Origin of the sequence: Anaerosporobacter faecicola, from assembly GCF_012070565.1 — a bacterium.
GTDB classification, from domain to species: Bacteria; Bacillota; Clostridia; order Lachnospirales; family Lachnospiraceae; genus Anaerosporobacter; species Anaerosporobacter faecicola.
Window position 1 is genome coordinate 288,357 of the sequence record NZ_JAAQRO010000009.1, and the last position, 57,671, is coordinate 346,027.

A 57,671-nucleotide genomic window follows, 5' to 3' on the forward strand; every position below is an offset into this window, starting at 1 on the left:
TCAACATAATTTGATAAGGTGAATTCTTTTGGAATAAAGCTTGCTGTTGATAAGTTCTTTCCTTTATTGAAGGAGGACATGATGATCCAGACAACAGGAACAAGTACTAGGATTGAAACAAGAATCTGTTCTGCATTAATTAAAAATATCTTCAATCGTTTCTTCCACATATTATTCCACCTCCTTAAATGCTTGTGTACGTCTGAAGTTCCAAATTGAAACCGCAGCAATCAAGATAAAGATCATGATGTTCATAACTGCTGCCATATCGTATAGTCGTTGATCCAATGTTAATTTGTAAATCCAAGAGATCAAGATATCGGTATCTCCTGCAAATTGGTAGTTGGTGTTAACCGGACCACCATTGGTAAGAAAGTAAATTGTACCAAATCCATTAAAATTACCTGCAAGATTCATAACAATCAATGGAGCGGTGGATCGTAGAACCAATGGTAACGTAATGTGGAAGAAAATCTTAACACTTCCACCACCATCGATTTCAGCAGCTTCATAAATACTCTTATCAATATTGGATAGAATTCCTTGAATCATAATCATAAACATCGGGAAACTCAACCAGAGATTAACGATTAGTATGGTTACTTTCGCGATAAATGGATCGGATAAAAATGCAATACGATGATCAGTCAATCCAATATCCATTAAAAATTTACTAACTGGTCCAAATTGCCCATTCAAGAAATTACGGAATACCAACAAAGATATCAGTTGTGGAATTGCCCATGGAAGTATCATGATTCCACGGTATAATGTTTTACATTTGGTATATTTGCTATTGAGCAAAATTGCTTGAAACATTCCTAAAGAGTATGTAGAAAATGTTGCCAGTACAGCCCAAATAACAGTCCAACGAAGGACAGAAAAGAAAGTGCTGGACCAGATTGGTATCTCAAACAATTTCTTAAAGTTATCAAATCCTACCCAACGAACGAGATTTCCTGGAGGTAAATGATTGCTGTTATAGTTTGTAAATGCTGTAAAGATTGCAAATATAATTGGCATGATTACCACAAAGGTAATGAAGATCACGATTGGGATTAAAATAACATAAGCAAAGAACTTTGCGTAAACACTTTTAAAGTATTCTTTCGTGGATAAACAATGTCCTGTCTCATCTAGGAGTTTACCCATCTTATATGCATCTCGAATGTTATATATGTAGATTCCAAGTACAACGATTAATACTAATATTGTTATGATTCCTGTGATCATAAGCATGGTCGAATGATCTCCATTCCGACCACCCTCTTTGGTTCCTAAGGTAATAAATCCCCATATTCCTTTCGTAAAGAATCCACCATGTAACCGAATGGTAAAATGTTTGATTTGTCCAGATAATGCTTCTAGCCAGTAACCACTGAATAACTCTATGCCAACAAAGATCAGTTGTAATAAAAAGAGAATTAATCCCTTTATTCTTTGTTTACAAACAAAGAATTGACCAGAACCCCAAATGAGTATCGAACTAATCATACTAATGATTCGATTTCTTTTATTCACAATTTCTCATCCTTTCTGTATGATGGCCCATTTATTACCATCTTTACTATATCTTACTTCATACGAAACCTTTCGTCAAGGAATATTGCACTAAAATCTGTACAAAAATAGCGCGTATTTATGCAAATTACCTAATGAAAATACTTAACAAAATATTTTTAAGTAAATTTATAGAGTTGAAAAGTATTGTATTTACAAGCTTTTTCAAGATTTTCAACTTAAATTTCAGCTTGTTTTTTTACTTAAAAGAAATTATACAGAAAACATTATGAGCATAATCTTTTATTCTCAAAGTTTTAGCAGACAAATCCAACAATAATGGTTTGCTCTCTTATTGGTAAAAGTATATTGGTGATCTGAAGTAATTTAATAACGAGACAGAATGTATACAGAAGTCAAATGTGTATTGGTCTTATTATCTTCATTGTAAGGGGTATTTTATGATCAATTAAAAGGATAGAAAGTAGAAAGATACTAGAAATATGCTAACGTTAATAATAAATTCATTATAAACCAATAACACAACAGACAAATTATTGATGTACTTAACATTTATTTACATTATATCGCATTCTTAGTACTTCTGTAAAGACCTGTTATGAATATATCTTCTTAAATCACTATAATATGGTACTATTTTACCAATTGCATTAAACAATGCGTCGATTAAAGCTTAAAGAAATCAATCAAGTGATCTTATTCTATCATTCGCCAAATAGATGTGATATAATTTAACCAGAATATATGTACGATATTGATAAGAAATGGAGTCCTACTGATGAAAGAAAAAACGTATCAGGAACAGCTGAATATAGAGAATACTAAAAAATTAAGAGAATTGATCAAAGATATGCCACCTTATGTAGCAACGTATTTTCGTGGTATCGAAAACCGTACGGCTCCAAGGACTAGAATTGCCTATGCGATTGATATCCATACATTTTTTGAGTTCATACAAGTTAACAATCCGAACTATCGTGACAAACCCATTCGAGAGTTTGGAATTGAACTTTTAACCCAATTAGAATCAACGGATATTGAAGAATATCTTGATTATATAAAGCTATACACGAAAGATGGTGTTGAATATAGCAATAATGAACGAGGAATCAAACGTAAACTTGCTGCTCTTCGCTCTTTTTATGGGTATTTTCATAAGAATAAGATGATCAATGAAAATCCAGTTCTCCAAGTTGACATGCCAAAACTGCATGAAAAGGCAATTATCCGCCTTGATGTTGATGAAGTAGCAACTTTACTAGATACGGTTGAATCGGGCAATCGATTGACAGAAAAGCAACAAGCCTTTCATACAAAAACAAAGGAAAGGGATCTTGCAATCATGACCTTATTGTTGGGAACAGGAATTCGTGTTTCTGAATGTGTGGGATTGAATCTTCAAGATGTTGATTTTAATAATAGCAGAATTAAGATAACGCGAAAAGGTGGTTATGAAGCTTTCGTTTATTTTGGGGAAGAAGTTACGGAAGCTCTACAAGTGTACCTGTCGCAGCGAAAGGAACTCGTTACAGCTACGGGACATGAAGATGCGCTCTTTCTATCTCTTCAGAAGAAACGAATGGGCGTTCGCAGTATTGAATTACTCGTAAAGAAATACGCCAGTACCGTAACTACAATGAAGAAAATTACGCCACATAAACTTCGCAGTACCTATGGTACATCTCTGTACCGTGAAACAGGGGATATCTATCTTGTAGCAGATGTTCTTGGCCATAAGGATGTCAATACAACAAGAAAGCACTACGCCGCTCTTGAAGAAGAACGTAGACGTAGTGCCAAGGATGCTGTTCGATTGCGAGAGTAAATCATGTATAAGTAAAAAAAATTTTTTTGATAAAAAAAGAAAAAATGTACTTTATAAACGTGAAAAGTAAAAATATAATAACTAGAAAAATACTCATGAAATGTACTTTATTTTATGCGGAGCATATCTTAAAATTGCTCCGTATTTTTATATGTAATGATGTTTCTTTCGCCTATAACCTTTACATACTTTACAGCATTCGATGTGACGTATTTGATTTTGGATTCTTCGTTTTGGTGACATTAAGTATTTATGTGAGGGGTCTTTATCGCAATTCCACCACACTAAATAATCACATTTATCCAATATTGTATCTGGATCGAGTAGTATGTAATTATTTATATAGTCCCAAGTTTTCATTAAATCAGGGTGTTTAGTCTTAAATGTATTAAATCCTGTTAATGCTTTTTTTCCTTTACAATAAGGACAAGAATTATCACCTACTTCTCTATCACATATTCTAGCAGAATATTCACCATGACAAGTTGGGCATATCCATAAGACATAATAGGTTGTTGACTTTCTGTATTTATCAGGGGCCAATTCGTTATTATTACTCCATTCTTTTACAAGTTCCTTATGAGTATCTAAAAGTGAATTAAAGCCTGCTAATGTTTCTTTATCATTACAATAAGGACAGGAATTATCATCAATTTTCCAATCACTTAATTTCTGTGGATATGAATTATTACATTTAATACACAACCGCTTATAATATTTTCCTGTAGGATATAATACTTCAGTCGGTCTTTTTTTATTATCTAAACTCCATTGAGCAACTAATTCTTTAGGTGCTTTAGCAGCAAATGAATTAAAGTCTGCTTTGACTAAATTATTATTGCAATATGGACAACACATATCACCTTTACTTCGCTCGTTAATTTGATGTTCATATAGGCCATGACAAGTTGGACATATCCATTTTACATTAGTACTGGAATTGCAAATAATCTCAGTTGGTTTTATTTCGTTAGCGTCACTCCACTCATCTAATAGTTCAGGATATTTATCTGCAAAAGAATTAACACCTGGTAAAAAAACTATATTTTGACAAACTAGACATTGAGTTCCATTAGTTCGTATACGATATGCAAATGTTTTATAATGATGACCTTTCTCACAAAGAAAATCCATCTCAGCTGAAGTAATATCAGAGTATTCTTCTGGTTTTTTATCATTATCAGGTCCCCATATTTTCTCAATACCTGGATTACTAGATAGAAAATCATTTGTACCCGGAATTACAATACTTCGACTACAGACAGAACAATTTTTATTCTGTATTCTATTATATATTGTTTGTTGATAACTATGTCCATTATCGCAAGTCCACCATATTGATGTTTTAGAGTTGAAGCGAATTTCATATGGAGAAAACATATTCTTATCCTTATCAAAATATTGGACAAACTCAGGATATTTCGTCGCGAAATCATTAAAACCGCTTTCTAAAAGTACATTATTACAAATAGGACAGTAAAAAGAATCATATTTACTTAAGGAATAAACACGATAATTAAAAGAATGATTCATTTTACATTTCCACCAAAATTTCTTATTTGACATGTAAGTTATTGATGAAAATGGTATATCATTTTTTGATAGATCATAATACTCTTCTAAATCTGGGCGTACATTTATTAGTAGTAAACGTTCAGTCAGTTCACATTCTGGACAACCACCATAAGAACCCTTTCGTTTTATAAAAGAAGCTTCCCACTTATGATTAGGATTGTTTTTACAAATCCACTTAACTATTTTGGGAGAAATTGGTGAATATTCATATGCATCTACTGTATTCTCTGGATCATATTCTTTCATAAGAACAGGATACAGAAACCCAAAAGACTCTTCTCTGGGTATAATCGTTCTACTACAGTAAGAGCAACCATGAAATTTAGAAGAATAACTGCGTATCATTGTAGCTAAAGTAGTAGTAAAATTTTTTTTGCAAACATCGCAAGTCCAATATAAATTCTGTGTGAGCATTGAGGACTGCAGTTCTTCCACTGGAAACCCGTTTTTTCTTTCATTAAATCTTTTACGTAAATCAGGATATAATTCAACATAAGGCTTTGTTCTGATAGTACCTGCACAGGCTGAACACTCTTTAATTTCATAATTATTTTCTCTGGAAATAAGTCTTGAAGTGGGAGAAGCCTTCCATTCATACCCACATTTGTTACATTTCCACCAAACTTTTGTACTATCACTCACATAAAGCTTATCTGGATTTATATTTGTATTTTTACTGAAGTCATAATCAGCTTTTAAATCAGGAACCATAGAAAATAAGTCCGTAATCCCCGCCTTAACAATAATCCTGGTTTCACAACATGGACATAATCCTTTAGAAAGTCTTCTTGAACATATTTGAGCTTCCCACTCGTAACCGCATTTTTTACATTTCCACCAAACGGTCTTTTTAGTAGAAGCTGGCATTAAATTAACATCAATACCTTTATTCTTTTCAAAATGCCATTGCTTAATCAAATGTGGGTAACTAGATATAGAATACTTTATTTTTTTACACACTGGACAAGATGGTGATTCAACAAATTCAAGAATTCTTTTTTTAAAGTTGTGATCATTTTCACATATAAACCAAGCACTTGTTCTTGAACCAGGTAGTAAATGATATGGATCTAGTTCTTTGTTCTTTTCCCAATCCCACATTTCTTTACTTGTTGGACAGATTGTAAATACATCATCTGTTCCTGGAAATGCAACAGTTCTTCTTTTTTGACAATAAGGACACCCGTAAGGCTTCTTATTAGGTATTTCGTAGATATGTTTTGAATAAATATGTTCAGGATTATTTTCACACTTTAAATATACGGTTTTACCAGATTTAGGAGCTACGTTATCTGGTGTTATACCGTTATTCATATCATCAATCCATAGTTTAGCAGCTTCAGGTTTCTGAGTTCTAAATGTTATCGCTTTATCTTGTGATTTATTATAAACTCTTCTTAAATCACAACTTGGACATTTATTCTTTAAAGATGTTAGTCGATTGGCAATAATGGCTTTCCATTCGTAACCACATCTTTGACATTTCCAATAAGCTTCTTCATTGGAAAACGGCGTTACTTCTTCAGGTGATAAGGTGTTTCTACTATAATCCCAATACACTAAAGCATCTGGTCTTTTTGCAACAATACTTTTAGATTGAATTATATTACATTTTTTACAGATTGGATTTTTATAAAAACTACTAACACTAACATAAGACTCATGCCCAAAAGAACATTTAAAATATGCCTTTACAGGGGATGTAGGAATCAAAACTTCCGGATTTATTTTTTTGTTCTTATCAAAATCCCACATTTCCTTTGCTTCTGGACATAAGGTAAATAAATCGTTTTCTCCTGTATATGCTTTTATTGAAGTGTTTTTACAATAAAGACAACCTCTAGACTTACCTTTTGATATAGTCATGTTTGCTATTGATGTTTTAAACTTGTGACCATTTTTGCACATAAAATAAGCTTGTATTTTTGAGGTATATAATACGTTATCTGGAGTCTTGTCACCGTTAAGATCATAACACCACATTTCAGCATCCTGTGGATTTGCCATTCTAAATGTAATTTTAGGATGTTTCTTTATATATGTACTATTTTTCTTAATACTTTCTTTTGTGCCATCAAATCCACAACAGGGACAAAATCTTCTATTAAACCATGTTCTAGCCTTTTCATTCCAATCGTATTTGCAATTTGGACACTTAAGATCTATAATGGTGTTAGCTGATTTTCCAATCTCATTCATATCTATATTTATATTTTTCTGATTATTCCAAAATAGACTTGTATTTGGGAAATTATATATTAGCTTTGTTTTTTCGTGCTCACATATTGTGCATTTTGGGGAACGATAAAAGTCCTGTATTTTCCGATATGTACTATGTCCTTTATTACATTTAAAAAAAGCTTTCTTGCTTGATTTTGGGAGAACATTTGCTGGATTAATATCTTTATTCTTATCATAATCCCACATATCACGTGCTTCAGGACATTTTGATAATAAATCAGTTTCTCCAGGGAATACTCTTTTGGCATTGTCACTACAATATATACAGCCATAGGAATTTCCGTCATCAGAAGTCATTTTCCCTACTCTTTTTTTAAATACATGTTTACTATTTGCTAAACATCTAAAAAATGCTATTTTATCTGAACGTCCAGCTATATTATCTGGAGTAATAATAGGATCATTTAAGTCGTATGCCCACATTTCAGCAGCTTCTGGATTTAGTTCTCTTAATGTAAGAATAAAAATCACTCCTTAAACTTATCGAATAAACCTTGAATGACTTTACTAGTAGATTTAAGTTCAGTATCCGCCTTGATTAAGTTATATTCAACAGCTTCTGGTTTCAATATCCCTTGTGTTTCCTTAACAAACCCCGATTTCTTTAATAGTTCATTTGCTATTTCTGGATATATATATGTATCTATCATTTTCTTCATTGCAATATTTGCTCTAGTAAGGTCAATATTCTCCTTGCTGATTTCCGCAAACTTTTTATTCATAGCAGTTAATTCTTCAATTGTACATTTTCTCTCTTCATTTAATGTATCGTAGTCTTTTCTTAATTTATTATACTTATCATTAATTAGTGTTGCGGCATCTGTCACTTTTTTATAATAAAGGCTTAATTCTGTTAAAGATTGAATTAATTGCTTTTCGTTTCTGTTATGATTTATAAATTCTTTTGCATCAATGGATTTATATATTACAACGGTAGCAATACTTTCATTTTCTTGAGATTTTTTTAACTCATTTACATGTAACATAGCTGCTTCACTTCTTCGTATAACATAATCTTTTAAATTGGGGTAATTATGTTCACGTAAATAGTTGCCAATAGCAGGTATTTTCAATTTTGCAGCATTACCTTCACATATACGATAAAAGAATTCATCAATCATTGAAATCAACAAATCATCTGTAATTAATTTCTTTCTTCCCATATGTTTTCTCCCTCAGTATTCAATTCAGATAATTTTTCGTTGAGATACTCTTGATAACTGTAAGAACTACTTTGAAGTTTCAACATAGCCTCGCCTATATCTTCTTGTTTACCTTTTCCTAGACGAACTAGTTTTATTACTTTTTCAAGTACTTTACAATCATCTTCTATTTTCGTTTGTATATAGAATCCGAATCCATTGAAAAATATTCACTTCCTTTTTTTCTATAAAATCTACAACTTGGACAGTAACCAAGTTCTCCTGAAGGTCCAGCACATTCTAGACAATCACTAATATCATTATTCATAAATTTTTTAGAATGACATTGTCCTCCAGATACTAAAACAGAACAATCTAAATTCTTTACCATTTCTTTTCTTGCAATACTTAACTGGTAAGTAACATCACCTTTCATAACAAGTCTGTACTGTTTATATGTTCTACATTCTATAAGATTTGTTATGTTGGAATAATAATGGGCAGACATTTCAATGTTATCATGTCCAGCAAGTATCATAGCAGTGACTGGAGTCCCCCCCTCTGCCATGATGTTAATTAATGCGAGATGACGGGTATCCCCCAAATTAATATAGTTTATCTCCCCCTCCTTTAAATGACCACCAATACGGTCATAAACAACTTCTAAATGATACTTTTCTTCGATAACATCATGAAAGAAGTATCTCATAACAGTATTCATATTGATATAGGTAAAATATCTACTGTTAGAGTGTTTCTTTTGTTTCCAATGCTTGTAATGAGGATCAGCTATAAATAGGGTATTTAAATCTGTATCTTCATATTCTTTAGTGAATTCTATATACTTTAGTATTTCTGAAGCTAGAGTATCAGGAATTTTATATGTTACCTCGTAGTAATCATCACATATTTTATATGAAACACTTTTCGATTTACCCTTTAGGTTATCTCTTCTAAGCGAAAGATAGTATCCATCCTCGCATTTTGTAATACATTTTCTTCGAGTAAGTATAAATTCTCTTGGACGTAGAGGAATGACTCCAGTTATTTTCCACCAAAGATATAGTGGATAAAAGAAAAGGCGTTGTTCATTCGGAATATCATCTTTCCAATAATCATTAATTATATCATTGAATAGAAAATAACTATCAAATTGAGCTAGTGTTCGTTTTTTATCTGTGTTATTACTATAATTTATTGCAGAATACTGATCGAGTACATTAAGAATTCTGTCAAGCTCATCTATATCTCCCCTATCTGGTAGCATAGAAAAGAAATTTATGCATAGACTAGGAACAGCAATTTTAAGTACTACACTTTCACTTAATAATTCAGAGGGATTCGTTCTTATTATTCTCTTAATATCATTCGTTACAGTTTGAAGCGTATGTAGTACATTTTTACCCATTGTATAAGCAATGAATATTTTTACATAATCTACAAACTCTTTGAATTCTAGCCCCAATATGGATTCATAATAGCGTTTATAAGTAATTTTATTAAAATTGTAATGAATACCTATATTGGAGTATTCATCTGTTGTATACCAAATAGGATCTTCAAACTTACATTGAATAAATACTTTTTCTTTTATATAGTTGTTAAATATTTCTTTTGCTTTGATTAGGCTAGAAGTATCAAAATTCGGAACAGATAGTATAGTTCGAAACATTATCTTTTCAGCTGTATTTGTATTCATGTAATATGCTCCTTTATCATATTTTCAAATGCTTCATAGGTATCTTGACCATATTGCTCCTTAATGCAAGTAAGCATTTCATCCATTGAAGGTAATACTACCTCTGTAATAATTTTTTTGTATTTTTCTTTTTCTTGTATTGTTTTAGAATTATTAAATAAATTCATAAGCCTGTTATATTCAGTGGTAATTAAAAAGACAGTGGATTTTGTACTAATTTCATATTTACAACCTATACAATGCATTCTTTGACTATAAGGGCAGACTTTTCTCAATGCAGTTAGAAGGCAAAGGCATTCTGGTTGTTTACTAAATGCTGAACCAGAACCAATTCTATGTAATATCTCTAAAAGTGAATCCTTTGATGTATTCTGTAACAGTAAATTCACCATCTTTTTTGATTCGGATTTTGCTTTATATACTATTTTAATTGTACGTTCAATTTCACCTGGACTCATATCTAGAATTTTGACTAATTCCGTCTGTTTATGAACCGTTAGTTTATTATATTGACCACCTGAAATCATTTTTAGTAGCATAGATGGAACAAATGATAGAACACCACGTTCAAACAATTCCATTGCAACGAATTCTGGTGTTAGTCCAGATAGTTTTGCATCTTTAAGGTATACTTCTGTTGTTCTAGCAAACTCTCCATATGACCCTTTATGACTCCTTGCTAGTGCTGCTAATATGTATCCTTTTACATTAGGCATATCCGCTTCTGAACTAAGAATATCATCGGTAAGCATATATATTGATTGTAGATATGATTTATTAGCAGAACGTGAATGGAAATTTGCTTCGAGGAATAATGAGCCAATCTCTTCACCCATATAACTTGTAATTTCCTCATATGTTTGTATATTACGAATTAATGGCACATCGTCTGGGATGCCTTCTATTTGTCTATGTGCTTCACAGAGCGCAAATAGTGTACCGATATGTATTTCACAGCTTTCAGGAACAGTAAATTTAACGGAGGATATACCGCTGTTTCTTTCTGTTTTATGGGGCGTCAAAGGTAATACACAAAGTCTCCAAGTAATTGTTAGAAGTACTTTACGTGCATCAGATTCAGAAAAAGTTCCTTCCCTTATCTCTTGAATAACTAATTCTGGAACTTTAGGTAGTATTGGATGTTTTATACGTTTTAAGTCTGTAATTCTAAGAGCACATATATAATACATTGAAAGATACAACCATGTATCTGCATAATTTTTTGAATTTGCAGCTTTTTTGTACATATCATTTTCTTCAATATATTCTTTGTTATAAAGATAAAATAATAATTCAAGATACTCATCTATATCATAAGCTTGTCCTTTTTCTTTAATTGATATCCGCTTTTCCAAAACATAATCATTAATATAAACTGTCTTATATTCAGATTTGAGCCAAGAAAGAAAAAATGTAAGAATTTCTCCATGTGCTTTTATAAGATCATTTATTGCTTTTGAAATCATATCTTTAATTTCATTATCATTCATTAAAAATATATCCTTATGAATTGTATTAAGAAGAAAATCAGTTATATGAAATTTAGACTCATTGGTTACCTTAATTAGATCGAAGAAACGGTCCATTTGTTCAGATGTTGTAGGATATTGTTCTGTAAACATCTGGTGAATCAAAGTTTCTTTTTCAGAATTGCTTCTATTAATAAAAAAAAATTCTAATGGGGCTTTAATTATCTCTGTTTGCTCTTTTGTTAGATAAACCTTTTCATTTAGTAAAATAGGAGCTATATTAAACCAGTCATTATCTTCAAGAAAAGTAATAAAACGAAGTCTTCCTTCTGGGGTCCATACACCAGCTTCTTCTAAAATTTCCTTTGCAAATTCCATTAAATCAATCATAGTATTTCCTCATGTTTTTTCTTGGCAGCCCAAGAAAGATAATTGAACATCTCGTTGTTAACTTTACGATACTGTTTTTCGAGTTCGCCTTTATTTTGTAAGTATGTTAATGAACTTTCAGGAGATGTATCTCCCCTTGCATACATAATTTCACCAATATTGTCCATACCAGAAAGGACTAATTGTACCGTGTACCAATGTCGAAAAACATGTGGTGAGATATTATTTTCTAAAAGAAGACGTCCATAATTAACAACTTCTGAATTCTCATCATCTAAGTATATGGGTATGATTTCTTCTCTTATTATTTTTCGGAATTTTTGATAATAGCTATCATAAGTAATTGCTTTTCCTTGTTTATTAACAGATAGAGCACCATATACAGCTTCATAAGGATGACCTTCCATATATTTCATATAAATGTTATAACTTTTGGTCAATGCATCTATGAACATTATGGGTACAGTTTGCATACGTTCTTTTTTAATTCTACCGGTTGGCATAAGATCACTTCTTAAACATATTTCATTTCTAAGATCAATTTGTAGTTTTGTGACACAGCCATCTTCTACAGTAAATATGAGACCAGCACCAAGCGGACTGTCTTCCCTTCGTACATTGCAAGCCTCTGAAGGTCGAAGACCAGCAAAGGCTGACAATGCTACTAACATTAGAATATCTGTATGGTTAGAAGCAATATAAGAAATTAATATTTCAAATGCCCTATTTGGGATATCTCTAAAAATATCCTTATGTTTATTCGTATAAACAACATCAAATATAGGAATTTTCTTGTTGATTATTCCTCCTCTTCTATTCCTAACAGGAATAATTTTATATAATTCATCTATTCTTATTGCACATTTAGATTTACGTTCATTAATAAATGCTTCTAAGAAGTCCATTATAGCCATAATACAGACTTCTACTGTACTTTTCGTTCGTCCCTGTTCATCTCCTGGTAATGTTCCACTACCATAACCATTCATAAAATCTTTTACAATTTCGATGCTTAGATTATCTAATACGTTTATATCTCTTTCGAAAAAAGCATAATTAAGAAATTTAACAACAAAGTCAAATCTATTATTTCCGTCATCGGTTATATTACGTATTGTTTTTTTTGATCTAACATACCGATGAAAGTCTGTAAAAGATACTATATTCTTGTTATTATCCTTTAATACAATAAACTTTCTTGATATTAGTTGATTGTCCTTAATAATCAAAAGATGATTATAAATAGAAAAATAATAATTTTTGTTCACGTTGTACCTCCATGCATTACCCTTATAAAGGAATCTACTTTATGAAGATAATTTGACATGCTTGCTATAATTACAGGATTTATATTACTTGTAATGACGCATCATTAATGTATAATACCTACGATAATTTTCGATAGTATCAAAAGTAGGAATAATGTAGAATATTGTATATTTGATGAATAGTCCTTTAGATAATTATAGCAAATTATGGAGTAACTGGCTATAAAATGTTAAGGTATATAATTATTGGGTCATACTAATAATTGTAAGTTATACAAATCACTCAATAGAATTATATGGAAAATATTAATTAACACTCTTTATTACGTGGATTTGTTTTTCGATTATTTGATGCATATAAAATTCCATATCAGAAGAATATATATATCGATTATTCAACAAATAGCAATTTATAGAATACAGAAAAATAGATGTTAAAGATTTGCGTTTAAAGGAGGTAGAATTAGATATTGCTATTTTACTAAATTCTCTGTTTTGCAAATAATAATGATCTCTCATTTCTTTAATAAACATTCCTTGCTCATTATCAGCATTTATGTTCCCTGTATTAAAGATATACATGTACTCATTTAGTTTGTTTTCCAATAAATCATCTTTTTCACGATATTCGTTGTAAATCAAGAAAATGGCAGCTTTTAATGGATAACCTCCACTTTTTGTTACACTTTTCTTATATATTTCATCTACTTTTAGGAAAGATTCATAGTAGTGATCACACAAAATCTTTCTGTCATTTTGAGTTATATTGTTGATCTTATTGATTTTGGTCAACAAATTTATGATTCCTTTCATTGTAATGGAATATTTTTTTGTATCATTGAAGATATTTAGATTATCGATAAAACTTCTATTACGTGCTGTGTCGATATATGGAGTCTGTACAGCATGTTTTACGACAGTAAACTTGATGGGTACTTCTGCTTGTATGACGGCTGCAAGTCGATGTTGACCATCAACTAATATTTCACTTCCATCATCTTTATCAGCGAACGCGATTGCTTGATGAGATAAAAACCATTCTCCCTTTCTCATTAATTCGGCATATTTGTTTACAGTAGTCTTGCTCATAACACGGTTGCATGTATTACTTTTTAATAATTCAGTAGCCATTTCAGGTGTAATAAGTACTTCTTGCATTTGCATTGTTTTATTTTTCGTATCCATAATTCTTATTCAAATTAATCCTTTCGTTTGTAACATAAAACCTCTAGTTCAACATCAAAATAATCTGCCAAAACCTTCAGATTATACGTATTGCCAATATTACCAGTCTGCTCATATCTTTTAATACTGCTCAAAGATATACCAGTTTCAATTGCACATTGTTCTTGGCTAATTCCTTTTTTGTATCGTAATTCTTTTAATACATTATTTGTTTTCACATTTATTGCCTCCAGTTTTATTATAAATACCATCAATTATTAGAACAAGGTTCTTTTTTGAGCCTTTACTATAATATGGACTAGTTCTGGTCCCTTTAAAACCTGAATTTACTCTAATCTATTATTAATTTTAATAAGGGAAGGGATTTGAATTGGAATCAAAAATAATATCAGACACGATAGATATTGGTGGTAATATACGATCATTACGCATAGCAAAAGGTATTAAACAAACCGAACTTGTTGCTATGGTGCAATTAAAAGATGTGAAATTAACGCGTGAAACGTTAGTTAAAATAGAAAGTGGCAGGCAACATATTAAGGTATCGCAGTTGAACGCGATTAGGGAATGCTTAGGGGTTCGGTATGAAGAAATACTAAACAAATAAAGAATAGTACAAAGATCATCTAATTGTTATTGATCTTTGTACTATTTTCTCTTTATGTATTAATAATTATATGGAAGCTAAATCTTTTTAGCCTCTTGGTGGAAATGGATCATTTCCATATGAATCTTTCTGTCTAATCTTACCATTTGTTCCATGGATGACTAATTCAGAGCCTTGATTTTTAGCAATTTGTTTACCTATTTTTATTGCTTCAGCTTGCGTTGATGTTCTAACTGTTGCTCTAATATTATTTGCACCTTTTACTTGCCAACCACCATCTTGGTGTTTAGTAATATGTTGATTCCTACCCATATGACTACCTCCTTCTAACCTTTATGAGCTTCACTGCAACAATAATAACAGCCATCAGCATCTGTAAATCCAATTCGTTTTGCATAAGCTACGGCATCATTTCCATTCAAATGAAAACCTAAATCATATCTGTTAGCATACTCTGGTAGATGATTACATGTAGTAGTATGAACCTCATTGTAGCGACCGTCTGTTTTTTCTTTATTGATGAGATAATTAGGCATAAATACCCCTTTCCGCTATATTTTAGCTTACAATTTTGTATATTTGAAAATTGATTTAAAAGAGCATAGCCTATATCTTTCCTCCTATCCGGTCAATATTGCCAAAAGTTATTGACAAGTAAAGTAAAAATCTTTATACTTTACCTATAAATGCAAATTTATAACTTTTGAAAACTAGTTCTTATTTGATGTTGCCGCATCTTATAGGAACGTTTTTCTTTGTCATCAATTAATTCTATATTAATACTATATCAATAATATGTCAAGTATCAATATGCCATATATAGTGCTAAACTATATATGGCATACAATATATAGTGTTTGTATAGTATACAATATTACAATTTCTATAAAGGTATTGAAATTAGCACTCGACACGTAAGAGTGCTAATAATGTTATATTATCACTCCTTACATATCCTGTCAATATCATTTAGAAAGAATTATGTCTCAGAATATTAACGAGTTTCATATTCTGAGCATATCAACTAATACTTATCCCATGAATCTGTGCTTCCTCTTTTAAGTGAGTAAATGTTTTATTATTTGAGTTTTTCATTCGTCTATATGAACTAAAGCTTTTTGGCACTACAAGAGGAATTGTATATACTAGTTTATAATACTCTTCTCTATCTTTATCTTTTTGTTTTTCATTCTCTAGTTGTTTGTAATATAATTTATTATTCTCTACATCTTCCAAACTAGCGTCGGGTATAAATGGTCTATTACTTAGTTTGATAATATCATCTATTGGTTTTATATATTTATTTTGATAAGAAATAGAAGGCATTAACATGTTTATAGGATAAACAGAACATCTACAATGATCGTGAATTAAAGATTGACCATTTATAAATCTATTCCATATAAAAGAAGGTATTTTAGGAAATCGCTTATCATTACCAGATATACTATAAATTCTACCATGATATATTGAGCACTGATTGCATTGTCCAGCTTTCCATGGTATTTCAATATAATCTGTTTTCAGTTCATGTATATTTTTTAGTACTATTTCATTTAATCTTTGTTTATTAGCAGGATTTTTGTACTGATATAATTTATTGCTAATTATGTTATGCTTTTCTTTAGTAGCTTCTTCAAACATGCCATCTTCTTGTAACCATCTAACAATTCGCATAATTTCTTTTTCAGTAAATTCCCATGGACTATTCAGCCACAATTCATTCGATTTTCTTAAACAAGCATAAGAAAGTTCTTTTAGATTTAAATTTCTATATTTACCAGAAATCAATCTCAATGTGTAGTATATATCAGATAACACATCACCAGATTTCAACAGATATGGGTTAGGTATCGGTATTTCTTCTATACTTTCCATATTTAGTAAATCATATATAACATTGTCTGATTTTATATATCTAACATCTCTAGCGTCGAATGATTCTGGAATTACATTTACTAAAATCCCATTTGTGTATATTGCAGTACCTTCATTGGTATGTAAGTTACGTTTGTTTTTCAACAAGTTGATAAAGGATTTCATCTAATACTCCTTTCTATCACGATTTTGCACTTAAGATGGCGAGTATATTCATAGAGCTAATCTTGTTCATAAAAATTTGAGTCTCTCTGTTCATCAGCTAAGCAGAAATCGTCATTAATTTTAATTGCAAGAATAACAAAAAGTCTTAGCAATATAAGATAATTCTGTTTATGGAACTCATCGTCATCTATTGCTTGCTGTATTCCATGCGCATACTTGTTTCTGATTGCCAACCCATTACAATACTCTGAATTATTCAATACATAATTAAAATAATGACCTTCGGGTTCCGATAACAATGAGCTTTTCACTTCTACGATACCATTATTAATTAACTCATCAATAACAGGCTGTGCTTTTTTAGGATAGTGCCAATGACTGATAACTTCGTTATCATACAAATCTTTTAAAATGAATAGTTTAATTGGGTTACCAAGAGTTATAAGACCTTCCAATGATATTCTTAGTATATCTGCTTCTTCCATTTTCAAAAAGACTAAACGATCTTTTTCATGATAATCAGTAAGGTATACCTTCTCATTTTTTAATAATTCAAAAAAAGTATTATAATTTCGTTTATACTCTTCAATACGTTGAACATACGAGAAGATACATTGATCTGAAAACAACCAATATGTATACCATTGGTAATCACAACCGATTCCATACAAATATTTATTTTCAGTCATACATGGAATATCTTCTATTTTTACTGAAGACGATGACATTGCTAGCAACTCAAAATCTATTTTTCGATGCTTTACATATTGTGTGAACTGTTTTATAGCGCTTTCAAATACTGTTATTATAGTAGAACACTTTTCTGCATAGGTGGCACCTTCACTAGGAAATGACAAGCGCATTCTAGTGCAACCAAATTCGTTATGTAGATATTCTGTGAAAAACCACTGTAAAACCTCTTCTAACCGTATATCTTTTTTTTGGAGAAAATGATAGTATGCAGCCATTTGCATAGTTGCAAGTACATCTCTGGATCTAAATACCGTGTTGACAGGATAAACAAGTGATGATTTGGATTGTAACATTCGTTCAAAAATACCGGCTTGTCCTTTCTTACTTACGTGTAGACACCTCATCTGTGGGACATCCGCAAATTCAAATATATAGATAAAATTGTTTAATATACTTGCATAATCAAGCGTTTCTAATAACCACTTAGTACCATAAGTAATACAAAAATCATTATCATTTTTTTTGATATTCTTTTCTACTGTCTGATCTTGGGAAAACTCTAATTGAATACCTTGTTGGATATGAACACCAGTTCTAGACATATTTTCAATTTCCTGATCATATCTTCTTTTTGCTTTTAACTTTAATTCGTCACTCACAGGAAATTGCTTTGAAAATTTCATGTGAATGATCTCATCAAGATAGTTATTATTCACATGACCACTATCTATATACGAATCAAAATATGCAACAATATCTTCTCCACTTAAATCCTTCGGTATATGCAGTTTTTTGGTACCTTTTTCATAATTCTGTTCATAAAAATGTAATATAATTCTTATTGTAAAGTCATTTTCAAGAAGATATCTTTTCAATACATCTCCGTATTTATCTACGATATTTTTATATGAGAACAAGTCGAACGGTGCTATATGACTTGTATATATTAACTGTTCAAAAACATTCGATGAAATATTATTGTAAAGTTTACAAATATCAAAAACGCTCCAGAAAGAAGAACTGTAATTTTCATCAACTTTCTCATGCTGTTCAATAATCGAATCATCATTAATACAATTGATAAAACGCATAGTAAGATCGTACAATTTATTGCTTTTTTCTTTATATATACAATATTGTTTATCTGTCCAATCTTTTGAGCGAGTCCCCTTTTCAAAATATCTTTTGATTTCGAAGTATTCAATTGCGTCATTAATACTAATAGCATCAAAAGAGGGGATTTCTAAGCTTTCTATCTTGGAGAGATTATAACCGTAAAAAATATCATTTGATTCATAGTATTTTACTCTTGTATCATCCATATAGTACGCCTCCTACTTACTTAAGATATGATATGGGTATTTACTTTAATTTAGTTATCACTACCATCTTAGGTATAAAGTATTTCATTTTATTATATAAGCATTTATTCCATAGTTATGGAGCACAGACAATACGAAATTTTGCGCCAACAGTTGAAACATCTGCAGCTGTTGCATTTAAGAGATATGCTGCATGAATTGCAAATGCTGCTGGTTTTTTCTTCTCCAAACGGTTTTCAAAATCACTTTTTGACAAAATATTTCCAAGCATAATCCACACTTCCTTTTCTGACAATGGATTATTTATACATGATTTTATTTCATTCCAAACTTCGTTTTTTGTTAAAATTTTGCTTGTTTTAACCCGTTTTTTCACCTTTCCAATTGAAGATTTATCTTCTTTACTATTGCTACTAATCTTCCCTGACCACTCATTATCCCAACTATTTAATTTAGATGGTTTTAAATCATTAAACATTGCCAAATAACCTAGATTTTTAGTTGCTTGACTACATACCTCATGTAATCCACTAGCAGAACAATAAGCACTATCTTTACTTTTACTTGTTTTTGCTTTAGCATGAATAAATATAACCCTTTGTTTAACAGTATCGCATAAAATGAAATCAGCTATTTCCGTACCACCATCGTCACACACTATTATATCAGGATCACCAAAATAATCTTTTATTGATGTTTCTTTTCCTAGACTTGAAATATACCCAAATAAAGACTTAGGATCCCATGTATCCATTACACCTGTATAGTAACTGTCAAATCCTTTTTCGGAATTACAATTACCAATTACCTCATCTGTAATAAAACAATTTTTTATTTCATAATTAGTTTTATCAAAAGTCGAACCCATTTTAAATTTGGGTGAATAAAAATTACCACTAATATATATACAACCAACGCTTTCTGGTACTACGCTAAATGATTGTGTTTTATTTAAATAAGTAATTATATTATTATAATTTTCATCATTAATATTAATATAATCTCTCTCTAATTCCTTGCAGGATAAAATATATTTACCATTATCATATTTAATTGTAATTGTATAAACTACATTGGCTGCTTCTAGAGTAAACATTCCATTGGTAATATTGCTATATGAATCAATAAAATCAAGTGCACAATGCTTGTTATTGATATTAATAAATAGTTCATTTACTTCATTGATATCAAATAATATGCTCTTTGGTTGCGGATTCTTAGGTACTTTGATTTCTAATGCATATCTATTAAATACCGTATTACTTTTTATGTTACTTTCAATAATAGTTTCAATATTATGTATCCACTCTAAATATTTTTCAATAGTTTGATACTTTGTTGTATTTTGAATTATTGTAGAATGTGAAAATCCGATATATCTTCTTGTTCTACGTTTGGTTATAAATTCAGATGCTTTGTCTTTAATATATCCAGTCACTCTAGTACATACATGAGCATAATCATCAATTGCTGGTATTGATTCTTGGATAGAATCTGCCGATATTGACTTGGATCTAATAGTGTTTAAACCTATATTGGTATTGCTCAAAGAAACTTCTGTTATATTGGTTTCCTTATTCTCACGAAACATCTTTGATAATTTTTTAGTAGATATATTATTACCTAAAGAAACATTACTATCCCCTGTAAAAAGCTTCTTTCTACTATTGTATATAAAGATATGATTATTACTTTCTTTAATAAGCATAATGTTTAATTTAGGTTCTAATAAAACATGATTAATTAAAAACTTACTATTTTGTATACCTAAACTAAGTACTATAACTAGATCAGTTTCAATTTGTTTTATTGTAAAATCTAATTCTTCTTCTTCATAAAAATCATTTAAGGCTTCTAAATAAGAAGACATATCAAAATTATCACTTTTTTCAATAATATTAGCCTTGAATGGTATTTGAATATCTTTTAGTGGATCTATAGAATCGAACTCAAAACTTTTTCTGAATTTCCCATCAAAATATTTAATATCCATATCCTTTTTTATAAATGTATCACTATTGATATTCACTAACTTGTCAATATTCTTATTATCTCTAATTGCCTTATCAAATAATAAATAATTATTCCATAAATCTTTATGATAGCCATTATAATAGTCAACTATAATACCGTTTAAATTCTTATCTATATTCGGATTGCGAATAATTCGTCCTATTTCCTGTACTAATGAACGTGCATTATTAATACGACTGTATAAGAATAACATTCTGAAGTTTGAATCATCTATGCCTTCAACTAATTTATATTGATGTACCCAAAAAATAGCTTCTTCAGCATTTGGATCTGGAACATTCTTTCTTTCCCAACCATCTGTTTCTTCGAATTGATCATGTATACCTATTACAGAATAGCCATTTTTTGAAATAATTTTAGCTATCCTTCTTATATCATTACAGTTATTACATTGTATAATTGCACGTGTTTTATTATCATTTTTGTTATTGTTATATATTTCTATAACATTGGCTACAAATCTATTATAATCAGGTACTAAGCTATTATCCCCTACTATAAAATTAACATGTCTTAGGATATTTAATTCTTGACATTCTTGTAAGGATAAACAGAATGAATATTTAACATCTATGTTAAATAATTTTAAATCATTTCTATATGGTGTTGCTGTAAATAGTATCTTTGGTCCATTTAGCTTATTTAGATTAATATTCCATTCTTTTGCAGGTTCATAATGTCCTTCATCTATCATTGTTAATTCTGTTACTTTTGAAAGTTCCTCAAAAATAGGTAAATTAGTAATATATGAAAGCATTTGTAATGTCATTACTAAAACATTTCCTTTTACTAACATGGATCTTTTCAGCTCTTTAGCACAACTAATTTCTATTACATTATTAAATAAGCTATCATTATAATTAATTTTATTAAAGAAACGAGATTTTATATCATTCACTAATTGGGAACGTAAATATTTTCTTGGTGTAAAAACTAATATAACTCCATTATATTCATACAATCTGGACAATACTGCTATAACTCCTGATTTACCAGTACCAGTTGGCATTTGTATTAATGCAGATTTATTATGTTCAAATCTATAATTATTAATATATTTTCTTGATAGCTCAACAGCTTCTCGTTGATGTTTCCATAAGTCTAATTCTTGCATATCTTTCCCCCGTATATCATACATATTTTCATCACATTCTATGGCTTTTTATTTCTATTAATAAACTAATCCGCACTAATTAATTACATTATTATACATATTCATTATAAACTTCTACAATATACAGTGCAACAAATAATATACTAATATGTACCATAATGTACTTTACTTTCTCATTGAATACGTATTGTATCATGTAATAAAATGAACTTTATTCTCCCTAAAAATAAAGTTCAAAATAAAATAAAGTACATTCTCAAAATAATGTACTTTATCGTCTAATCCTAGTTTTTGTAATAGTTTGACTCGTTTAATAATAAAGTACAAAAAAATTTACTTATCATATACCATTTAAAATGTACTTTATTTTAGAAACAGGAGAAATATTAATTGTTATTGCTCCTGTTTCTTTATATGTAATGCCTTTTCTTTCGTCAATAACCTTTACCGATTTATCTTTACTAGAAATGGTGACATATTATTCTGAATCAATTCGAGGTCTCCTAATATACCAAAGGAATTAACACGAGTTGCTTGACTTTTCTCCCCATTCATTCTTACTGTAATACTTGGGTTGTTAAAATTCTCATCATAAGAATTTGATAAATATAGAAATAAAATTAATCAGTTATCATATATTAACTAAGATCGTTTATTGTAAGGAGATTCTTATATGAAAAGACTCGTTCCACTTGAATGCGAAGCTGAAAAAGTTGCAGATGCGAATTCTATCTGTCCACTCATCTTTCAGGTACCACCTTGTGAAGGGAGAAAACGTCTAGATCAAGCACAAGATACCCCAATCAATACCTATCCAGTCTCAACCGAAGTGATCATGGTCAATACTGGAACGTGGGGCAAAGTTAAATTATACTGTGTCACCCCTTGTTGTTATACACAAGCACATCACGTAATCTACTATATACATGGTGCAGGATGGGTATTTGGTAATTTTCATACTCACTATAAACTCGTCTGTGAGATTGCAAATCGTACAAACTCGATCGTACTTTTTCCAGAGTACAGTCTATCGCCAGAAGCAAAATACCCAACTGCAATCGAACAGTGTTATTCTATATTAAACAATCTTCCTAACCTTGTATGTCAAATGGGATTGGAGGTTTCTCTTGAGACATTAACAGTTGCTGGTGACAGCGTAGGGGGTAATATGGCGACTGTAATGACAATCCTATCAAAATATCGAAAAGGCCCCTGCATTCATAAGCAACTTTTATTTTATCCTGTAACAAATGCCTGTTTTAATACAAACTCTTACCATGAGTTTGCTACGGATTATTACTTATATCGAGCAGGTATGATCTGGTTTTGGAACCAATATACACACTGCCTGAAAGATCGTTATGAGATAACAGCTTCCCCTCTTAGGGCTACCCTTGATCAACTACATGGTCTTCCTTCTGCTATGATCATTAATGGTGAAGCGGACGTACTTTGTGATGAAGGGCAAGCCTATGCGAGAAAACTTCGAATGGCTGGAGTTGATGTAACTGCTATAAGGATCCAAGGAATTATTCACGATTTTGTAATGCTCAATGCCTTAGATCAAACAAATGCTTGTCGAGCAGCAATGGATTCGGCTGTGGAGTGGGTGAATAGGAATAACTGCTGGTAAAATTTTACCTTTTCCATCGGGCCCATATTATAGCAGTTTTTATATCCGTGTGCAAAGGCTGAACCTGTTACAGATAATGTTATTGACAGCGCCATTGTTATCGAAATAAAAAGTCTTGAGATTTTCATAAGTACCTCCTTGCCATACAGGAATATGATTTATCTTAAAAGTAAAGTTTCCGCTAAAGTAATCTTTAATGTAATAATACATCTATTTTTATAAATCTACCTTTAACGTACCATTTCTCCATGTATACAAACCCTTCCACCATCCGGACATTTGGCATCGAATTGCTTCGAGCGTTCTGTGCCATAATCTAAGGTCGCTCCATTTTGAAGAGCATATACAAGTGGATAGATGGAATTCCACAACTCATGACATAATGGAGGACAAAGGTCGTCCACGATATAGGTATCCCCCTTTTTGCAATAACCTCCTCTACATTTACTTTCTGTAATCGTAAGTTTTACTTTACACATATGATATCCTGCTTTCTTATAAATTACTCAAACTTCGCAGTTCAATTGTATCCCTGAAAGGTTATCCTAAGGCTTTTTCAGCAATTGAACTGCGAAGTTTGAGTTAATAATTAATATAATCCTATATGTTTCTTAGAGAAGAACAGAGACAACAGGTTGCCTCTGCTATCTGCTCTTATTCTTTTTCTACTACAAAGTGCAAACTCTAGAAAGTTACATTCAAAATTCTAGTCTTTGTATATCTACCAACACTTTCAAATGTTTTACGACTTGCGGTATTCTTATACCAGCATCCGCCGATTGGAATTAGTCCGCGTTCTCTGCATAGATCAGCCATGTATAATTGAAGACTTCTTGCTACCCCCTTCTTGCGGTGCTCTTCTAAAACAATTTCACCACATGGAACATAACCTGTCTTCAGTTGGTTTGGAACATAAACGCCAACCCCTAATAAGATTCCCTTTTCTTTAACCTGATAGAGTTCGTATTTTCCGCTTGCGATGTCCTCATCACTAAAATCGTTGTAAAAGTCACCAGTTGCTTTTCGAATAGATGGCAATTCTTCCATCGTTACTCTTGTTATGTATGAGGCATCATATTCTGGTTCTTTACAAGGATACTTGATGGTTCCATCAAATAGGCAAGCTTGTAATGCAACAGATTTCTGATTTTCCATACATAAGGTAAGGAAATGTTCATCACAAGTCAGAACGAATGCTTTTTCCACATGATACTCTTCAATAATATGTTTCATTAAATCTGTGCCCATAAAAGTATATTCTGGTTTCACATAAAAGCTACTAAGAAACAGATAATCCGGTTCCTGACAGAGATGGAAAAATCCAATCTTGGTTTCAGCCGCTTTAATCAAATAGCCAACACCACGTAAAATATGAGATTCCCAGAAATCATCACCTACACCAGTTAAGGTATCCAGATATTCGTCAAATAAATCTTTTAAATCAATAAAGTTACATTTTGTTATTGTTGTGTTTTTCATCATACTATTCACCATGCCCTTTCAAAAGTCTGACGTTTTTGTGTAAATCACAAATCGCCTTGTGAAGAAGTTTCTTCCTCACAAAAGTTAATTCTTGTACTTCATACTCTGAAAACTCTCGTCTAATCCTAAAAAAAGGTACAAAAAAAACACATCTTATCCATGTGTTCACCAAGGCAAAACGATTCATAAGAGGAACAGAGACGGCATCCTAAGAAAAACATCTTCTTATACACCAATATGAAGTTAAACTAGTATTACCTCATTCGATTTTTTCACTTCTACATTACTCCTTTCTGTACTGCATTTCATAGTTGGACCTTACATTCACTACCAAAATTAGTAGATATTGTTATCAAATCCATCGCTATTCTAACATATACATTTCGTATTGTCAACATAGAATTCTTATACGAATATGATTAAAATTGACACCAACTTTGCTCCTACTCTAATAGCTGGTGTCATATCGGTATGTTCAAAAAGCATGGTCAATACTATAATTTAGAATAAGAATAGCAATCCCGAACAGTCTGCTTACTTAGTTAATTAAAAATTCTTCTGTCACCAATTGACCATTCCATTCGGTGCCATCCGAACGGTGATATTCTCTAGTTTTTTTACCATTTGTACGTATATAGTCAATCACAAATACTTGCCCTTCTTCGATCAACATTTGATAATTATTATAGGGTAAGACATTTCCCGTTTTTTTGCAATTCTTGAATGTATCATAGGAATCCTCTAAACGCCAAACTTCACGATAGGAGAAGTCTTTAAATCCAGTTAAATCTTGTTTTCCGTAATAGGAAGCAGAATACATTTTCCCCTCCACTTCAATTTGTTCCACTTTGATCGGCTCCATAACTTTTGCTAAAGAACTTAAATCTTCCGTATATAGTTGTTCTCCATAGGTTTCTTTTAGTTGGTTTGCCATACAAGGTACGGTATTTGTCATATAATCCAAACTGTCCAGACCTGTGTGTGCTGCACCGTATATTCCCATAATACTTTCCCCTTGAAGCTGTTCATATTCTTTTATAAAATTTTCAACCATCTTATTCTCTCGATATACATGATCTTCTTTGGAATAAAACTTCCTTCCTTGATCAATAATGTGTTGTGTATGTTTGTATTCATCGCTATTATACTTTTTGTTATTAGCCAGATACTTCAGATAACGAGTTCCCATTGTATCAAATTGGTGACCAACATCCGTTCCATGAAAGATTGTCTCTGGACATTCTTCTTTGAGCTTTTTATAAAATGCTTTTGAAGAGGAATTATCAGATGCGGTTCCTTCCCAATCAGTAAAGAGTTGGTCCAAAATCGTATCATTATCCGCTTTCATCCAAAGGTTTAAGTATGCAGCCGCGTAATAGGGAATTTCTAAGAATAAATGTCGCATGTTATACTTGTTATAGTAATCACACCACAATTCCAACTCTCGATCAAGTATCTTTTCTACACCATGTTCTTCTCCATACAGATAGATCATACCATTATTTTTTTCAGTATGTTTGCTTGTTTCTAATGATTTTGTTCTGTTAATGCAAATAATGCAAATAATCAGTATTGCTACGAATGATACCGTACATAGTAGTAATACTGATTTCTTGCTTTTCAAAAGTCCTATCCTATTTCGCATTTCCTCTTCACTCCTGTTCTTATATTAGATGTAGGTAATACAACGATAAGTAAAAACAATATTACCTTTATAGAATGGGAAGATCAAGTTAGCATTAACTTCCCATCACAAACTTACAGGAATTATAACATGTTAAAATATGGCAATACAAGGGTAAATGGAAATATTAATCAAATCCTAATCAAATATTAATCAAGGGTAATTCGAAATCGACAACATGCTGCTCCACAGAACCGTTTCTATTATTTCCACTTGAATCTTAGTTTCTGGCATCAATTCGTTCAATATGTACAAGATGCTTTGTCTTATTTCTCATAGAAAAAAGAAAAACAATCTGAATGAAATGCAATGATAAGATACAAGTTGAGTACAAAATATCTTTTTCATTGTAGTTTTCATAAAAGATTGTTCTTCTTTATGTATGTTACTATCGTTTACTATTCGTTACTATATGTTCGATTATAAATATGTATACTGCCACACTTGGCATTACTATTGTTTGGTACAACGGTTCAATTATTTTACCGTATAGTTAATTGTTAGTAGCAATTCCTGTTTATTGGAAAGTAGCATATAATGCATTCAATAATTTTCTTGTTAGGGTAGTCGTTCCAGAATTCGTACGTTGGTACATTAGCAAAAAGGTAAGGTCTTCTTGCGGTACATTCATAAAATATGCACCTAACCAACCGTCCCAACCATATTCTCCTTTTACGCATAAGTGTGTACAGTGTTCAGGATTCGTTAATATTCTCATAAGATTTCCATAGCTATAACCAGCAAGGTTTTCCCATGATTCCATACCTTTTTCTTGCTTCTTTGTGATATGATTTGTTGTCATATAATCAACAGTCTTTTCCGACAGGATTCGTCTACCGTTGTAGACTCCTTTGTTCAGTAGCATCGTTGCAAATCGACCATAATCTTCAATAGTGGACGCCAAACCTGCACCACCTGATTCAAACACGGGAGGGTGTTCCATATTATTCTGAATTGCCAGATGATTCTGTGTATACTTGACTAAACCATCATTTGTCATATCATAAACCGAAGCAAGACGACCTTGTTTTTCCTGTGGTACATAAAATCCAGTATCTTTCATGCCGAGTGGAGTAAAGATATTTTTCTGAAGAAATTGTGAAAATGGCATCTTTGCAACAACTTCTACCACTGCCCCAAGTACATCGGCACATGTACTATACTGCCAATTTTCACCTGGCGAAAATAACAAAGGAATTCGTCCTAATTCATTCATAGCAGCGACAGTTCCCATTTGTTCATAAGGACTACCTTGTTGCAATCCGTCGATTAGCTGATTAAATAAAACGGTTGTATCCCGTTCGGTCTTGGTAGCATCTCCCGGATATGCTACTCCAGCTGTCATACATAAAAGATCCCGGATGGTAGCATACCGCTCCACCTTCTTTCGTTCTTGGCCAACATAATAGGTTTGTTCCTTAAATCCTTCCAAGTACTTATATACAGGATCTAAAAGATCAAGCTCGCCTCTCTCGATTAATAACATTACAGCTGCACTTGTAATTGGTTTTGTCATGGAATACATACGAAAAATGGTATCTTTTTGTATTGGTTGTTTCTTTTCTATATCCGCATATCCTTGTTCAAAGTAGCATTGACGGATTCCATCTTTTAAGCACAGCAGGTTTCCACCTGCAATCTCCCCATCTTCTACTGCTCGTCTTAAAATATCATTCAGTCTAGCAAAACTCATATTGGCATTCCTCCATTTACATGTTGCTCAAAAAAAGTGGGATAAATTTTGTATCATTTATCAATCCATTTCTATCTTGGCATTTTCATACTTCAATTCTGCTATGATTATAACACGGATTGGCAATAGAAACTTGTGCTATTTTGCTTTTTTATTCTACATATCGAGCATTTATTCCATTCGTACACTTCGAATAATTACTTTCTTACCTACTCCACATTTTTCAAGGCATCTTCCATTGGAATCTTACGAATCTTTCGATATTCTAAGACTGCAATCACTAGATATGCAACGATTCCCATGATAAACAAAAGAATATATAGAGAGGGTTTTGTATAATACGTCAACCAACCAGTAAATTGTTTCATCATTTGAACATAGATTACATGAATGATTGTTTCCGCAATTGGCAAGCTTACAGCAGTTGCAACCACTACGACAATCGTATTTGAGAGTAAATATAGTTTCCCTACTTCACTATTTTCATAGCCAAGTATCTTAATCATGGAGATGGCATTTGCATTTTTCTCGATGATTAGCTTTGATAACAAATAAATCAATAGCATATATAATAGAATTGCAAAGACATTAACCAGAACAAACATATCTCCTAGAGAAACATCCATTTGTCGAGACACCTTCGTTAAGTCGTCATCTGTGATTACAGTGGCAATACTTTGCTCTTCTAAATCGGATAACTCCTGGTTGGAAAAATAGCCATTAAAATATTGATCTTCCTGATCAAAGGTATGGCAATAAGTCGATTTGTCCATGAATACTGAAAGTGCAGCTGGATATTCATAGATACCCTTTACCGTAAATTCATATAATTCTATACCAAAATCTTCTTTCAAAGTTATGGTATCGCCTTCTTTGATATCATATTTAGCTGCAAGTCCATCCGAAATATAGATCGTGCCTTTTTCTAATGCAAGATCGATGTACTTACTTTGTTCTTCAATTCCGTAGATGGTTACCTCTTCTGGATTCAATCCCTTTTTTGTTGTTTTAAGGGAGGTAACACAGTATTTTTCAGCATTTGAATCAGAAGTTTCAGCTGGTACTTTTAGTATATATTGATAAGCAGCTACTTTATTATTTAGTACTTGGTCTTCATAATGTTGCAGCAAAGGTGACATCATCATGCCGAATAATAATAAAACATTGGCAAACAGAATTCCTATAAAAAGCATACCGTAACTTGGTAGATTCTGTAAAATAATACGTAAACGGAAACGATGAAAGAATTGAAAATTTGGTAAACGAATTGCCTTCTTCTTTTGTTTTCTTTTTAAGTCTCTCCGTAAGAATTGTAAAGGTGACAAAGACAATTTGTTCACTAAAATTAAAACGTTAATCAAAAACATAATTCCAAATGGAACGACCGTTGTTAATAGGAATGCTTCCATATTCCAGATGGTAACATAAGTAGGTAAACTATAACTACTATAATACAAATTAGCGGAAACCCTCTTAAATACTGTATAACCAAGTATATTACCTACAATACTGGAAAGAATCGATACGATCATGGGATTCATTAGGTAATGTCGAAGTAATTCGCCCTTCGTATAACCGGAAGCGCGTAGTGTACCAATTACGGATGCTTCATGTGTGATTGTATTACTAGTTGTAATAGCAAATACAAAAGCCATGATACTGATTAGGATATATAAAAGTGTTATCATAATTGTTTTATCATTTCCCATATCATTTCCTGTAAATTGTATCGCTTGGTTTTCATATGCTGGTATGTAGTTTGTCAATCTGACAGCTGAAACTAGCTGCGTTAGAAATGTATCTGCTTTTTCTTTTTCTTGTAATTTGGTCGTAGCTGGTTCATTATATTGCCATGAATAATTATAATGAAGGTCGGAACTTTCATAGGAAGCAAAACCATTTGTTGTCATGACTCCTACTCCAAATTTAACCGCATCAAACATCATATCTGTATTATTGGAGAACAACGCACTATAATCAGAAAGAGCAACCAAGCCCGATATTGTTAATTCTTTTTCTCCAACAGTAATCATATCACCTACAGACAAATCATTGTTGTCAGCAAACATTCGATCGATTGCTATTTCATTATCATCTATAGGCATAGAACCTTTCATTAGACATACAAGATTAACTTGTTGGCGGTTTGCAAAGATTCGTATGGTACGATCTTTTGACGGTTGTTCCGTGTAGTAGTTTTTATATATTGCAACATCATTCGTTTCTATTTGCAATACCTGTTCATCTGTTAATTCATCTTCTGTTTCAAAATTGCCATCTTCCACATTATATTTTACAAAACTATCCTTATACGCTTGAATCATACTATTATCTGCTACAAGAAATCCAGATATAAAGCCAATTGTCCCAGTCATAAATAAAAATATAACAAGGAATTTAGCAAATTCATCTTTGAGTTCTTTGGGAAGCCTTTTTCTTAAGGGATTACGCATTGTTCTCAACCTCCTACCATTCCAAATCTTGTGCGGCTATTTTTTCTGTGTTTACATAATTTTTACGGATCTGTCCATCACGTAACTTTATTACACGATCGGCCATATTCTTAATGGCATCATTATGTGTAACGATAATCACGGTATTCCCGTATCGTTTATTCACATCTTCGATTAACTTCAGGATATCCTTAGAGGTATTATAGTCAAGTGCGCCAGTTGGTTCATCACAAATCAATATATCAGGATTCTTTATAATAGCTCTTCCAATTGCTGTTCGTTGTTGTTGTCCTCCTGACAATTGGTTTGGTAATTTGTGACGATGCTCATACAGCCCTAGTACGTTTAGTAAATCATTTATTTCCAAGGGATTGTCGCTTAGATAGGCACCAACTTCAATATTTTCCTTTACATTAAGATTTGGTATTAAATTGTACATCTGAAATATGTAACCAAGGTGTTTTCTACGGTATCTAGTCAAACGTTTCTCATTCATTTCAACTGTTTTTTCTCCATTAATGGCTATGTATCCACTATCCGCTTGGTCAATCCCTCCAATGATATTAAGTAAGGTTGATTTTCCAGAACCAGAAGGTCCAAGCAAAACGCATATTTCCCCTTTTTCAACAGAAGCATTAATTCCTTTTAAAACCTCTGTTCGATTTTCCTTAAATCCATAACTTTTTCTAAGATTACTGATTTCTATAAACATAGCTTTTCCTCCTATTTTACTTTATTATTCAATATATGATTATCTGTTCATATATTCATTATAAGATAATAATGAAAAATGTCAAGCATGTTTCAAAGAATTTATTGATCGACTCCTGCTTTGAATTCATAAATTGTTCGTTTATTGGTTTGAAATCATTAATAACGTTGTTCCATTCTATTGTAAGAATAACCTTTCCACAAAAGGGCAAAATGTTATATAGAAGGACTCACAAAAACCAATAAACAACGAATCATAATTATTTTGGAACAAATCAACTGTTATTCTAACAAAATGCAAGTTTGCAACGTAATTCTTGCATTTATAAACGAAGAAGGCATAATATACCACTTGACATAACAGCGTATTATCGGTATATTAGTGGTACATCAAAAAAGTTTATTTTAAAAAAATGAATTTTTAGCACTTTATTTATTCATTTTGTGTTATTGTTAACGTACAATATATAGATACAGATAGACAGTAATACAATTATGTAGAATTAAAGAAGTGCATTGATCCGTAAGTCGGGAATAATATACTCTTCTATTTCTTTCAGAATAACGATTTCCGATATTTTTACAGATTATAAGGAGGATTCGTATGAACGAATTGTTACAGAAATTTGATCTATCAGATGAATTAAAAGGAGTACTAAACAACTGTGCAGGTGTATATACACCAGCGACAAAAGAGGAATTATATAAATTAGTATATGGAAAAGAAGATGGTATGAAGCATGATGTCATCTATTCCATTCCTGGAAAAGGCGATATGAAAGAGGCTGATGTTGTACGTTGTAAGAACGGTGCTGTTGTTAATTATACAGAAGATTATATGCGACGTCGTGATCCAGATTGTATGGTGATTGCTGACGAGAAACCAACAGATAAACCTAGATTCCGAGATACATACGGGAAAGCGTTTGATTCCATTAGAGAAGAAACATTCGAATGGTTAAAAACACAGGAACTTGTGGTAATTCCATTCAATGCTGGTGGTAACGTATACGGATACGGTTCTCTCCTTGTTTGTCCTCTTAATGCGGCATTCTTTGCTTACGCAGTAGCTTTATTACAAGGTTTTGTAAACGCAGAAGAAAGTAAGGGATTCCGTCCTCGAGCAATCATTTATGTTGCTCCTCCATTCCGTCATACACATTTCAAAGGAAAACAGGTTTGTGTTCACAATCGTATCGATGATTGTCATGAAATATTTTCTTACAACCTATATCCAGGTCCATCAGCAAAGAAAGGTGTCTATAGTGTACTTCTTGACATTGGAGAAAGCGAAGGTTGGGTTACTGCTCATGCATCATGTGCTAAAGTCGTAACTCCTTACGAAAACGAAACTGTTATTATGCATGAAGGTGCTTCTGGCGGTGGTAAAAGCGAATTACTCGAAGAAGTAAAGAAATTATCGGATGATCGTGTTCTATTAGGAACGCATACCATTACTGGCGAAAAGAACTATATTCATATGGGAGATACTTGCACCATCAAACCTGTTACGGATGATATGGCAATCTGTCATCCAGATTTTCAAAATCAAAGTGGAAAACTTTGCTTAACAGATGGAGAAGATGGCTGGTTTTTACGTGTAGATGGCATTACGGAATATGGAAGTAATCCAGAACACGAAAAATTATCGGTACATCCAAACGAACCACTAATCTTCTTTAACTTACAAGGTGTACCTGGTTCAACTTGTCTTTTATGGGAGCATACAATTGATTCCGATGGTAAACCTTGTCCAAATCCACGTGTAATTATTCCTAGAAAGAATATTGAAAATATTGTAACAGAACCCGTTGAGGTTTCTGTAAGAAGTTTTGGTGTTCGTATGCCACCTTCAACAGCAGAAAATCCTAATTATGGTATCATGGGTATGCTGCATATCATCCCACCTGCATTGGCTTGGTTATGGCGATTGGTATCTCCACGAGGACATAAAAATCCAAGTATCGTTGATTCAACTGGTATGGTTAGTGAAGGTGTTGGTTCTTACTGGCCATTTGCAACAGGGGAACAAGTAAAACAGGCGAATCTATTATTAGAACAGATTTTATCTTCGCCTAACACCAAATATGTGCTTATTCCTAATCAACACATTGGTGTATACCAAGTTGGGTTTGCACCAGAGAATATTGTTGTGGAATATCTAGCTCGTCGTGGTGGTGTTAATTTTAAAATGGACCATTTAGTAGAATCTCGCTGTCCAATCCTTGGCTATGCTTTAAAAGAAATGAAAGTAGACGGTCAGTACATTCGTTCCAAATTCCTTCGTTGCGAAAAACAAGACTTACTCGGAATTGATGGATATGATCAAGGTGCAAAAATCCTTACTGACTTCTTTGCTAGAGAACTTGAAAAATTTGATACTCCAGATCTTCACCCACTTGGACGCGAAATCATTGCTTGTTTCAAAAATGGAGGATCTGTAGAGGATTATTGCAAATTAACTCCATTAGGACTTTATTAGACCTTTATTAGACCTATACGATTCTAACGATTTAGCCAGTTAGATTGCAAGACACGTAAAATCATAAATATAAAGAAACAAACAAAAAAGACTGTGAATAAATGAGTAATCATTTTCACAGTCTTTATGCAATAGATCGTATGATGTTTATGGGATTGATTCCATAAGGTTGATTCCATAAGATTGTTCCCATCTGGACATAACAAAAAGAGGACCTTAACTCATTAATATGAGTTAAAAGTCCTCTTTTTGTATAATAGGAAAGTCGGAGGACTTTCCTATTATACAAACCTTCTGGGGGATGTGCACTCGTACATAACGTAGATATCAGCTGAAGCTAACTGTGCTCATATCCTAATCCAGTACACTTAATAAATTCTCTACTTCTGCTTGCGTCGTCTTTGTAAAGAAATAATTGTATCGGAAGAAGAAGTACCCATCTACTTTTCCTGTACTACGGCTATATTCAACCATTCGTTGTAAAACATCATCACACTCTTCCCATTCTGGTTCCAAATTTGAACCCGCACGATAAGTTGGAATACCTACATACATACTAACGGTTGAGCTAGTACGGAAAGATAACCAGTTATCTAGATTCTTGTCAAATGGTACTGTTTTATTTTCAAAACTCCAGTATAACTGTGGACATATATAGTCAATATATTTATCGGAAGCCATCCATGTTTTTACGTCAACATAATTTCCAGTCGTTAAATATAGATTGTTAATATTTCCAGCAGGACTGATTCCAAACTTGACACTTTCATTCACATCTTTGATTGCAGCATAAACCTTTTTTACTAAGGAATTGACATTGTTTCTTCTCCAAACCTCAATTGCATTTGGTGTTTTATCATTAGTAATGCATTTTTCCACATAGGCATTATACTCTACATTATCAAAAGTCTTTTTATATTTGCTTCCAAGGTTCGGATAAAAATAATCATCAAAATGTATACCATCTACATCGTAATTCGTTACAATTTCTTTCACACCATTTACGATCAGTTTTTGTACTGCCGAAGAAGCTGGATTATAATAGATATTCGGTACTTTATCACTATTTGTATCAAATTCTAAGATGTTACGATCATTTGTTGTATCTTCATCTTCATACCATTTTCTTGCATAATTATCTTCTGCTAGAGCAGAATAATCACCTGATTCTAATGTAACACGATATGGATTAATCCAAGCATGAAATTCAAGTCCACGATCATGAGCCGCATGAACCATGTATTCTAATGGATCAAAACCAGGATCTTTTCCCTGCTTTCCTGAAATGTATTTTGACCAAGGGAAATACTTTGATGGATACATTGCATCACCAAAAGGTCTAACTTGAACAACTACCGTATTCATCTTAAGTTCTACGCAATTATCAAACATTTCATCAATTAATGCTTGGAACTCGGATTCTTTATAACCTGTTGATTTGAATTCAAGGTATGAAATCCACATTGCTTTCATTTCTAAATCAACAGCAATGGTTTTGATTTTAGCATTACCAGCAACATCCGTTACCATTACACTATATGTTCCATTTTTTTTAACAGTAAAACTTTTTTTATTGGATACTTCTGTTGCCTTTGTAGACCATTTTTCAGATGTAACGTCTGTAACTTTGCCTTTTACATACTGTACTTTTGCAATTCCAGATGCATCTTTTGAAGTAACTTTGATTGTCGCTGCTTGATTCATGATTGTTGATTTTAAACTAACTGTTGGCACAGTTTTATCAATATTTGTAATTTCGAGTTTCTTAATTTTCGTATTCCCTGCTTTGTCTAGCGCATAAAATGTATAGACACCATTCTTTTTTAACGTTACGCTACAGGTACTCTTGCTCAATTTCACGGTTGTTCCTTTTTTTGAAAAGTAGGAAGTTTTTTGATCCCCTTCTGCCCATTTAACGGTTTTAATACCAGAAGCATCTGTAGCTTTAAACGTTACTTTTACAGATTTATTGGTTGGCTCGGTATTCTTAACAGTTAACGTAATCGTTGGTTTTTTCGTATCCTTTGCGGCATTGGCATAATTTGTATTTACAATTAAGATGCAAAACAAAATGACAAAGCCAAGGAGGATACGGTTATATTGAAATTTTTTTCTCATTCTTATGATCCTCCATGCTTGTTTGTTATAATTTCACTTACTATCTACCAGTAGGATATTGATTAAATACATCTTCAGTCAACTCATATATCTTTTCTGCATATTTTTTCTGGTTCGTTGTATTGTTAATTTTTGCAAAGTCATCACTATTTGACATAAAACCAAGTTCAATCAAAATTGCAGGAACTGTATTTTGTTTAATTACTACATAATTTGCAGTCTTAACTTTACGATTATTAGAACCAAAGACATCTACTATGCCAGCCTGGAATATAGAGGCTAATTTTGCACTATTTAAGCCATTGTCTTGCGTCTTATTATTAACAGTTGAATAATAAGTTTCAGTACCTTTTGCTGATGGCGTAGCCGAATTCATATGAAGACTGATAAATAGATCTGCACCTACTTTTTCTGCAAAAGCAGCACGTTCATATAAATCTACAAAATTATCACCGGTTCTTGTCCAGTAAGCTTTGATACTACTATCTGGATCATTAAAATATTCTTTTGCATACTTATACAAGATATTATAGGTTATGGTCTTTTCTTGTACACTGTTGTGAATCGTTCCTGGGTCTGAACCACCATGTCCAGCATCAAGAACAACGATCTTATCATAGATATCTTGTGGATTTCCTATCTCAACCTGAATTGCAGAACTTCCTTCTGTTAAATTAAATCCTTGCAATGTGAGCGTAGAAATCAGAATTTCTGTGTTTCCACTACTATTCAATGATACGACTACTTTACTTACCATACTTGAATAGATATTAACGGGATTTTCATTATAGTAACTTACATAATCCCCTGGGATGATAACCTTAAACTGATTTTTTGTATATAGATCCTGCGTTGTTACCGTTGAGTAATCTACACCACTTGGCAAAGAAATCTTTAGATCTAAAGAAGCATCACTATCTGGATAAACCAAAACATAAGATATTACATTACCTGTTTGTGAACTATAATAGGTAGCCGTTGTCGCTTTGGATAACGTAATTCTTGTGGAAGTAGCATCTTTCGTTGCTGCAGCAACCCCTTTAATACAGTAGCCATTTTCAATGGTATTATTTAATGTTCCAATACTGTTGATCGTATAAGGAAGATCAATAAATACATTGGAACTATCGACTGTTGTTGTATTGGTAGCGGGATACCACGTTTGGATATTAACAACATCTGTACCATTCGTATAATCAACAGATACATTCTCAATATAGTTATAATAAACCGTAACAATTAAGGTTAATGCATCCTCAGATAGTCGAATATCATATTTTGGTTGTTTTACACTCGTTGTCAGTACAATTTTACTACTTTGTGAAGTTTCATTGTATGTCATGGTTGTACTTTCAATAATACTATTTGAATACGTATACGTAGAATTTGTAACGGTAGAACGTTCCACGTCAAGTACTAACGCATTATCTGTTGTATAATAAGAATGAACTTTACTAAATGTAGAGTATGCTTTAAGATAAAATACTTCACGGTCAGAATATGTTACAGTATCTTTTGAAAAGTCACCTAATACAGCTGTCGTTGAATAATTTGAATTAATCTCCGTCTGTAACTTTGTATTTTGAATATTTGTGATCGTATCCTTATAAGTATCGGAAACTCCATAGGTAGAATATTGCTTGTCTTCTACTGGAACATCTGGTTCTGTTACCTCTACTTTTTTTGTTAAGATTGAAGTATTGCTAGAACTATCCCAAGCAAAATCATAACCAAGATAACCAGCTACTGTACTGATTGGAACCATAATATAGGTAGTTCCATTTGCTTTATTCTTGATTTTCATTGGTGCATGTGGTAAAGTTTTTGCTTTACCATTCACTGTTGCAGTTTTACTATCTAATGTCATTACGACTGTTACATCATCTTTCACAAGTGTAACGGTTTTATCAGAAGAGTCATACGTATAATCTGCATCTATTGAGGAGGATGCAAATACTTTTTTTGCTTGAACCATTGTTGTAGATTGATGCAAAATACTAGGTAAGGAAGTTACACTAACATTTTTCCCATCCACTTTAACTTTTCCTTGGATTCCACGATATGTGAACCATTTTTTTTGGCTAAAATCGTAAAGATTCAGTGGCTTTGTCTTAGAGCTTGTAAGTGTGGCAATTGCTTTACTACTGTTATAGCTGTAAGTATAGCCAAATGCTTCTGCAACAAATCTGGCTGGAACGAGGATCTTAGTAACTCCTGTTGATTTATAAGTTACTTTTCTTGGAGCCTGTGAAACAGTTTGTTTTTCTCCATCTACATATACTGTTGTACTCCCAAGAGTAAACTTGATTGTCGTATAATCTTTCTTTAGTGTAAGTGTCCCTTTACTGGAAGAATAGGTTGCTGTTACTCCAATACCTGAATTAACAAAAGCATCCTTATAAGAAATTAGAGAAGTCGATCCTATGATGATTCCTGGATAATTCTTTTTACTAACCTGTTTTCCGTCAATCTTATATACAACTTGTTTTCCTGTATACGTTACATCTTTCCCGTCGTACTTTAACTTTAAAGATGTTGCCGCTTTCACAGAAAGGATTGGTGTCAGGATTAGTAATACTGTCAATAAAAACATATACACTACTTTGGTATGTTTCCATTGACGTTCTTCACCATGTAAAATTGGGCATTTTCTTTTTGTTTCTAGTTGTCTCATTTTCTCACCTTTCTCATTTTTTGTAACTCTATTATGTTAGGTATTTCATCATAATTAGTTATTCCTAATTATGTCATGTAAATATATACTATATTATTTACATTTAACCACCCAAACCAATATTTATAGTATAATACTAGGGTTCAAAAGTGTTAGAATTGTGTCAAATATTGATTTTATTTGTGTTATTTATTATAATAACGGTAGTTTATTTGTATGATTTTTTGTCGAGCCTGTACTCAACACAAATCAACAGAAAGGTTATGATTATGAAATTACAACAATTAATGAGTTTTACAAGAAAAGCAGTTGATGATTATGAGATGATTCAAGAAGGGGATCGAATCGCAATTGGAATATCTGGTGGAAAAGACAGTTTAACGATGCTTTATGCACTAGCAGGATTAAGACGCTTTTATCCTAAGAAATTTGAGATTGAGGCGATCTCAGTCAATCTTGGTTTTGATGGAATGGATTTAAGTCCAATTGTTGCTCTTTGTAAAGAATTAGATGTGCCTTATACCATTGTTGATACAGAAATCGCTGATGTTGTATTCAAGGAAAGAAAAGAAAAAAATCCGTGTTCCCTTTGCGCTAAAATGAGAAAAGGCGCTTTTAATGATATGGCAAAGGAAAAGAACTGCAATAAAATTGCTTATGCTCACCATATGGATGATATTATAGAAACGATGTTTCTTTCATTACTCTATGAAGGTCGTTTCCATTCCTTCTCACCAGTAACATATCTTGATCGAATGAATTTAACGGTGATTCGTCCTTTAATGTATGTAAAAGAAATGGATGTGAAAGGTTTTCGTAATTTGTATAACCTTCCCGTTCAAAAAAATCCATGCCCTGCAGATGGATATACCCGTCGAGAATATGCGAAAAACCTTGTAAAAAAGCTAAATCAAGAAAATCCCGGAGCGAAAGATCGAATCTTCCGTGCAATTTTAAATGGAAATATCCCAGGATGGCCAAAACGTAAAGATCAAGAATAAAGAAGCTGATATAGCAGGAAATCCAACTTGGGGCGGACTTCCTGCTCTTCCTCAATCTATGTGGTTATTTTATTGGGGAGCAATAATAAGGCACGATTAGATATTGTCCTTCATGAATTACATCCGAAGTTAAGGCATTGCATTCCATGATTTCGTCAATGTAATCTTCTATGCTACGATAATGACTGGTTATATTCTCTTCTGCTATCCCCCACAATGTATCACCTTTTACAATCTGAATGCTTTTCACGTACTTTTCACTTCTAGAATCCGATGCACTTGCAATGGAATGATCTGTTAGAAATCCAATTAATGCACACACTAAGACTACTACTGTTAGTACACTTATGATCGCTGTGTTACGATTCATCTCTTTCTTATATCCAAACATAGTAAAACATATCTTCGTCGTTTTTTTCATAAATAAACCTCCATATTTTCTGTTGTATTATCATTCTTATTAAAATTCATTGCCATTCCTCTTATCTTACTCATTCAACAGATTCACTCTTATGTACCATTAAAATGTTTTCAATTGAAGTGGATAAGTTTTCTTATCGAAAATGCTGTCTTATTATAAGTCGAACATATGTACTGCCTTCTTTTTCTATATCATATCGAACATTCGTTCTTTTGTCAATAGATTTTTACGATATCACGAACATTTGTTTTGCATTTTCTATTCACACATGGTATAATAGCAACAGAAGAAAGATATTACTTATGTTAGTCGTGGTATATATAGTAACCAGGTGCATAGATAGAATATAAGGAATTGGAGGAATTCGTCCATGAGCTATGGAAAAATCAGTACAAAACAAAAAGAGATCTTGGAATACATAAAAGCACAGATCATCAGCAAGGGATATCCACCTGCAGTACGTGAGATCTGTGAAGCAGTTAAGTTAAAATCCACTTCAAGTGTTCATTCCCATCTTGAGACATTAGAGAAGAATGGATATATCCGAAGAGATCCAACGAAACCACGTGCAATTGAAATCGTTGATGATGGTTTTAATCTATCCAGAAGAGAACTTGTTAACGTTCCAATCGTTGGTGTTGTTACTGCTGGTCAACCGATCCTTGCAGTAGAGAATATAGAAGGATATTTCCCAATGCCAGCAGAAGATATGCCGAATGCAGAGACCTTTATGCTTAAAGTTAAAGGGGAAAGTATGATCAATGCCGGTATATTTAGTGGTGATAAGATTCTTGTTGAAAAAGTTTCAACTGCAGACAATGGTGACATTGTAGTCGCCTTGATCGACGATTCTGTAACAGTGAAAACATTCTATAAAGAACATGGACATTTTCGTTTACAACCTGAAAATAATACGATGGACCCTATCATAGTTGATGACGTTAGTATCTTAGGTAAGGTCATCGGATTATTCCGTCGCCTTCACTAGTGATATTAAATGAGCGCAATAAGTTTCATTACAATTAACGAAACTTATTGCGCTCATTTTTTGTATCTTTTTCTTCAATTTCAGTATAGGTATCAGTATAGCTATATGTAATGATTCTACCTTTTGTGCGCGTGCGCATCCCCCGGAGCGCTTTTGCCACCCAAATCCTATTATAGAAAAAAGCTCTACAGTAGACATGATGTAATCCATTGCATTACAACTGCTTACTATAGAGCTATATATTCAAAAAGCTTAGTTTAACAATTTCACTTTATGCAGGCAATTGTTTTATTGAAGATCTTCAATGGAGCAAGTTTTTCCATCTCTCCAGATTCTTTCTAGATCATAGAATAAACGATCTTCTTTGGAGAAAATATGAATGACAATATCGCCGTAATCCATTAAAATCCAGTTCGAAGAACGAATTCCTTCAATTCTTTGTGGTTCGAAACCTTCTTTTGATAATGCTTCTTCTACACCATCAACTAGTGCTTGTACCTGTGAAGTGTTCGTACCATTTGCGATGATGAAATAATCAGCAATCGTAGAGATTTCTCCTATTTCAATAATGCGAATATCTTCTGCTTTTTTATCTTCCATTGCATTGTATGCAATCTGAGCCATTTTCTTTGATGAATCCATACGTTGTACCGCCTTTCTTAATCCTTAAGCTGTGCACCGACAAGCTCCTTATAATAGTTATATGCAGTATAAGTCGTATTGTCAATGGTTTGCTCATTCGATTTTAAGTAATTTAATGTATTGTGTAATGTAGTATAAACCGCAAGATCTAGATCCTCAAATGCAAGTTTGCGAATCTCTACCAGTCCTGGAATTAACTTCCTAGACGGTTCTATATAATCAGATAGAAACACGATCTTTTCAAGAATCGTCATTTTCGGTTTTCCTGTTGTATGATAAGCAATAGCAGAAAGGATTTCCTCATCTGTTACATGATATTTTGTTTTCGCATAATATGCACCTAATTTTCCATGTAAAAGATATGGTTGCTCTCTTTCCACCTTTGTAATCGGAATCTGATGTTTTTCACAACGTCTGATCTGCTCGTCTTCGTCATAATTTTTAGCTGCATCATGTAAAATCCCAGCCACTTGTGCACTCATAAGATTACAATCATAACGCATAGCCAAGGCAGCACATGTATATTGTACTCCAAGGGAATGTAGATATCGCTTTGGTTTCAGGATCTCACGCATTTTTTCTTGTAATTCTAACAAATCATATTCCATATAAATCCATGCCCTTTCATAAATCTCACGAATCGAACAGGTATATAAAGGAGGCTATTATTAACCTTTTTCTATCTTACATCATCGATAAATGTTATTGTCTTTAATATAGGCTGCAACTTTTGGCATAACATAGTATTGAATATTTTTTCCTTCTTGTGAACGTTTTCTAATATCACTCGATGATATGTCGATATTTGGAGCATTTAATAGAGCAATTGAACCTTGAAATCGATCTGTTAAGAAACGAATCTGCGCTTGCATCTGTTCGATTGTTTTATGGTCTCGAATGGCAGCAACTAATTTACAATGGCTAAAGATTACCTCCGGTTCCTTCCATTGATCAATATAAAACAAAGAATCTGCTCCAATGATAAAATAATATTCCTCTTCAGGATATCGTTTCGTTAATTGAGTTAATGTATCAGCTGTATAAGTCATACCCTCCCGCTCCATCTCAAAGGTGGACAAAGCAAATGCAGGGTTATCTGCAATTGCAAGTTGTATCATCTTGGCACGGATTTGTTCATCAAGTATGTGTTCTTGTTGTTTATGGGGTGGATTTTTTGAGGGCATAAAAAGTACTTGATCCAATTGGAATTGTTCCAGTGCAGTTTGTCCTAAAATGAGATGCCCGATATGAATAGGATTAAAGGTTCCACCCAGGATACCAATCTTCTTTTTCTCCATACAAACTCCAATCTGCGAAACAATTACTTCTGTTTTTTCGCTTTTGGTAATTCAATCTTTTTCTTATCTTTCGATTCTCTATATAAAACGATCTTCTTTCCAATTACTTGAACTACTTCAGAATTCGTTCTTTCTGCGAGAATCTGTGCAATTTCTCTAGGATCATCCATACAGTTTTTTAGTACAGATATTTTAATCAATTCTCTTGCTTCTAAAGCTTCACTAATTCCAGTAGTGAATTCTGGTGTAATGCTTGCTTTTCCTACTTGATATATAGGATCCATTACCATTGCTAAACTTTTTAAATATGCTCTTTGTTTGGTAGTCATACTCTATCCTTTCTTTTCTCAAAATTCATTTTGCAAGGGTCCGCGCACAAAAAAGAATACCCTTCTTTGCACTATCCTTACTTTACATATAAACGTAGAGTAAACATGCCCTTATTATAATTAAACAACGTGAAATATAAATACGCTAAGAATAAAAAGCTTTTTTCACTCTTAGAATTCTTGAGAGTACGTCTTAAAACACAACATACTGGCTCAAAATGGGTACCATTTATTTATAATAATCAAAGGACAGTCCATACATATGAACAGTATCCCCTTCTTCGATTCCAAGGTCTTCTAGTTGTTCCAAAATTCCATTGTCTTTTAAGAATTTCTGGAAGAACGCGAATCCTTTTTCTGAGTCTAAATTGGTATATCCAAGCATTCGTTCAATACGAGGTCCTTCTACTGCAAATTCGTGTTCATCTACTTTTTCTACAGTAAATGGTTCATTGGAATAATTCATTTGTTCAGGGAAATATTCTCGTTCGAATATGATTGGTTCTGCACTGATTTGGTTTAATTGTTGTTTCACATAATAGAGAAGTTCTTTCACTCCTTTACCCGATACTGCGGAGATTGGAAATACTTTAATTCCCTTAGGCTCAAATTCTTCTCTCATTAAAGTAAGTGTTGTTTCTTCATCATCTCCGTAGAAAACATCAATTTTATTCGCTGCAATCACCTGTGGTTTATTTAATAGTTCCGGGTTGTATGCTTCCAGTTCTGAATTGATCTTCTTAATATCTTCAATTGGGTCACGACCTTCTACACTAGCTGCATCAACCATATGGATAATGACTTTCGTACGTTCAATATGCTTTAAGAACTCATGACCAAGTCCAATTCCTTCAGAAGCACCCTCGATTAAACCAGGAATGTCAGCGATAACAAAACCATCTGTTCCTTCTAGATCAACAACTCCTAAGTTTGGATTTAATGTTGTAAAGTGATAATTTGCAATCTTTGGCTTTGCATTGGTTACACGAGATAAAAAAGTGGATTTCCCTACGTTTGGGAAACCTACAAGACCTACATCAGCAATTACCTTTAACTCTAATGTAACATTCATCTCAATTCCAGGACGACCTGGTTGTGCATACTTAGGTACCTGCATCGTAGGTGTGGCATAATGTTGGTTACCCTTTCCACCATTACCACCTTTAAGAATGACTTCACGACGATTTTCGTGAGACATATCTGTAATAACTTTACCGGTTTCTGCATCTTTTACAATTGTTCCTTCTGGAACTTTTACAACAAGATCTTCCCCATCTGCTCCATGACAACGTTTTTTACTACCTGGTTGACCATCTCCTGCACAGTATTTACGAATGTGTCGGAAATCGTTCAAGGTATTAATTCCATCATCAACTTCAAAAATTAAGTCCCCACCACGACCACCATCACCGCCGTCTGGTCCACCAGCTGCCACAAATAGTTCTCTTCGAAAACTAACATGACCATCGCCGCCTTTACCTGAACGGATATATATTTTTGCGCTATCTGCAAACATAAAGTATACCTTATTCCTTTCTATGGTATTCTATATATAAATAAGCGAAACACAAATTATGCCATCTTCAAAATGTAGCAATAATCTGGCTCAAAACCTATAATTCCATCTCTTTATTATTTTATCACAATTCTTGTATTCATAATCATTGACTGTGTAAAAACTTCATAGTAATACATACACTTACTCGAAATCGAGGAAGTATTTTCATTTAATAAAGCCCCATTCTATGATGTAATCAAGAAATGGGGCTTCATCTACATATATTACATTATTTAGCTTCTACAGGGTATACACTAGCTTGTTTCTTGTCTCTACCCTTTCTTTCAAATCTAAGAACACCGTCTACTAAAGCAAATAAAGTATCATCTCCACCACGGCCTACGTTTACGCCTGGATGAATTTTAGTACCACGTTGTCTATAAAGAATATTTCCAGCTAATACAAACTGTCCGTCAGCTCTTTTAGCACCTAATCTCTTAGATTCGGAATCTCTACCGTTCTTAGTAGAACCAACACCCTTTTTATGAGCGAATAACTGAAGGTTCATCTTTAACATAGTCTTACACCTCCTTGAATCGTGTATATAAATCATATGTGTTATTTCATAAAATGAAATAGTATCTCCAAGAGCTATACTCTCAGATCTATATATCCTTGTCCATAATTCTCAATGATACCTTGTAAACCAAGAATCAAGGAATTTAGTAATAAGATGGATTCCTTACTTACTTCAGACAAGATAATAAATTCTATTTTGTCAGAATCTTCTTCCCCTTTCATCTCGAAGTGGTCAGAAGTGAATTGTTCAATAGAATTAATCGTATTTACAACCAAAACTGAGACTGCAGAACATATAATGTCATAACCACTATCCGCATAACCTGCATGACCTTTTGTTTTGAATCCATTATAAATACCATTCGCATTGCGTGTAAAAGATATTGTAATCATATCCGATACCTGCTTAATTATGCGTTGATTTTTTCAATTTTAACTTGTGTAAATTGTTGTCTGTGACCGTTTTTCTTGTGATATCCAGATTTTCTCTTATATCTGTAAACGATTACTTTTTTAGCTTTACCGTCTTTAACTGCTGTAGCTGTTACAGTTGCGTTTGCTACTGTAGGATTTCCAACTGTTAATCCGTTATTGCTAACAACTAAAACTTGGTCAAATGTAACAGTTTCTCCAGCTGCAACTCCAAGCTTTTCTACGTTAATGATATCGCCTTCTGCTACCTTGTACTGTTTACCACCTGTTGCTATAATTGCGTACATATGGCACCTCCTATTATCATTACTCGCCAGTTATGGTGTCTGTATATACAGAACTTAAACCTCACTGTGCGGCACACTAGAATATATTAACACCTGTTTTTAAGTTTGTCAATCATATTTCATAATTTTTTATTCGGCATCCTACCGAAGCTCAGGCTGGCTCGGCTTCCTTTACCATATTATATTACTTATTAAACTTCTCAACATTCTTTCGATACTCGTCTTCTAGTTCAATTGTAATATTAGGATTGACTTTCTTTAAGTTTTTAATTCTTAAGTTAAGCCAATATTGTTTAAATTCATCAGACATATTAGGATCTGGATAGATGAAATAGTCTTTGCATGGTAGCTTCGAACATGTTGAACAGTTATGTATGGATTTATTATTTGTACAAGTATAGTAGATACAGGTTTCTTTTTTGTCGTAAAGGTTATACCAGATTGGTTTTCCATTTCGGTTTCGACAACCATCACATACTACACCGTAATCTTCACAGCCACCACAATAGGTTCCACAAGGATTGATCTCGTCTTGTTCTGCCTTTGTTAATCCGATACATTCTTTTTCAGTTAGAGGGAATGGCTTGTTGGCTTTATTGAATTCTGCTTTTATGTTTGTATAATCTAAGCTTTGGTCATCATTCATTTTTTCGTTTTTAGATTCTTTATTCATGGTCTTTCTCACTTTCATATGCTAGTTTTGTTTGCTCTTCTAATTGATCGTTTTCAAATTTAAGTATCTTACTCTTATTTCTGAAATTTTTACTAACACCTCGTTTAAAACCTTCCTTGGTCTTTTTATACTCCGCTTTATTATCTTGGAATAGCTTTGTACGTCTATCTTTACGATGTCGCTCCACTTCTTTTAAGGTTATCGTTCCTGTTTGGTAAGCTTCTACAACTGCACAACCTTTTTCATCAATGTGCATACAGTTTGGGTTTAAACACCTATATTCCTTTTGAAAACTTTCTTTAACTTTCTGATTTTTCATACGCTTCAATTTTCCTCTACTTTCTTCCCTCTCTCAACATAAGGGGTATATGAATCATTTTCTCATCTTACTATTTAAAATTCTTATCAAACTTTTTTAATCGTACTGAACAGCTAACATAGAGGTATGAGTCATAACAATAACTATCACGAAAGAAGAAAAATGTGTTGTAAATATATACGTGTTTCAAACACATTTCATAAAAAAGTATATAAAAAGAACACACCAATCAGATGTGTTCTTTTTTACACGATGAGATTAGTTATGAACGCATCAAAATAAAGCGCAAAACAAATAAAAGATATCTGTTTCGTGTTGGCTTTCTATGATGCTAACCATATTATGTTAGCTGGTTAATACCTCGCTTAATTCATATGATCTCATAACATAACCTCCTTTCTTTTTTTCTACATATTACGCTTCATTGTATCATTTGTCAACATTACAATGATAAAATATCTCTTACAAATAAGAAATATTACGTATAATACATTCTATATTTGTAACGTTAATCTTAGAACTCATTCTTTAACGTACGTGAAAATAATCCATTCAATACTTCTTTCGCATTTTTTTCTTTATACAGGATATCATAAACTGCCTTACAGATTGGTAAATCTACACCGTAGTTTTTTCCAAGGTTCAACATTGCTTTTACTGTATAATATCCCTCTGCTAATGCATCAAAAGGCTCATTCTTTATAAATGCTTCGCCAAATTGTCTGTTATGGCTATATTTAGAAAATACCGTCGCTTCATAATCACCAAGGTGACATAACCCGTAAGCAGATAATTCATTACCACCCATCGCTTTGATCAAACGTGCCACTTCTCTAGTTCCACGAGACATCAAAGCACCTTTTAGGGTTGATAAGGCAAGACCATCGAGCATTCCCGCAGCAATACCAATTACATTCTTAGCAGCTGCTCCAATTTCATTCCCGATCAGATCTTGTCCATAATAGAAACGGATTAGTTCACTGGAGAATTCATTTACCAGTAATTCTTTTGTCTTACAATCATTACTATCAATAACCATACAGTTAGGAATACCATGGTAAAACTCTTGCACATGTCCCGGTCCAATCCAAACTGCAACATTATTGGAAAAATCTAAATTATCATTTGCAATCTGTGATAGTCTACGGCCTGTGGAAATTTCAATTCCTTTCATACATAGTACGAGTATTTTGTCCATCAATTCATATTGTTTTAATTCATCCATCAAAGCTTGTAGACCTTGCGAATTAATGGATATAACAATGACTTCCGCTTCTTTTACACAAGAAAGATCGGTAGTAAGTGAAACGGAGTCTGGAATTGCCAACAGATCATTTTTCCGTTCTTTTAAAAAACGTTGCATATGTTTCGAATTATCACGACCATATAAAGTTACTTGATGACCAATACTGTCTAAATACCATGTGATCAATGATCCCCAACGTCCACAACCAATAACCGTTATCTTCATATTCTTACCTGCCTTTTCTATGCAATTAAATCCATTTCTTTTGCTTGAATATATGTGATCAATTCATTGGGATTTACTTCAATCTGACAGCCTCTGACACCTGCGCTAACAGTTATAGTATCATATAGGATAGCTGTTTCATCAATAAATGTAGGATAATGTTTCTTCATACCAATAGGGGAACAACCACCTCGTATATAACCGGTGTGTTTCAACAGATCTTTTACAGGAAGTAAGTCGATCTTCTTCTCTCCTGCTGCCTTCGCTGCTTTTTTCAGATCTAATTCTGTTCCAACAGGGATACAGAATACAGCAACACCATGTTTTTCACCAAATGCAGCAAGTGTTTTGAATACTCGCTCAAAAGGCAGACCAATTTGACTGGCAACATGTTCTCCTGCTAAGTTATTCTCATCTACTTCGTATTCATGAGGAATATAAGCGATCTTTGCCTGTTCCAATAGACGCATTACATTTGTTTTATTCATATGAAAGTCAAGCCTCCTTACAAATTCTCCGACTAGTTCATTGGAATATCTTATAACCCTTGTAATTGCTCATGCAACGGTTTTCGTACTTTCTTTCTTGTTATTTCCACAAGATTTAATGCAGTAATATCAACAACGGTAGTTTTAACAGGATCTGCTTTAAAGGCATTGGTAAGCTCTTTCATTAATAATTCTTGATCATTCTTATCCAATAGATCGATGAAATCAATAATGATAATTCCCGATAAATTCCGTAAACGAATCTGTCGTGCTGCTTCTTTTGCAGCTTCCAGATTGATTTTTAGAAATGTTTCCTGTGCTTTTTTCTTCCCGCTGATTGCTTTACCGGTATTGACATCAATTATATTAAAAGCTTCAGTATGTTGAATAATAAGATATGCTCCTGATTTGAGCCAGACATGTTCTCTAGTAGCTTCTTCAATCCGTTTCTCTACATTATACAATGTATTTAAGGAAATGGTAGGATCATCATATAAGCGCAGTTTTTCCAGATCTTCTTGTTGGTAATGCAGAAGATAATCCTTAATCTGTTCATATAACCAAGCATCGTCTGTAATAATCTCTTCTAAAGCGTTTGCATATCCATCTCGTATATCACAAAGATAATCGGCAGGTGTTTTATAGATGACAGAAAACACACTCCGATGAATCCCTTCGCTAGTAACTTTCTCATATAATTGCACAAGAGAAGCAATCTCTTTTTCAAGAACGATTTGGTCTGCTCCCTTTGCATTGGTGCGGATAATAAAACCATACTTGTCATTTTCATAAGGAGAAAGAATTTCACGTAATCGTCTTTTTTCCTGGTCAGATGTGATTTTTGAGGATACGCCAATCTTAGTCTTACCATGTGTTAACACCACATATTTCCCTGTAAAGTTCAGATGACACGTAGCAACGGGAGCTTTTGTCTTTATATTTTCCTTCTCGATTTGAACTAAGATTTCGTCTCCTATGACTAATTTATCGGTTTTCTTTTCCTTTACATAGATGGGGTGTTTGTTCTCCTCTAATGAATAATAACACATGATACCATCAGCAACCTCAATAAATGCAGCATTGATATTCTTCACAATATTCTTTACCTTGCCAACATAGATATTTCCCAAAAGACTATTCGAATCTTTGGCATCTACACGTAACTGAACATAAGTGTCGTTCTCTAAAAGAGAGGTAATAATCCGATTTTCTTTTGTCGTAATAACCAACTTACTATTCATAACTTCGCCCACCTGAACTTCTTCCTATTGCATATCATTTAGAGGAACAAGATTTCTTGCTTCTTCCGTTCCCTGGTCCGCATAAACTTCCATTCGATGTACCTGATATGCAAATGGATTGTAAATAACATGTTCTGCTTGGCAGAATGCTTCCATCACAAGTTCCGGTTTCAGATTATTCACACTTCCAGTGGCTAATTGCATATAGACAACACAAGGGTTTTCAAAGGTTTCCGCTACACTGTTTGCAATGAAAGAGCCACCTTTCTTCTGAAATTCTTCCGCTTCAAAAGCAGTTATATAGATCAATGGTTTAATATCCACTTCCCGTTCGCTTTTCTTTGATTTCTTTAGAATCGTAATCTGTTCCTTCTGTAAGAACGCCCGAAAATGTTCTGTGAAGTTCGAAATATTCAAGCTTGTCTCCATTTTCTTTCCCTGTTCATCACAAGCTGCTTCAAAGGAATATCCATCTTTTAAGGATACTTTATAATCCGCCCCTGCCACAATGGACATGGAATTCTTACTGGTATCTGGTAATAGCTTGAAATCAACAACTTGGATTTCATCAACCATTGCTTCATTCATCTTCTTGATCATGTCTTCTTCCGAATCGGCCGATAATAACTGCATATCTAAATATTCGCTGTCACTGGTTAGCCCAACTCCAAGTGGTGCTGCAAATGATAATAACATATGTGGACTATATCCTTTGGAATATTCTACATCAATCTGCGCACGGCGAAATGCTTTTTGAAAATAACGCATCACATCAAGGTGACCAATAAATTTTAGGGTTCCTGTCTTTGAAAATTTTACTCTAGCCTTCATTTATTTGTTACCTCCTTCAAAACAAACGCCACCACCGAAGCTTTTCGCTCCACAGCCAGAACAAGCTTGTCTACAGTTTGGTGTTACTTTTTCAGAAATCGCACGTTTGTATTCTCTCTTTAAGAATTCTTTTGTCACACCAACATCAATGAAATCCCATGGAAGGATTTCTTCTAAATCTCGTTCTCTGCTTGTATAGAACAATGGATCGATCTTGTTCTCTTCAAATGCAGTCATCCAAGCATCGTATTTGAAGTATTCCGACCAAGAATCATAGAGACAGCCTGCTTTATATGCATCATAGATCACCTTACCTACACGACGGTCTCCTCGTGCAAGAACGCCCTCTAACATGGTAAGTTCTACTTCATGCCAGTTGTATTTGATGCTCTTATAATTTAATTGTTCCTTCATCTTTCCATGTAAGAAACGTTGTCTTTCTAGGAATTCTTCACTCGTTGCCATGCGAACCCATTGGAATGGAGTAAATGGTTTTGGTACGAAGAAAGAGGTACTAGATACAATGCTTACACGACCATTTCGTTCTTCTTTTGGAATCGTGTAGTATTCTCTTGCAATCTTATCGGATAGAATAGCGATGCCTTCCACATCCTCTAATGTTTCTGTAGGAAGCCCCAACATAAAATAAAGTTTTACACGATTCCAACCACTTAAGAACGCGTCCATAGCACCTTTTAAGATAACTTCTTCGGTTAATCCTTTATTAATAACATCACGTAATCGTTGTGATCCTGCTTCTGGAGCAAATGTTAAGCTGCTCTTCTTCACATCTTGTACCTTGCTCATAACATCTAGTGCAAATGCATCGATACGCAAAGAAGGAAGGGAGATATTCACGCCATTAGAACGGAATTCATCAATTAAGAAATACACAAGTTCCTGTAGTTTGGAATAATCACTGGAGCTTAGGGAACTTAAAGAAATCTCTTCATGTCCTGTTGCTTTTAACATCTCATAGGCACGTTGCTTTAAGAATTCCAAATCTCTTTCACGGATTGGACGGTAGATCATACCTGCCTGACAGAAACGACATCCACGAATACATCCACGTTGGATTTCAAGTACAACACGGTCCTGGGTAACTTTGATATATGGAACCAATGGTTTTTCAGGATAAACGGTTTCACTCAATTCCATCTCAACCTGCTTTTTGATCGTATCAGGAACAGCTTCATCGGTTTTGTGGAAAGAAGCAATGGTACCGTCCTCGTTATAGTCTACCTCGTAGAACATAGGAACATACATCCCTTGAACATTCGCAACTTGACGTAAGAAATCAATTCTTGAACCACCATTCTTTTTGTTTTCCTTGTATAGATCCAAAATTTCATCGTATGCAGTCTCCCCTTCTCCGATATAGAAGAAATCAAAGAAATCCGCAAGTGGTTCTGGGTTATAAGCACATGGTCCTCCACCAATCACAATTGGATCTTCTTCGGTTCGATCTTTTGCATAGAGAGGAATCTGTGATAGTTCCAATATTTGAAGAATGTTTGTATAGCACATTTCATATTGTAATGTGATTCCAAGGAAATCAAATTCCTTAATTGGATCTTGTGACTCCAATGCAAACAATGGAATATTTTTTTCTCGCATGATCTTATCCAGATCAACCCATGGAGAGTACACACGTTCACAATACGTATCTTCTCTTCGATTAAACATATCATAAAGGATCTGTATTCCCAAATGAGACATACCGATTTCATATACATCTGGGAAACACATACAGAAACGGATATCGATATCTTTTATGTCTTTTACAGCCATATTTACTTCATTTCCAATGTATCTTGCTGGTTTTTCAACGGTTAGCAGGATTTCATCAGATAACGCTAATTTTCTCATCTATCTTGTATCTCCAATCTATTATTTACACTAGGATAGTAAACTTCTCTCCAATCCTGTCGCTTCGTGATGCAATGGCACAATTTTTAGCGCCATAGACCCACGCTAAAGAGTATAACACACTTCCTTTATTCAAGTCCATGAAAAACGTTAACAATTTTTTCATCTTGAATTCCTTCAAACAATTCTTGCGCCTGTTCATATAATTGGTTACTTTGTACCGTCTGTAGAATCGTTTCACTTTGAAATGATTCATAACCGATCTGGAACTGGTCGATCACAACAATAAATAAAAATACAACCGAGACGCAGATGGTTCGAATTAATAAGAATTTAATAGCCATACGCTTTCGGTCAGTCTCTTGTAGGATTGTTGTTTCTCCAACTTTCCCTTTTCCTACATTCCCAGTGGAACGACTCTTTTTTTGTACCGTTCCTTTTTTGCAGAGACCTTGGCTAAATCGACCATTTCCATTGGGACGTAGATTCCCCTCGCAACTCTCTCGAGCCATTCGAATCAATTCTTGACGATTAACGGTATACGTTGCATCTTTTTCCATATTCATTCATCCTTTCCATTCAATATCTTATCATTCCTAAATTATAGAGTTAAGGGTTCACCCATAGTACTTAAGCTTTGCTTATTACTAAACTTTGCATATAAAAACCGTATCTACTCGATTAAAAACAACTGATGCAAAATTGTGGTAATATTAGTATATCCTAATATATGCCCCGTTCACCTTAGATAATCCCACTTTCTTATAGAGTAATCGTAGTTGTCCTTTTTTGATTCTCCCCCGATTCTTCTTGTTCCAGATTTACAATTCTACATTCGTCATACAAGACTTCCATTATAGGAAATGTCTTGAATATGGAAACGGTTTGTGTTACGATAATAGGTATGATTATATTACCTTAAGGAGGAACAAAGATGTCTACAAACGTATATGATATTTTGCTCGAAAGAGGTTTTATTGAGCAAACTACTCATGAGCAAGAAATCAGAGAATTGTTAGGTAAGGAGAAAGTTACCTTTTATATAGGATTTGATGCTACTGCTGATAGTTTAACTGCTGGTCATTTCTTAACAGTTATGGCTATGATGCATATGCAACGTGCAGGTCACAGACCAATTGCTTTACTTGGTGGCGGAACAACCATGATCGGCGATCCAACTGGTAAATCAGATATGCGTACCATCATGACAAAAGAAACCATTCAACACAATGCAGATTGTTTCCACAAACAATTGTCACGTTTTATCGACTTTGATAATGACAATGCAATCATCGCAAACAATGCAGATTGGTTATTGGATCTAAACTATGTTGAATTCTTACGTGAGATTGGTGTTCATTTCTCTGTTAATAAGATGTTATCTGCCGAATGTTACAAACAACGTATGGAAAAAGGTCTTACTTTCTTTGAATTTAACTATATGTTAATGCAATCTTATGACTTCTTAAAATTAAACCAGTTATATGGTTGTACCTTAGAACTTGGTGGTAATGACCAATGGTCTAACATCTTAGGTGGTGTTAATTTAATTCGCTGCAAAGAAGGAAAACCAGCATACGGCTTAACATTTAAATTATTAACAACAAGTGAAGGCGTTAAGATGGGTAAAACCATGAAAGGTGCTGTTTGGCTAGATCCTGCGAAAACTTCTCCTTATGAATTCTATCAATACTGGAGAAACATTGAAGATGTTAAAGTTGAAGAATGTCTTGGTCTTCTTACGTTCCTTCCTATGGATGAAGTTCGTCGTCTTGGTGCACTTGAAGGTTCTGAAATCAACCATGCGAAGGAAGTTCTTGCTTATGAAATTACAAAGATCGTTCATGGTGAAGAAGAAGCTACAAAAGCCAGAGAAGCTGCTCGTGCCTTATTCGGTGGCAATATGAAAACAGAGGACATGCCTACTACAACATATTCTGCTGCTCAGTTTAACGAAGGTATCGATTTAATCACCTTAATGGTAGACGCAAAACTTGCTGTTTCCCGTTCAGATGCAAGAAGAAATATTACACAAGGTGGTGTTTCTGTAAATGAAGTGAAAGTTACAGAATTTGACCGCAAATTTACTCCAGATGACTTTAATGCAGATGGTGCATTATTGATTAAAAAAGGTAAAAAAGTTTATCATTTATTTAAGATTGCTGAATAAGTAAAATAATTAATGATTATAGGAGGCTTATGCAAAAGCAAAGAGATACGAACGTATAAAACGATTTTTGCATAAGCCTTTGTTATCGAAAAAGGAGGTTTCCACATATGCCATGGTGTCCAAAATGTAAATTAGAGTATCGTGAAGGTATCGAAGTATGTGCTGACTGCGGCTCCAAACTTGTTGATGATGCACAAGCGGAATCAGTTACACAAGATCAAGCAGAAGTTGTTCGCCTTGATACAGAAAAACATGCACAGAAGTTAATTGATTTCTTAAAATATTCAAACATTTCATATGCAGAATATCGTTATGATGAAGTTGACCAAGCCTGGCCTGTTTTTGTAACCAAAGAAGATCTTAAAGAAGCTAAGAAACTATTTCAAGCTTTCTATATCGCTGAAACAGAAAATGACACTGCAAAGGTTACAGATGATACAACTGATTCTGAATCAGATGAATTTGATTATTCAGATGAAGACGAACGAGATCCTTCTATGGATTCCGATTGCTCACACGAACAAAACACAGCAAGCAAAAAAACATCTTCAGCGGTGTATGTAAAAAAAGCAGAACAATTTAAAGACTTGCAATCAACTGCATATATCTTCTTCGGTGTAGGAATTGCAGGTTTCGTATTTTTACTATTGAATATCCTTGATGTATTTCACATTTATCAAGGTACGTTCGCTGTCACTATAATGGCTGCTGTGTTCCTTATCTTTATTGTAATTGGATTCAGTACTTTAAAACGTTCCAAACAAGTCAAAGGACAAATAGCTGAAGAAGATGAATTAACAGATGCAATCAATTCCTGGTTGGATCAAACCATTACAGAAGAGGTTCTCACTACTTTGAATAATCCTTCAGACCCAGCAGAAATCAATTATTTCAAACAAACAGAATATGTAAAAAATGCAATCTTGAATGAATTTAGTAAAGATTTGAATGATGCATATGTTGATCTTTTAGTTGAAGAATTCTTTAACTCACATTTTACAGAGTAATTGGGTATCCACTTTACTAAGGTCATATTTATACTTACATGATAAACAAAAGCTCTTTATTCATAAAAGAGGATTCTCTCTCCTCTCTCCTATGAATAAAGAGCTTTTCTTATAATTCTAACCAATCATTGTACGAATCTTATCCATTAACATAGATAACGCGATTTCATTCTGTCCTCCATATGGAATGATGAGATCCGCATGACGTTTTGATGGTTCCACAAACTGCTCATGCATTGGCTTAACAGTTGTGGTATATTGATTGATAACAGATTCTAAACTTCTGCCACGTTCCTTAACATCACGAAGGATGCGACGGATCAATCTCTCGTCTGCATCGGTATCTACAAAAATCTTAATATCCATAAGATTTAATAATTCCGGATTTTCAAATATTAAAAAGCCTTCTATGATGATTACTTTTTTAGGTTCTACGCGAACGGTATCCGATAGTCTTGTATGTTCTGTATAGGAATAAACAGGACGTTCGATGGCTATTCCTTGTTTGAGTTGTTTAATATCACTAATCAATCGTTCTGTATCAAATGCATTCGGATGATCGTAATTTAATTTGACTCTTTCTTCAAAAGGAATATCGTTGTGTGCCAGATAGTAAAAATCATGGCAAATTAGTTCCACATCATCATTGAACTCTTCTTTTATTTTACTTGCTACTGTTGTTTTTCCAGATGCAGATCCTCCTGCAATACCAATAATCGTAATGTCACTCATTCTTATTCTCCTAAAACGTAATTTACTAATCTACTACTCTCATATTTGCATAGATTCTTTTCAACACATCATCTGGATATTTCCGATCAAGATATCGTTCATATGCATTCGAAGGCTCGATTCCGTTCCGTCGATCTGTTTGTCGCTTAACTGCTGTTGCAGAAACGAACATATTACAAAGCATGAATGCTAGCAAAATACAAGTCAACAGATAGCCTCTATGATTTTGTACTTGTACAAAAATCTGGTTAAATAGAGGTAGAATTTTTCGGAAAAATAGAATTGCAAGAAGACCCCAACCGCATGCAAATAACAAATTGCAACGACCACCAATGGT

At 33.2% G+C, this 57,671-nt stretch carries 49 protein-coding genes (2 of these 49 cut by a window edge); 8 read left to right on the forward strand and 41 right to left on the reverse strand.

Annotated features, from left to right (window positions below; genetic code table 11):
- Both HBB17_RS06005 and HBB17_RS06010 read right to left on the reverse strand, forming a co-directional pair.
- Positions 1 to 170, reverse strand: the beginning of a protein-coding gene (locus HBB17_RS06005; protein WP_167956559.1) for a sugar ABC transporter permease. The gene continues 658 nt to the left of window position 1, outside the view; only the first 170 of its 828 coding nucleotides appear in the window; it begins with the start codon at positions 168 to 170; its stop codon lies beyond the left edge, outside the window.
- Between the two features lies 1 nt (position 171).
- On the reverse strand, positions 172 to 1,521 hold the full coding sequence (locus HBB17_RS06010; RefSeq protein ID WP_238483684.1) for a carbohydrate ABC transporter permease: 1,350 nt from the start codon (positions 1,519 to 1,521) through the stop codon (positions 172 to 174).
- Between the two features lie 778 nt (positions 1,522 to 2,299).
- Here HBB17_RS06010 and HBB17_RS06015 point away from each other — a divergent pair.
- Positions 2,300 to 3,346 (forward strand): tyrosine-type recombinase/integrase, encoded by a 1,047-nt coding sequence (locus HBB17_RS06015; RefSeq protein WP_167956560.1) that lies wholly within the window; start codon positions 2,300 to 2,302, stop codon positions 3,344 to 3,346.
- A 147-nt stretch (positions 3,347 to 3,493) separates the two neighbouring features.
- Here HBB17_RS06015 and HBB17_RS06020 read toward each other — a convergent pair whose 3' ends face one another.
- The 7 genes from HBB17_RS06020 to HBB17_RS06050 form a co-directional block, all read right to left on the reverse strand.
- Positions 3,494 to 7,633 carry a zinc-ribbon domain-containing protein gene (locus HBB17_RS06020; protein WP_167956561.1) on the reverse strand — a complete coding sequence of 1,380 codons (4,140 nt, stop codon included), beginning with the start codon at positions 7,631 to 7,633 and terminating at the stop codon, positions 3,494 to 3,496.
- Complete coding sequence (locus HBB17_RS06025; RefSeq protein ID WP_167956562.1) at positions 7,630 to 8,325, reverse strand: hypothetical protein; 696 nt, start codon at positions 8,323 to 8,325, stop codon at positions 7,630 to 7,632. The genes HBB17_RS06020 and HBB17_RS06025 overlap by 4 nt, the downstream gene beginning before the upstream one ends.
- A 166-nt stretch (positions 8,326 to 8,491) precedes the next feature.
- On the reverse strand, positions 8,492 to 10,003 hold the full coding sequence (locus tag HBB17_RS06030) for a hypothetical protein (RefSeq protein ID WP_207717323.1): 1,512 nt from the start codon (positions 10,001 to 10,003) through the stop codon (positions 8,492 to 8,494).
- The gene (locus tag HBB17_RS06035; RefSeq protein WP_167956563.1) at positions 10,000 to 11,862 is read right to left on the reverse strand and encodes a hypothetical protein; all 1,863 of its coding nucleotides are present in this window, start codon (positions 11,860 to 11,862) and stop codon (positions 10,000 to 10,002) included. The genes HBB17_RS06030 and HBB17_RS06035 overlap by 4 nt, the downstream gene beginning before the upstream one ends.
- Positions 11,859 to 13,130 carry a site-specific integrase gene (locus tag HBB17_RS06040; RefSeq protein WP_167956564.1) on the reverse strand — a complete coding sequence of 424 codons (1,272 nt, stop codon included), beginning with the start codon at positions 13,128 to 13,130 and terminating at the stop codon, positions 11,859 to 11,861. The genes HBB17_RS06035 and HBB17_RS06040 overlap by 4 nt, the downstream gene beginning before the upstream one ends.
- A gap of 306 nt (positions 13,131 to 13,436) precedes the next feature.
- A complete protein-coding gene (locus tag HBB17_RS06045; protein ID WP_167956565.1) occupies positions 13,437 to 14,315 on the reverse strand; it encodes a hypothetical protein in 879 nt (292 codons plus the stop codon).
- A gap of 14 nt (positions 14,316 to 14,329) precedes the next feature.
- Positions 14,330 to 14,533 carry a helix-turn-helix domain-containing protein gene (locus tag HBB17_RS06050; RefSeq protein WP_167956566.1) on the reverse strand — a complete coding sequence of 68 codons (204 nt, stop codon included), beginning with the start codon at positions 14,531 to 14,533 and terminating at the stop codon, positions 14,330 to 14,332.
- Positions 14,534 to 14,685: 152 nt separating this feature from the next.
- Between HBB17_RS06050 and HBB17_RS06055 the strand changes: the two genes are divergently transcribed.
- Positions 14,686 to 14,922, forward strand: a complete 237-nt coding sequence (locus HBB17_RS06055) for a helix-turn-helix domain-containing protein (protein ID WP_167956567.1) — start codon at positions 14,686 to 14,688, stop codon at positions 14,920 to 14,922.
- Positions 14,923 to 15,009: 87 nt separating this feature from the next.
- Here HBB17_RS06055 and HBB17_RS06060 read toward each other — a convergent pair whose 3' ends face one another.
- The 5 genes from HBB17_RS06060 to HBB17_RS06080 form a co-directional block, all read right to left on the reverse strand.
- Positions 15,010 to 15,234, reverse strand: coding sequence for a DUF2188 domain-containing protein (locus tag HBB17_RS06060; RefSeq protein WP_167956568.1), 225 nt, complete (start codon positions 15,232 to 15,234; stop codon positions 15,010 to 15,012).
- Between the two features lie 14 nt (positions 15,235 to 15,248).
- Positions 15,249 to 15,458 (reverse strand): hypothetical protein, encoded by a 210-nt coding sequence (locus HBB17_RS06065; RefSeq protein ID WP_167956569.1) that lies wholly within the window; start codon positions 15,456 to 15,458, stop codon positions 15,249 to 15,251.
- A gap of 484 nt (positions 15,459 to 15,942) precedes the next feature.
- Positions 15,943 to 16,965: a hypothetical protein gene (locus HBB17_RS06070; protein ID WP_167956570.1), complete on the reverse strand. Its 1,023-nt coding sequence runs from the start codon at positions 16,963 to 16,965 to the stop codon at positions 15,943 to 15,945.
- A 56-nt stretch (positions 16,966 to 17,021) separates the two neighbouring features.
- Positions 17,022 to 18,980 (reverse strand): hypothetical protein, encoded by a 1,959-nt coding sequence (locus HBB17_RS06075; RefSeq protein WP_167956571.1) that lies wholly within the window; start codon positions 18,978 to 18,980, stop codon positions 17,022 to 17,024.
- Positions 18,981 to 19,095: 115 nt separating this feature from the next.
- Positions 19,096 to 22,128, reverse strand: a complete 3,033-nt coding sequence (locus HBB17_RS06080; protein ID WP_167956572.1) for a DEAD/DEAH box helicase — start codon at positions 22,126 to 22,128, stop codon at positions 19,096 to 19,098.
- 673 nt (positions 22,129 to 22,801) lie between these two features.
- On the opposite strand from HBB17_RS06080, the gene HBB17_RS06085 reads away from it, so the two are divergent.
- A complete protein-coding gene (locus tag HBB17_RS06085; protein WP_167956573.1) occupies positions 22,802 to 23,761 on the forward strand; it encodes an alpha/beta hydrolase in 960 nt (319 codons plus the stop codon).
- 230 nt (positions 23,762 to 23,991) lie between these two features.
- On the opposite strand, the gene HBB17_RS06090 is transcribed toward HBB17_RS06085, so the two are convergent.
- From HBB17_RS06090 to HBB17_RS06115, 6 genes are all read right to left on the reverse strand, one after another.
- Complete coding sequence (locus HBB17_RS06090) at positions 23,992 to 24,240, reverse strand: TIGR04076 family protein (RefSeq protein ID WP_167956574.1); 249 nt, start codon at positions 24,238 to 24,240, stop codon at positions 23,992 to 23,994.
- 205 nt (positions 24,241 to 24,445) lie between these two features.
- Complete coding sequence (locus tag HBB17_RS06095) at positions 24,446 to 25,243, reverse strand: GNAT family N-acetyltransferase (protein WP_167956575.1); 798 nt, start codon at positions 25,241 to 25,243, stop codon at positions 24,446 to 24,448.
- Between the two features lie 538 nt (positions 25,244 to 25,781).
- Positions 25,782 to 26,888, reverse strand: a complete 1,107-nt coding sequence (locus HBB17_RS06100) for a hypothetical protein (protein WP_167956576.1) — start codon at positions 26,886 to 26,888, stop codon at positions 25,782 to 25,784.
- Positions 26,889 to 27,444: 556 nt separating this feature from the next.
- Positions 27,445 to 28,620, reverse strand: coding sequence for a serine hydrolase domain-containing protein (locus tag HBB17_RS06105; RefSeq protein ID WP_167956577.1), 1,176 nt, complete (start codon positions 28,618 to 28,620; stop codon positions 27,445 to 27,447).
- Between the two features lie 209 nt (positions 28,621 to 28,829).
- Complete coding sequence (locus HBB17_RS06110; protein WP_167956578.1) at positions 28,830 to 31,073, reverse strand: ABC transporter permease; 2,244 nt, start codon at positions 31,071 to 31,073, stop codon at positions 28,830 to 28,832.
- 13 nt (positions 31,074 to 31,086) lie between these two features.
- A complete protein-coding gene (locus HBB17_RS06115) occupies positions 31,087 to 31,785 on the reverse strand; it encodes an ABC transporter ATP-binding protein (protein ID WP_167956579.1) in 699 nt (232 codons plus the stop codon).
- 603 nt (positions 31,786 to 32,388) lie between these two features.
- On the opposite strand from HBB17_RS06115, the gene HBB17_RS06120 reads away from it, so the two are divergent.
- Positions 32,389 to 34,266: a DUF4914 family protein gene (locus tag HBB17_RS06120; RefSeq protein WP_167956580.1), complete on the forward strand. Its 1,878-nt coding sequence runs from the start codon at positions 32,389 to 32,391 to the stop codon at positions 34,264 to 34,266.
- A gap of 354 nt (positions 34,267 to 34,620) precedes the next feature.
- On the opposite strand, the gene HBB17_RS06125 is transcribed toward HBB17_RS06120, so the two are convergent.
- Both HBB17_RS06125 and HBB17_RS06130 read right to left on the reverse strand, forming a co-directional pair.
- Positions 34,621 to 36,384, reverse strand: coding sequence for a glycoside hydrolase family 10 protein (locus HBB17_RS06125; RefSeq protein ID WP_167956581.1), 1,764 nt, complete (start codon positions 36,382 to 36,384; stop codon positions 34,621 to 34,623).
- Positions 36,385 to 36,424: 40 nt separating this feature from the next.
- Entirely contained in the window at positions 36,425 to 39,058 is a 2,634-nt protein-coding gene (locus tag HBB17_RS06130; RefSeq protein ID WP_167956582.1) for an N-acetylmuramoyl-L-alanine amidase, read from the reverse strand.
- A gap of 269 nt (positions 39,059 to 39,327) precedes the next feature.
- Between HBB17_RS06130 and HBB17_RS06135 the strand changes: the two genes are divergently transcribed.
- Entirely contained in the window at positions 39,328 to 40,059 is a 732-nt protein-coding gene (locus tag HBB17_RS06135; RefSeq protein ID WP_167956652.1) for a tRNA lysidine(34) synthetase, read from the forward strand.
- Between the two features lie 64 nt (positions 40,060 to 40,123).
- Here the strand turns inward: HBB17_RS06135 and yneA are convergent, their stop codons facing one another.
- Positions 40,124 to 40,480, reverse strand: coding sequence for a cell division suppressor protein YneA (gene yneA, locus HBB17_RS06140; RefSeq protein ID WP_167956583.1), 357 nt, complete (start codon positions 40,478 to 40,480; stop codon positions 40,124 to 40,126).
- Positions 40,481 to 40,850: 370 nt separating this feature from the next.
- Between yneA and lexA the strand changes: the two genes are divergently transcribed.
- A complete protein-coding gene (lexA, locus tag HBB17_RS06145) occupies positions 40,851 to 41,468 on the forward strand; it encodes a transcriptional repressor LexA (RefSeq protein WP_167956584.1) in 618 nt (205 codons plus the stop codon).
- A gap of 288 nt (positions 41,469 to 41,756) precedes the next feature.
- Here lexA and rsfS read toward each other — a convergent pair whose 3' ends face one another.
- From rsfS to HBB17_RS06225, 16 genes are all read right to left on the reverse strand, one after another.
- Complete coding sequence (rsfS, locus tag HBB17_RS06150; RefSeq protein WP_167956585.1) at positions 41,757 to 42,110, reverse strand: ribosome silencing factor; 354 nt, start codon at positions 42,108 to 42,110, stop codon at positions 41,757 to 41,759.
- Between the two features lie 17 nt (positions 42,111 to 42,127).
- The gene (gene yqeK / locus HBB17_RS06155; RefSeq protein ID WP_167956586.1) at positions 42,128 to 42,718 is read right to left on the reverse strand and encodes a bis(5'-nucleosyl)-tetraphosphatase (symmetrical) YqeK; all 591 of its coding nucleotides are present in this window, start codon (positions 42,716 to 42,718) and stop codon (positions 42,128 to 42,130) included.
- Between the two features lie 81 nt (positions 42,719 to 42,799).
- The gene (gene nadD / locus HBB17_RS06160) at positions 42,800 to 43,408 is read right to left on the reverse strand and encodes a nicotinate-nucleotide adenylyltransferase (protein ID WP_167956587.1); all 609 of its coding nucleotides are present in this window, start codon (positions 43,406 to 43,408) and stop codon (positions 42,800 to 42,802) included.
- A gap of 23 nt (positions 43,409 to 43,431) precedes the next feature.
- On the reverse strand, positions 43,432 to 43,737 hold the full coding sequence (yhbY, locus tag HBB17_RS06165; protein WP_167956588.1) for a ribosome assembly RNA-binding protein YhbY: 306 nt from the start codon (positions 43,735 to 43,737) through the stop codon (positions 43,432 to 43,434).
- Positions 43,738 to 43,966: 229 nt separating this feature from the next.
- On the reverse strand, positions 43,967 to 45,253 hold the full coding sequence (gene obgE / locus HBB17_RS06170) for a GTPase ObgE (RefSeq protein WP_167956589.1): 1,287 nt from the start codon (positions 45,251 to 45,253) through the stop codon (positions 43,967 to 43,969).
- Between the two features lie 271 nt (positions 45,254 to 45,524).
- On the reverse strand, positions 45,525 to 45,812 hold the full coding sequence (gene rpmA, locus HBB17_RS06175) for a 50S ribosomal protein L27 (RefSeq protein ID WP_167956590.1): 288 nt from the start codon (positions 45,810 to 45,812) through the stop codon (positions 45,525 to 45,527).
- A gap of 74 nt (positions 45,813 to 45,886) precedes the next feature.
- Complete coding sequence (locus HBB17_RS06180; protein WP_167956591.1) at positions 45,887 to 46,207, reverse strand: ribosomal-processing cysteine protease Prp; 321 nt, start codon at positions 46,205 to 46,207, stop codon at positions 45,887 to 45,889.
- A gap of 17 nt (positions 46,208 to 46,224) precedes the next feature.
- A complete protein-coding gene (gene rplU / locus HBB17_RS06185; protein ID WP_167956592.1) occupies positions 46,225 to 46,533 on the reverse strand; it encodes a 50S ribosomal protein L21 in 309 nt (102 codons plus the stop codon).
- A gap of 184 nt (positions 46,534 to 46,717) precedes the next feature.
- Positions 46,718 to 47,224, reverse strand: a complete 507-nt coding sequence (locus HBB17_RS06190) for a DUF3795 domain-containing protein (protein WP_167956593.1) — start codon at positions 47,222 to 47,224, stop codon at positions 46,718 to 46,720.
- Positions 47,199 to 47,525: a hypothetical protein gene (locus HBB17_RS06195; protein ID WP_167956594.1), complete on the reverse strand. Its 327-nt coding sequence runs from the start codon at positions 47,523 to 47,525 to the stop codon at positions 47,199 to 47,201. The genes HBB17_RS06190 and HBB17_RS06195 overlap by 26 nt, the downstream gene beginning before the upstream one ends.
- Before the next feature lie 514 nt (positions 47,526 to 48,039).
- On the reverse strand, positions 48,040 to 48,996 hold the full coding sequence (locus HBB17_RS06200; RefSeq protein WP_167956595.1) for an NAD(P)H-dependent glycerol-3-phosphate dehydrogenase: 957 nt from the start codon (positions 48,994 to 48,996) through the stop codon (positions 48,040 to 48,042).
- A gap of 17 nt (positions 48,997 to 49,013) precedes the next feature.
- Positions 49,014 to 49,484: a Cys-tRNA(Pro) deacylase gene (ybaK, locus tag HBB17_RS06205; protein WP_167956596.1), complete on the reverse strand. Its 471-nt coding sequence runs from the start codon at positions 49,482 to 49,484 to the stop codon at positions 49,014 to 49,016.
- Positions 49,485 to 49,534: 50 nt separating this feature from the next.
- Positions 49,535 to 50,725 carry a ribonuclease E/G gene (locus tag HBB17_RS06210; RefSeq protein WP_167956597.1) on the reverse strand — a complete coding sequence of 397 codons (1,191 nt, stop codon included), beginning with the start codon at positions 50,723 to 50,725 and terminating at the stop codon, positions 49,535 to 49,537.
- Positions 50,726 to 50,749: 24 nt separating this feature from the next.
- Positions 50,750 to 51,556 carry a TIGR03936 family radical SAM-associated protein gene (locus HBB17_RS06215; protein ID WP_167956598.1) on the reverse strand — a complete coding sequence of 269 codons (807 nt, stop codon included), beginning with the start codon at positions 51,554 to 51,556 and terminating at the stop codon, positions 50,750 to 50,752.
- Positions 51,557 to 53,425 carry a TIGR03960 family B12-binding radical SAM protein gene (locus HBB17_RS06220; protein WP_167956599.1) on the reverse strand — a complete coding sequence of 623 codons (1,869 nt, stop codon included), beginning with the start codon at positions 53,423 to 53,425 and terminating at the stop codon, positions 51,557 to 51,559.
- A 128-nt stretch (positions 53,426 to 53,553) separates the two neighbouring features.
- Positions 53,554 to 53,985 carry a hypothetical protein gene (locus HBB17_RS06225; RefSeq protein ID WP_167956600.1) on the reverse strand — a complete coding sequence of 144 codons (432 nt, stop codon included), beginning with the start codon at positions 53,983 to 53,985 and terminating at the stop codon, positions 53,554 to 53,556.
- A gap of 374 nt (positions 53,986 to 54,359) precedes the next feature.
- Between HBB17_RS06225 and tyrS the strand changes: the two genes are divergently transcribed.
- Together tyrS and HBB17_RS06235 are read left to right on the forward strand one after the other, a co-directional pair.
- On the forward strand, positions 54,360 to 55,595 hold the full coding sequence (gene tyrS / locus HBB17_RS06230) for a tyrosine--tRNA ligase (RefSeq protein WP_167956601.1): 1,236 nt from the start codon (positions 54,360 to 54,362) through the stop codon (positions 55,593 to 55,595).
- 107 nt (positions 55,596 to 55,702) lie between these two features.
- Positions 55,703 to 56,602 carry a hypothetical protein gene (locus tag HBB17_RS06235; protein WP_167956602.1) on the forward strand — a complete coding sequence of 300 codons (900 nt, stop codon included), beginning with the start codon at positions 55,703 to 55,705 and terminating at the stop codon, positions 56,600 to 56,602.
- Between the two features lie 117 nt (positions 56,603 to 56,719).
- Here the strand turns inward: HBB17_RS06235 and udk are convergent, their stop codons facing one another.
- Together udk and HBB17_RS06245 are read right to left on the reverse strand one after the other, a co-directional pair.
- Positions 56,720 to 57,334 (reverse strand): uridine kinase, encoded by a 615-nt coding sequence (gene udk, locus HBB17_RS06240; protein ID WP_167956603.1) that lies wholly within the window; start codon positions 57,332 to 57,334, stop codon positions 56,720 to 56,722.
- 25 nt (positions 57,335 to 57,359) lie between these two features.
- Positions 57,360 to 57,671, reverse strand: the end of a protein-coding gene (locus tag HBB17_RS06245; protein ID WP_167956604.1) for a putative ABC transporter permease. Its footprint extends 405 nt past the window's final position; the window shows 312 of its 717 coding nt (coding positions 406–717); its start codon lies off the right edge, out of view — the gene reads right to left on this strand; it ends in the stop codon at positions 57,360 to 57,362.

Coding starts and splice junctions, on each gene's coding strand:
- HBB17_RS06015 (WP_167956560.1), top strand. CDS start 2,300: ATGAAAGAAAAAACGTATCAGGAACAGCTGAATATAGAGAATACTAAA.
- HBB17_RS06025 (WP_167956562.1), bottom strand. CDS start 8,325: ATGGGAAGAAAGAAATTAATTACAGATGATTTGTTGATTTCAATGATT.
- HBB17_RS06030 (WP_207717323.1), bottom strand. CDS start 10,003: ATGAATACAAATACAGCTGAAAAGATAATGTTTCGAACTATACTATCT.
- HBB17_RS06035 (WP_167956563.1), bottom strand. CDS start 11,862: ATGATTGATTTAATGGAATTTGCAAAGGAAATTTTAGAAGAAGCTGGT.
- HBB17_RS06045 (WP_167956565.1), bottom strand. CDS start 14,315: ATGGATACGAAAAATAAAACAATGCAAATGCAAGAAGTACTTATTACA.
- HBB17_RS06060 (WP_167956568.1), bottom strand. CDS start 15,234: ATGGGTAGGAATCAACATATTACTAAACACCAAGATGGTGGTTGGCAA.
- HBB17_RS06065 (WP_167956569.1), bottom strand. CDS start 15,458: ATGCCTAATTATCTCATCAATAAAGAAAAAACAGACGGTCGCTACAAT.
- HBB17_RS06070 (WP_167956570.1), bottom strand. CDS start 16,965: ATGAAATCCTTTATCAACTTGTTGAAAAACAAACGTAACTTACATACC.
- HBB17_RS06075 (WP_167956571.1), bottom strand. CDS start 18,980: ATGGATGATACAAGAGTAAAATACTATGAATCAAATGATATTTTTTAC.
- HBB17_RS06080 (WP_167956572.1), bottom strand. CDS start 22,128: ATGCAAGAATTAGACTTATGGAAACATCAACGAGAAGCTGTTGAGCTA.
- HBB17_RS06085 (WP_167956573.1), top strand. CDS start 22,802: ATGAAAAGACTCGTTCCACTTGAATGCGAAGCTGAAAAAGTTGCAGAT.
- HBB17_RS06090 (WP_167956574.1), bottom strand. CDS start 24,240: ATGTGTAAAGTAAAACTTACGATTACAGAAAGTAAATGTAGAGGAGGT.
- HBB17_RS06095 (WP_167956575.1), bottom strand. CDS start 25,243: ATGATGAAAAACACAACAATAACAAAATGTAACTTTATTGATTTAAAA.
- HBB17_RS06100 (WP_167956576.1), bottom strand. CDS start 26,888: ATGCGAAATAGGATAGGACTTTTGAAAAGCAAGAAATCAGTATTACTA.
- HBB17_RS06105 (WP_167956577.1), bottom strand. CDS start 28,620: ATGAGTTTTGCTAGACTGAATGATATTTTAAGACGAGCAGTAGAAGAT.
- HBB17_RS06110 (WP_167956578.1), bottom strand. CDS start 31,073: ATGCGTAATCCCTTAAGAAAAAGGCTTCCCAAAGAACTCAAAGATGAA.
- HBB17_RS06115 (WP_167956579.1), bottom strand. CDS start 31,785: ATGTTTATAGAAATCAGTAATCTTAGAAAAAGTTATGGATTTAAGGAA.
- HBB17_RS06120 (WP_167956580.1), top strand. CDS start 32,389: ATGAACGAATTGTTACAGAAATTTGATCTATCAGATGAATTAAAAGGA.
- HBB17_RS06125 (WP_167956581.1), bottom strand. CDS start 36,384: ATGAGAAAAAAATTTCAATATAACCGTATCCTCCTTGGCTTTGTCATT.
- HBB17_RS06130 (WP_167956582.1), bottom strand. CDS start 39,058: ATGAGACAACTAGAAACAAAAAGAAAATGCCCAATTTTACATGGTGAA.
- HBB17_RS06135 (WP_167956652.1), top strand. CDS start 39,328: ATGAAATTACAACAATTAATGAGTTTTACAAGAAAAGCAGTTGATGAT.
- yneA (WP_167956583.1), bottom strand. CDS start 40,480: ATGAAAAAAACGACGAAGATATGTTTTACTATGTTTGGATATAAGAAA.
- lexA (WP_167956584.1), top strand. CDS start 40,851: ATGAGCTATGGAAAAATCAGTACAAAACAAAAAGAGATCTTGGAATAC.
- rsfS (WP_167956585.1), bottom strand. CDS start 42,110: ATGGATTCATCAAAGAAAATGGCTCAGATTGCATACAATGCAATGGAA.
- yqeK (WP_167956586.1), bottom strand. CDS start 42,718: ATGGAATATGATTTGTTAGAATTACAAGAAAAAATGCGTGAGATCCTG.
- nadD (WP_167956587.1), bottom strand. CDS start 43,408: ATGGAGAAAAAGAAGATTGGTATCCTGGGTGGAACCTTTAATCCTATT.
- yhbY (WP_167956588.1), bottom strand. CDS start 43,737: ATGACTACCAAACAAAGAGCATATTTAAAAAGTTTAGCAATGGTAATG.
- obgE (WP_167956589.1), bottom strand. CDS start 45,253: ATGTTTGCAGATAGCGCAAAAATATATATCCGTTCAGGTAAAGGCGGC.
- rpmA (WP_167956590.1), bottom strand. CDS start 45,812: ATGTTAAAGATGAACCTTCAGTTATTCGCTCATAAAAAGGGTGTTGGT.
- HBB17_RS06180 (WP_167956591.1), bottom strand. CDS start 46,207: ATGATTACAATATCTTTTACACGCAATGCGAATGGTATTTATAATGGA.
- rplU (WP_167956592.1), bottom strand. CDS start 46,533: ATGTACGCAATTATAGCAACAGGTGGTAAACAGTACAAGGTAGCAGAA.
- HBB17_RS06190 (WP_167956593.1), bottom strand. CDS start 47,224: ATGAAAGTGAGAAAGACCATGAATAAAGAATCTAAAAACGAAAAAATG.
- HBB17_RS06195 (WP_167956594.1), bottom strand. CDS start 47,525: ATGAAAAATCAGAAAGTTAAAGAAAGTTTTCAAAAGGAATATAGGTGT.
- HBB17_RS06200 (WP_167956595.1), bottom strand. CDS start 48,996: ATGAAGATAACGGTTATTGGTTGTGGACGTTGGGGATCATTGATCACA.
- ybaK (WP_167956596.1), bottom strand. CDS start 49,484: ATGAATAAAACAAATGTAATGCGTCTATTGGAACAGGCAAAGATCGCT.
- HBB17_RS06210 (WP_167956597.1), bottom strand. CDS start 50,725: ATGAATAGTAAGTTGGTTATTACGACAAAAGAAAATCGGATTATTACC.
- HBB17_RS06215 (WP_167956598.1), bottom strand. CDS start 51,556: ATGAAGGCTAGAGTAAAATTTTCAAAGACAGGAACCCTAAAATTTATT.
- HBB17_RS06220 (WP_167956599.1), bottom strand. CDS start 53,425: ATGAGAAAATTAGCGTTATCTGATGAAATCCTGCTAACCGTTGAAAAA.
- HBB17_RS06225 (WP_167956600.1), bottom strand. CDS start 53,985: ATGGAAAAAGATGCAACGTATACCGTTAATCGTCAAGAATTGATTCGA.
- tyrS (WP_167956601.1), top strand. CDS start 54,360: ATGTCTACAAACGTATATGATATTTTGCTCGAAAGAGGTTTTATTGAG.
- HBB17_RS06235 (WP_167956602.1), top strand. CDS start 55,703: ATGCCATGGTGTCCAAAATGTAAATTAGAGTATCGTGAAGGTATCGAA.
- udk (WP_167956603.1), bottom strand. CDS start 57,334: ATGAGTGACATTACGATTATTGGTATTGCAGGAGGATCTGCATCTGGA.